This is a genomic window from Psychromonas sp. MME2 (genome assembly GCF_040566515.1).
GTDB lineage: Bacteria > Pseudomonadota > Gammaproteobacteria > Enterobacterales > Psychromonadaceae > Psychromonas.
The window spans coordinates 1-57,671 of the sequence record NZ_JBEWXI010000012.1 but is presented as its reverse complement, the minus strand read 5'-3'; the positions used below and the strand labels follow the sequence as shown (position 1 = coordinate 57,671).

General features: G+C 38.0%; 56 protein-coding genes and 1 pseudogene. 20 read left to right on the top strand and 37 right to left on the bottom strand.

The features are described 5' to 3' along the window. Positions 1-113: 113 nt before the first annotated feature. On the top strand, positions 114-332 hold the full coding sequence (infA, locus tag AB1A03_RS10515; RefSeq protein ID WP_354624617.1) for a translation initiation factor IF-1: 219 nt from the start codon (positions 114-116) through the stop codon (positions 330-332). Positions 333-523: 191 nt separating this feature from the next. Here infA and lpdA read toward each other — a convergent pair whose 3' ends face one another. From lpdA to bioH, 9 genes and pseudogenes are all read right to left on the bottom strand, one after another. After that, complete coding sequence (gene lpdA / locus AB1A03_RS10510; protein ID WP_354624616.1) at positions 524-1,951, bottom strand: dihydrolipoyl dehydrogenase; 1,428 nt, start codon at positions 1,949-1,951, stop codon at positions 524-526. Between the two features lie 103 nt (positions 1,952-2,054). Further along, the gene (aceF, locus tag AB1A03_RS10505; RefSeq protein WP_354624615.1) at positions 2,055-3,650 is read right to left on the bottom strand and encodes a dihydrolipoyllysine-residue acetyltransferase; all 1,596 of its coding nucleotides are present in this window, start codon (positions 3,648-3,650) and stop codon (positions 2,055-2,057) included. 34 nt (positions 3,651-3,684) lie between these two features. Next, positions 3,685-6,347: pseudogene (gene aceE / locus AB1A03_RS10500) on the bottom strand (pyruvate dehydrogenase (acetyl-transferring), homodimeric type). Between the two features lie 159 nt (positions 6,348-6,506). Then, complete coding sequence (pdhR, locus tag AB1A03_RS10495; RefSeq protein WP_354624614.1) at positions 6,507-7,256, bottom strand: pyruvate dehydrogenase complex transcriptional repressor PdhR; 750 nt, start codon at positions 7,254-7,256, stop codon at positions 6,507-6,509. Between the two features lie 276 nt (positions 7,257-7,532). Continuing rightward, entirely contained in the window at positions 7,533-8,075 is a 543-nt protein-coding gene (ampD, locus tag AB1A03_RS10490) for a 1,6-anhydro-N-acetylmuramyl-L-alanine amidase AmpD (RefSeq protein ID WP_354624613.1), read from the bottom strand. Between the two features lie 103 nt (positions 8,076-8,178). Beyond that, the gene (locus AB1A03_RS10485; protein ID WP_354624612.1) at positions 8,179-8,925 is read right to left on the bottom strand and encodes a MipA/OmpV family protein; all 747 of its coding nucleotides are present in this window, start codon (positions 8,923-8,925) and stop codon (positions 8,179-8,181) included. A 273-nt stretch (positions 8,926-9,198) separates the two neighbouring features. Beyond that, entirely contained in the window at positions 9,199-9,630 is a 432-nt protein-coding gene (locus tag AB1A03_RS10480; protein WP_354624611.1) for a hypothetical protein, read from the bottom strand. Positions 9,631-9,640: 10 nt separating this feature from the next. Then, on the bottom strand, positions 9,641-9,928 hold the full coding sequence (locus AB1A03_RS10475; RefSeq protein WP_354624610.1) for a flagellar basal body rod C-terminal domain-containing protein: 288 nt from the start codon (positions 9,926-9,928) through the stop codon (positions 9,641-9,643). 85 nt (positions 9,929-10,013) lie between these two features. Beyond that, positions 10,014-10,787 (bottom strand): pimeloyl-ACP methyl ester esterase BioH, encoded by a 774-nt coding sequence (bioH, locus tag AB1A03_RS10470; protein ID WP_354624609.1) that lies wholly within the window; start codon positions 10,785-10,787, stop codon positions 10,014-10,016. Between the two features lie 28 nt (positions 10,788-10,815). On the opposite strand from bioH, the gene AB1A03_RS10465 reads away from it, so the two are divergent. The 3 genes from AB1A03_RS10465 (at position 10,816) to nfuA (ending at position 12,256) form a co-directional block, all read left to right on the top strand. Continuing rightward, on the top strand, positions 10,816-11,202 hold the full coding sequence (locus AB1A03_RS10465; RefSeq protein ID WP_354624608.1) for a double zinc ribbon domain-containing protein: 387 nt from the start codon (positions 10,816-10,818) through the stop codon (positions 11,200-11,202). 19 nt (positions 11,203-11,221) lie between these two features. After that, complete coding sequence (locus AB1A03_RS10460; protein ID WP_354624607.1) at positions 11,222-11,557, top strand: ComF family protein; 336 nt, start codon at positions 11,222-11,224, stop codon at positions 11,555-11,557. A gap of 117 nt (positions 11,558-11,674) precedes the next feature. Next, complete coding sequence (nfuA, locus tag AB1A03_RS10455) at positions 11,675-12,256, top strand: Fe-S biogenesis protein NfuA (protein ID WP_354624606.1); 582 nt, start codon at positions 11,675-11,677, stop codon at positions 12,254-12,256. Between the two features lie 65 nt (positions 12,257-12,321). On the opposite strand, the gene AB1A03_RS10450 is transcribed toward nfuA, so the two are convergent. After that, positions 12,322-15,024 carry a family 14 glycosylhydrolase gene (locus tag AB1A03_RS10450; protein WP_354624605.1) on the bottom strand — a complete coding sequence of 901 codons (2,703 nt, stop codon included), beginning with the start codon at positions 15,022-15,024 and terminating at the stop codon, positions 12,322-12,324. Positions 15,025-15,578: 554 nt separating this feature from the next. Here AB1A03_RS10450 and AB1A03_RS10445 point away from each other — a divergent pair. Continuing rightward, the gene (locus tag AB1A03_RS10445; protein ID WP_354624604.1) at positions 15,579-17,306 is read left to right on the top strand and encodes a DEAD/DEAH box helicase; all 1,728 of its coding nucleotides are present in this window, start codon (positions 15,579-15,581) and stop codon (positions 17,304-17,306) included. Between the two features lie 55 nt (positions 17,307-17,361). Here the strand turns inward: AB1A03_RS10445 and glmU are convergent, their stop codons facing one another. Next, on the bottom strand, positions 17,362-18,723 hold the full coding sequence (gene glmU, locus AB1A03_RS10440) for a bifunctional UDP-N-acetylglucosamine diphosphorylase/glucosamine-1-phosphate N-acetyltransferase GlmU (protein ID WP_354624603.1): 1,362 nt from the start codon (positions 18,721-18,723) through the stop codon (positions 17,362-17,364). A gap of 177 nt (positions 18,724-18,900) precedes the next feature. Here glmU and nadE point away from each other — a divergent pair, with 177 nt between their 5' ends. Both nadE and asd read left to right on the top strand, forming a co-directional pair. Next, on the top strand, positions 18,901-19,731 hold the full coding sequence (gene nadE, locus AB1A03_RS10435) for an NAD(+) synthase (RefSeq protein ID WP_354624602.1): 831 nt from the start codon (positions 18,901-18,903) through the stop codon (positions 19,729-19,731). Between the two features lie 188 nt (positions 19,732-19,919). After that, positions 19,920-21,032: an aspartate-semialdehyde dehydrogenase gene (asd, locus tag AB1A03_RS10430; RefSeq protein WP_354624601.1), complete on the top strand. Its 1,113-nt coding sequence runs from the start codon at positions 19,920-19,922 to the stop codon at positions 21,030-21,032. Between the two features lie 136 nt (positions 21,033-21,168). Here asd and gpsA read toward each other — a convergent pair whose 3' ends face one another. From gpsA to AB1A03_RS10410, 4 genes are all read right to left on the bottom strand, one after another. Continuing rightward, a complete protein-coding gene (gene gpsA, locus AB1A03_RS10425; RefSeq protein WP_354624600.1) occupies positions 21,169-22,173 on the bottom strand; it encodes an NAD(P)H-dependent glycerol-3-phosphate dehydrogenase in 1,005 nt (334 codons plus the stop codon). A gap of 25 nt (positions 22,174-22,198) precedes the next feature. Further along, on the bottom strand, positions 22,199-22,681 hold the full coding sequence (secB, locus tag AB1A03_RS10420) for a protein-export chaperone SecB (RefSeq protein ID WP_354624599.1): 483 nt from the start codon (positions 22,679-22,681) through the stop codon (positions 22,199-22,201). A 100-nt stretch (positions 22,682-22,781) separates the two neighbouring features. After that, on the bottom strand, positions 22,782-23,036 hold the full coding sequence (grxC, locus tag AB1A03_RS10415; RefSeq protein ID WP_354624598.1) for a glutaredoxin 3: 255 nt from the start codon (positions 23,034-23,036) through the stop codon (positions 22,782-22,784). A gap of 63 nt (positions 23,037-23,099) precedes the next feature. After that, complete coding sequence (locus AB1A03_RS10410) at positions 23,100-23,468, bottom strand: rhodanese-like domain-containing protein (protein ID WP_354624597.1); 369 nt, start codon at positions 23,466-23,468, stop codon at positions 23,100-23,102. A 224-nt stretch (positions 23,469-23,692) separates the two neighbouring features. On the opposite strand from AB1A03_RS10410, the gene gpmM reads away from it, so the two are divergent. From gpmM to panM, 4 genes are all read left to right on the top strand, one after another. After that, on the top strand, positions 23,693-25,228 hold the full coding sequence (gene gpmM, locus AB1A03_RS10405) for a 2,3-bisphosphoglycerate-independent phosphoglycerate mutase (protein WP_354624596.1): 1,536 nt from the start codon (positions 23,693-23,695) through the stop codon (positions 25,226-25,228). A gap of 99 nt (positions 25,229-25,327) precedes the next feature. After that, complete coding sequence (locus AB1A03_RS10400; RefSeq protein ID WP_354624595.1) at positions 25,328-26,545, top strand: murein hydrolase activator EnvC family protein; 1,218 nt, start codon at positions 25,328-25,330, stop codon at positions 26,543-26,545. A 9-nt stretch (positions 26,546-26,554) separates the two neighbouring features. Continuing rightward, entirely contained in the window at positions 26,555-27,334 is a 780-nt protein-coding gene (locus AB1A03_RS10395) for a divergent polysaccharide deacetylase family protein (protein ID WP_354624594.1), read from the top strand. A gap of 35 nt (positions 27,335-27,369) precedes the next feature. Further along, positions 27,370-27,792: an aspartate 1-decarboxylase autocleavage activator PanM gene (gene panM / locus AB1A03_RS10390; protein ID WP_354624593.1), complete on the top strand. Its 423-nt coding sequence runs from the start codon at positions 27,370-27,372 to the stop codon at positions 27,790-27,792. A gap of 49 nt (positions 27,793-27,841) precedes the next feature. Here the strand turns inward: panM and AB1A03_RS10385 are convergent, their stop codons facing one another. Then, positions 27,842-28,447 (bottom strand): DUF4136 domain-containing protein, encoded by a 606-nt coding sequence (locus AB1A03_RS10385; RefSeq protein WP_354624592.1) that lies wholly within the window; start codon positions 28,445-28,447, stop codon positions 27,842-27,844. 181 nt (positions 28,448-28,628) lie between these two features. After that, positions 28,629-29,645, bottom strand: a complete 1,017-nt coding sequence (gene dusA, locus AB1A03_RS10380; protein ID WP_354624591.1) for a tRNA dihydrouridine(20/20a) synthase DusA — start codon at positions 29,643-29,645, stop codon at positions 28,629-28,631. A 101-nt stretch (positions 29,646-29,746) separates the two neighbouring features. Here dusA and AB1A03_RS10375 point away from each other — a divergent pair, with 101 nt between their 5' ends. Continuing rightward, the gene (locus tag AB1A03_RS10375) at positions 29,747-30,799 is read left to right on the top strand and encodes a tyrosine-type recombinase/integrase (RefSeq protein ID WP_354624590.1); all 1,053 of its coding nucleotides are present in this window, start codon (positions 29,747-29,749) and stop codon (positions 30,797-30,799) included. Between the two features lie 54 nt (positions 30,800-30,853). On the opposite strand, the gene AB1A03_RS10370 is transcribed toward AB1A03_RS10375, so the two are convergent. Then, positions 30,854-31,111, bottom strand: coding sequence for a pyocin activator PrtN family protein (locus AB1A03_RS10370; protein WP_354624589.1), 258 nt, complete (start codon positions 31,109-31,111; stop codon positions 30,854-30,856). Positions 31,112-31,228: 117 nt separating this feature from the next. On the opposite strand from AB1A03_RS10370, the gene AB1A03_RS10365 reads away from it, so the two are divergent. After that, positions 31,229-31,915, top strand: a complete 687-nt coding sequence (locus AB1A03_RS10365) for a helix-turn-helix domain-containing protein (RefSeq protein ID WP_354624588.1) — start codon at positions 31,229-31,231, stop codon at positions 31,913-31,915. A 153-nt stretch (positions 31,916-32,068) separates the two neighbouring features. Continuing rightward, on the top strand, positions 32,069-33,109 hold the full coding sequence (locus AB1A03_RS10360; RefSeq protein ID WP_354623493.1) for an IS481 family transposase: 1,041 nt from the start codon (positions 32,069-32,071) through the stop codon (positions 33,107-33,109). Positions 33,110-33,217: 108 nt separating this feature from the next. On the opposite strand, the gene AB1A03_RS10355 is transcribed toward AB1A03_RS10360, so the two are convergent. Further along, a complete protein-coding gene (locus AB1A03_RS10355) occupies positions 33,218-34,258 on the bottom strand; it encodes a coiled-coil domain-containing protein (protein ID WP_354624587.1) in 1,041 nt (346 codons plus the stop codon). A gap of 275 nt (positions 34,259-34,533) precedes the next feature. Then, positions 34,534-35,139, bottom strand: coding sequence for a hypothetical protein (locus AB1A03_RS10350; RefSeq protein WP_354624586.1), 606 nt, complete (start codon positions 35,137-35,139; stop codon positions 34,534-34,536). 245 nt (positions 35,140-35,384) lie between these two features. Here AB1A03_RS10350 and AB1A03_RS10345 point away from each other — a divergent pair, with 245 nt between their 5' ends. Next, positions 35,385-35,600: a helix-turn-helix domain-containing protein gene (locus AB1A03_RS10345; protein WP_354624585.1), complete on the top strand. Its 216-nt coding sequence runs from the start codon at positions 35,385-35,387 to the stop codon at positions 35,598-35,600. A gap of 149 nt (positions 35,601-35,749) precedes the next feature. Here AB1A03_RS10345 and AB1A03_RS10340 read toward each other — a convergent pair whose 3' ends face one another. From AB1A03_RS10340 to AB1A03_RS10270, 15 genes are all read right to left on the bottom strand, one after another. Then, positions 35,750-36,718 carry a hypothetical protein gene (locus AB1A03_RS10340; protein WP_354624584.1) on the bottom strand — a complete coding sequence of 323 codons (969 nt, stop codon included), beginning with the start codon at positions 36,716-36,718 and terminating at the stop codon, positions 35,750-35,752. Next, positions 36,705-37,667, bottom strand: a complete 963-nt coding sequence (locus AB1A03_RS10335; RefSeq protein WP_354624583.1) for an ORC-CDC6 family AAA ATPase — start codon at positions 37,665-37,667, stop codon at positions 36,705-36,707. The genes AB1A03_RS10340 and AB1A03_RS10335 overlap by 14 nt, the downstream gene beginning before the upstream one ends. Next, positions 37,630-38,502 (bottom strand): ORC-CDC6 family AAA ATPase, encoded by an 873-nt coding sequence (locus tag AB1A03_RS10330; protein WP_354624582.1) that lies wholly within the window; start codon positions 38,500-38,502, stop codon positions 37,630-37,632. The genes AB1A03_RS10335 and AB1A03_RS10330 overlap by 38 nt, the downstream gene beginning before the upstream one ends. Beyond that, positions 38,499-39,731, bottom strand: a complete 1,233-nt coding sequence (locus AB1A03_RS10325) for a metallophosphoesterase family protein (protein ID WP_354624581.1) — start codon at positions 39,729-39,731, stop codon at positions 38,499-38,501. Before AB1A03_RS10325 ends, AB1A03_RS10330 begins: the two co-directional genes overlap by 4 nt. A 1,054-nt stretch (positions 39,732-40,785) precedes the next feature. After that, a complete protein-coding gene (gene istB / locus AB1A03_RS10320) occupies positions 40,786-41,541 on the bottom strand; it encodes an IS21-like element helper ATPase IstB (protein WP_354625296.1) in 756 nt (251 codons plus the stop codon). Between the two features lie 14 nt (positions 41,542-41,555). Continuing rightward, positions 41,556-43,100 (bottom strand): IS21 family transposase, encoded by a 1,545-nt coding sequence (istA, locus tag AB1A03_RS10315; RefSeq protein ID WP_354624580.1) that lies wholly within the window; start codon positions 43,098-43,100, stop codon positions 41,556-41,558. A gap of 142 nt (positions 43,101-43,242) precedes the next feature. Continuing rightward, positions 43,243-43,389 carry a hypothetical protein gene (locus tag AB1A03_RS10310; protein ID WP_354624579.1) on the bottom strand — a complete coding sequence of 49 codons (147 nt, stop codon included), beginning with the start codon at positions 43,387-43,389 and terminating at the stop codon, positions 43,243-43,245. A 240-nt stretch (positions 43,390-43,629) separates the two neighbouring features. After that, complete coding sequence (locus AB1A03_RS10305) at positions 43,630-44,679, bottom strand: hypothetical protein (RefSeq protein WP_354624578.1); 1,050 nt, start codon at positions 44,677-44,679, stop codon at positions 43,630-43,632. Further along, positions 44,679-45,941, bottom strand: coding sequence for a hypothetical protein (locus tag AB1A03_RS10300; protein WP_354624577.1), 1,263 nt, complete (start codon positions 45,939-45,941; stop codon positions 44,679-44,681). The genes AB1A03_RS10305 and AB1A03_RS10300 overlap by 1 nt, the downstream gene beginning before the upstream one ends. Positions 45,942-46,185: 244 nt before the next feature. Beyond that, positions 46,186-46,497, bottom strand: coding sequence for a cupin domain-containing protein (locus AB1A03_RS10295; RefSeq protein WP_054456199.1), 312 nt, complete (start codon positions 46,495-46,497; stop codon positions 46,186-46,188). 278 nt (positions 46,498-46,775) lie between these two features. Continuing rightward, positions 46,776-47,270, bottom strand: coding sequence for a hypothetical protein (locus AB1A03_RS10290; RefSeq protein WP_354624576.1), 495 nt, complete (start codon positions 47,268-47,270; stop codon positions 46,776-46,778). A gap of 6 nt (positions 47,271-47,276) precedes the next feature. Continuing rightward, a complete protein-coding gene (locus AB1A03_RS10285) occupies positions 47,277-47,696 on the bottom strand; it encodes a hypothetical protein (RefSeq protein ID WP_354624575.1) in 420 nt (139 codons plus the stop codon). Between the two features lie 258 nt (positions 47,697-47,954). Then, positions 47,955-49,487, bottom strand: a complete 1,533-nt coding sequence (locus AB1A03_RS10280) for a transposase (protein WP_354624574.1) — start codon at positions 49,485-49,487, stop codon at positions 47,955-47,957. Between the two features lie 222 nt (positions 49,488-49,709). Beyond that, positions 49,710-49,841, bottom strand: coding sequence for a hypothetical protein (locus AB1A03_RS10275; RefSeq protein WP_354624573.1), 132 nt, complete (start codon positions 49,839-49,841; stop codon positions 49,710-49,712). Positions 49,842-49,923: 82 nt separating this feature from the next. Further along, positions 49,924-50,151 (bottom strand): hypothetical protein, encoded by a 228-nt coding sequence (locus AB1A03_RS10270; protein ID WP_354624572.1) that lies wholly within the window; start codon positions 50,149-50,151, stop codon positions 49,924-49,926. Positions 50,152-51,428: 1,277 nt separating this feature from the next. Here AB1A03_RS10270 and AB1A03_RS10265 point away from each other — a divergent pair. Together AB1A03_RS10265 and AB1A03_RS10260 are read left to right on the top strand one after the other, a co-directional pair. Next, positions 51,429-52,421, top strand: a complete 993-nt coding sequence (locus AB1A03_RS10265) for an integron integrase (protein WP_354624571.1) — start codon at positions 51,429-51,431, stop codon at positions 52,419-52,421. A gap of 466 nt (positions 52,422-52,887) precedes the next feature. Continuing rightward, complete coding sequence (locus tag AB1A03_RS10260; RefSeq protein ID WP_354624570.1) at positions 52,888-53,070, top strand: hypothetical protein; 183 nt, start codon at positions 52,888-52,890, stop codon at positions 53,068-53,070. Between the two features lie 225 nt (positions 53,071-53,295). Here the strand turns inward: AB1A03_RS10260 and AB1A03_RS10255 are convergent, their stop codons facing one another. Next, positions 53,296-53,859, bottom strand: coding sequence for a recombinase family protein (locus tag AB1A03_RS10255; RefSeq protein WP_354624569.1), 564 nt, complete (start codon positions 53,857-53,859; stop codon positions 53,296-53,298). Positions 53,860-55,127: 1,268 nt separating this feature from the next. Between AB1A03_RS10255 and AB1A03_RS10250 the strand changes: the two genes are divergently transcribed. From AB1A03_RS10250 to AB1A03_RS10240, 3 genes are read left to right on the top strand one after another with little or no spacing between them, the layout of a single operon-like run. Continuing rightward, entirely contained in the window at positions 55,128-55,691 is a 564-nt protein-coding gene (locus tag AB1A03_RS10250) for an AAA family ATPase (RefSeq protein ID WP_354624568.1), read from the top strand. Then, entirely contained in the window at positions 55,666-55,923 is a 258-nt protein-coding gene (locus tag AB1A03_RS10245) for a hypothetical protein (RefSeq protein WP_354624567.1), read from the top strand. The genes AB1A03_RS10250 and AB1A03_RS10245 overlap by 26 nt, the downstream gene beginning before the upstream one ends. Then, positions 55,845-57,284, top strand: coding sequence for an ATP-dependent nuclease (locus AB1A03_RS10240; RefSeq protein WP_354625295.1), 1,440 nt, complete (start codon positions 55,845-55,847; stop codon positions 57,282-57,284). The genes AB1A03_RS10245 and AB1A03_RS10240 overlap by 79 nt, the downstream gene beginning before the upstream one ends. A gap of 146 nt (positions 57,285-57,430) precedes the next feature. On the opposite strand, the gene AB1A03_RS10235 is transcribed toward AB1A03_RS10240, so the two are convergent. Further along, positions 57,431-57,574: an IS3 family transposase gene (locus AB1A03_RS10235; RefSeq protein WP_354625294.1), complete on the bottom strand. Its 144-nt coding sequence runs from the start codon at positions 57,572-57,574 to the stop codon at positions 57,431-57,433. Between the last annotated feature and the right edge of the window lie 97 nt (positions 57,575-57,671).

Genomic DNA, 57,671 nt, shown 5'->3' with positions numbered 1-57,671 from the left:
AATAATCAACAATCCTTTACCCAAATGGATAATTCTGGCATTATGCGCCGATTGAAATGATAAGCTTACTCCATATAGTTGAGTATATATAAAATACAAAGGATCCATCGCCAATGGCAAAAGAAGATAGTATTGAAATGCAAGGCACAATCTTAGATACGTTGCCTAACACAATGTTTCGCGTTGAATTAGAAAATGGCCACCTGGTCACTGCGCATATCTCAGGTAAAATGCGTAAAAACTACATCCGCATCCTTACTGGCGATAAAGTAACCGTGCAACTTACACCCTATGACCTATCAAAAGGCCGTATCGTATTCCGCGCGCGTTAATCGTTAAAGCCCCAGAATAAACCACACTTAGTACAATCACTGAGTAATATATGCCCATCAGTTAAAAGCCGACGGGCATTTTTTTATCTGAAGTCTATCCACTAAAGAAGCGTAATCCTCCAGATATAAAAAAACCGAGGTTCAATGAACATCGGTTTATAAAGTACAATGAGATTAATCAATAAGTTAAATTATTTGCGTTTTACCGCTTTTGCATTAGGTAAATCAGTAATAGAACCTTCATAAATCTCAGCGGCCAAACCAACAGACTCATGTAATGTTGGATGCGCATGAATCGTCAATGCGATATCTTCAGCATCACAGCCCATCTCAATCGCAAGACCAATTTCACCCAGTAATTCACCTGCATTGGTACCAACAACCGCACCACCGATAATACGATGTGTCTCTTTATCAAAGATAAGCTTAGTCATACCATCACTACAGTCTGAGGCAATTGCACGGCCAGAAGCTGCCCAAGGGAAAATAGATTTTTCGTAATTAATCCCCTGTTCTTTCGCCTCTTTTTCAGTCAAACCAACCCAAGCCATTTCAGGTTCAGTATAGGCGATAGATGGGATAGTTTTCGGATCGAAATAATGTTTCTTGCCAGCGATAACCTCGGCAGCCACATGACCTTCATGCACACCTTTATGTGCCAACATCGGTTGCCCGACAATATCACCGATTGCATGAATATGTGGAACATTGGTATGCATCTGCTTATCAACTTCAATAAAACCGCGTTCAGTGACTGCAATACCCGCTTTTTCAGCATCAATAGACAACCCATTTGGTACACGTCCAACAGCGACTAATACCGCATCATAGGGCTTAGCTTCAGCAGGTGCATTGTGCCCTTCAAAGGAGACATACAGAGCATCTTCTTTAGCATCGACGGCCGTCACTTTAGTTGACAACATAATATTGAATTTATTTTTCACTTTCTTAGTATATACCTGCACGATATCAATATCGGCAGCTGGTACTAATTGATCGGCAAACTCAACCACATCAACGCTAGAGCCGAGCGATTTATAAACAGTCCCCATCTCTAAGCCGATAATACCACCACCTAAAATAAGCAGGCGTTTAGGTACACAGCGTAGTTCAAGTGCATCGGTAGAGTCCCATACACGGTGGTCATCATGAGGAATAAAAGGCAATTTAACAGGACGAGAGCCCGCAGCGATAATCGCATTATCAAAATTTACAATGGTTGTTTCATCTTCACCTTGAACTTCAATCGTGTTGGCACCGGTAAATTTACCAAAACCATTAATCACGGTAACTTTACGCATTTTAGCCATGCCTTTTAGGCCGCCAGTGAGTTGCGAAACTACTTTTTCTTTCCAAATGCGAATTTTATCTACATCCGTTGATGGTTCACCAAATAAAACACCATGCGCAGATAGCGCCTTAGCTTCTTCAATTACCTTTGAAACATGTAGAAGTGCTTTTGATGGAATACATCCCACGTTTAAACAAACACCACCTAGGGTGCTATATTTTTCTATTAATACGGTTTCTAACCCTAAATCTGCTGCACGAAAGGCCGCTGAATATCCTGCAGGGCCGGAACCCAGTACCACAACTTGTGCTTTAATTTCTTTACTCATGTAAACCTCTATAAAAGTGTTCCATCAAAAACTAATTTGAGTCTATTTAAATGTTAATGAAAAGCAAAACAAAAGGTCGACAAATGCCGACCTGATAACATTATTATAAAATCAACGTACGTAGATCAGATAAGTAATTGTTGATGGCAGTGATAAAACGTGCACCATCAGCCCCGTCAATTACACGGTGATCATAGGAAAGAGCAAGTGGTACCATTAATCGCGGTGCAAACTCTTTACCATCCCACTGCGGTTTTATAGCCGACTTAGATACACCTAAAATAGCCACTTCAGGCGCATTAACGATAGGCGTAAATTGAGTGCCACCGATGCCGCCAAGACTAGAGATAGTCATGCTACCACCTTGCATATCTTTAGCGGTTAATTTACCCGCTCGTGCCTTTTTAGATATCTCCCCGATTTCACGGCAAAGGTCATAGATACCTTTGTTGATAACATCGCTAACAACAGGTACAACTAAGCCATTTGGTGTATCGACAGCAATACCGATATTAATATATTTCTTTAATATGACGCTTTCACCATCTGTCGATAATGACGCATTAAAGTTAGGGTATTGTTGTAATGCTTTGGCAACGGCTTTCATCATGAACACAAGCGGACTAATTTTAAAGCCTAGATCTTGTTTCGCCGCAATGGCATTTTGTTCCTGACGGAATGCTTCAAGCTCGGTAATATCAACCTCATCAAATTGGGTAACATGTGGAATGGTTACCCAGTTACGATGTAATGTTGGACCTGATATTTTTTGAATTCGCGAAAGAGGCTTAACTTCAATTTCACCAAATCGAGCATAATCAACCTCAGCATACGGCAATACTTGTAAACCACCAGCACCACCGCCTGATTTAGCTAACAGTAACTGTGCTTTAACATAGGTTTGTACATCTTCTTTCGTTGTACGCCCTTTTGGACCTGTTGCAGGAATAACTGCAAGATCTAAGTTAAATTCACGTGCAATACGACGCACTGAAGGAGACGCCTTAATTGAGCCTGCAATGGTAACCTGTGATGGTGACAATTGAACGGCAGGTGTAGCAGCAGATTGAGGGGCATCGGCAACAGGCGAGCTTACCGCTTTTGGGGTTTCTACGGCAGCAGTTGTTACTGGTGCAGCAACACCTTCAACTTCCACAAGTAAAATTAATGTCCCCTCAGAGACTTTATCGCCCACGGCAATTTTAATCTCTTTAACGACACCAGCAAAGGGAGCGGGTACATCCATTGATGCTTTATCACCTTCAACGGACAATATATCTTGATCCACCTCAATGGTATCACCAACCGCCACTAAAACCGCCGTTACATCAACCTCATCGCCACCAATATCTGGCAAGCAAAGTTCCTTAACTTGCGTTGCCGCCGGAGCAACATTAGCTGCGGCAGGAGCAACGGGAGCCGTTTCAGCTGGTGTTGTAGCAACTTCCGCAGAGCCTGAGCCTGCCACTTCAAGCACCAATACAACCTGACCTTCAGAAACACTATCACCAACACTCATTTTTATTTCAACAACTTTACCTGCAAATGCTGCAGGCACATCCATTGATGCTTTATCACCTTCAAGAGAAATCACATCTTGATCTTCTGCGACCATATCACCAACAGAGACTAAAATAGCCGTAACATCAGCAGCATCAGCACCAATATCAGGTAGTAAAAATTCTTTTAATTCAGACATAATAATTTTCCTAATCAATAACAGCGAATTATATTTACGCAAATAATGGGTTGATTTTGTTTGTATCAATAGCAAATTTGGCAATAGCTTCAGTCACGACAGATGCCTCAATATCACCACGTTTTGCAAGCTCAGAAAGCGCTGCAACAACGACATAACTCGCATTAACTTCAAAGTGACGACGTAAATTTTCACGACTATCACTACGCCCATAACCATCGGTACCCAACACCTTGTATGTATTAGATGGAATGAAAGCACGCACTTGCTCTGCATAATTTTTCATATAATCTGTGGCTGCGATTGTTGGCTCGTCACCTAATACTTGCGTGATATAAGCTTGTTTTGCAGGCGCTTCAGGGTTAAGCATGTTGTCACGCTCAATCGCTTGACCTTCACGCGTTAACTCATTAAATGAGGTAACGGAGAAGATATCAGAAGCAACGTTATACTCTTCACTGAGGATCTGTGCTGCTTTACGCACTTCATTCATGATAGTTCCCGAGCTCAATAACTGCACTTTATTTGCACCTTGATGGGACTCAAGTTTATAGATACCTTTGCGAATACCTTCTTCTGCACCTTCTGGCATCGCAGGCATTGCATAGTTTTCATTCATTACTGTTAAGTAATAGAAAACATTTTCCTGCTTCTCGCCATACATACGTTCAATACCATCTTGAACGATAACCGCTAACTCGTAAGCAAAAGTTGGATCATAGGAGATACAGTTAGGGATAGTATTCGCTTGAATGTGGCTATGACCATCTTCATGCTGTAAACCTTCACCATTTAACGTCGTACGACCAGCCGTCGCACCTAACAAGAAGCCACGAGCTTGTTGGTCACCTGCCATCCAAGCCATATCACCAATACGTTGAAAGCCAAACATTGAGTAGTAGATATAAAATGGAATCATTGGTAGATCATTAGTGCTGTAGGACGTTGCAGCGGCTACCCAAGATGACATGGAACCGAGCTCATTAATCCCCTCTTGCAATACTTGACCTGATGTTGCTTCTTTATAGTAGGAAACGACACTGCGATCCTCTGGGATATATTCTTGACCATGTGGGTTGTAGATACCCACTTGACGGAATAGCCCTTCCATACCAAAGGTACGCGCTTCATCGGCAATGATGGGGACTATATTTTTACCAATACCTTTATCTTTTAACAAAATATTTAATATACGAACATAAGCCATCGTCGTTGATATTTCACGCTTTTGCTCCTGTAGAAGCGGTGCGAACTCGTCTAAAGAAGGAACCGCTAATTGACCAGAAAACTTAGGTGAACGTTTCGGGGTATAGCCTAATAACGCTTCACGCTTTGCATGCAAATAATTATATTCAGCCGATCCCTCTTGTAATGTTAAATATGGTAAGGTTGCGGCTTTCTCATCACTTAATAGATCCTGTAGGCCTAAACGATCACGTAAACTTTGGATGTGTGATTCATTCATTTTTTTCACGCCATGGGCAATATTTTTGCCTTCCGCCGCAGCGCCCATACCATAACCTTTCACGGTCTTAGCTAAGATAACCGTAGGTTTACCCATGGTATCCTGTGCATTTTTAAATGCAGCATACAGTTTAGATGAGTCATGACCACCACGTTTTAAAGCAAAAATCTCTTCATCTGTCCATGTTGCCACTAATGATGCTGTTTCTGGGTATTTACCAAAGAAGTGCTCACGTACGTATGCGCCATCTTTTGATTTAAAGTTTTGGTAGTCACCGTCAACGGTCTCTTCCATTAATTGTAGTAAACGGCCCGATGAGTCCTGTGCGATTAAAGAATCCCAGTTACTCCCCCAGATAACCTTCACCACGTTCCAACCAGCACCATTAAACAGACCTTCAAGCTCTTGAATAATACTACCGTTACCCATAACAGGGCCATCTAGACGCTGCAAATTACAGTTAACTAAGAAGCATAAGTTATCTAGTTTTTCACGCGCAGCAAATGATAATGAACCACGCGACTCTGGCTCATCCATCTCTCCATCACCTAGGAAAGCATAGACACGTTGCTGAGTGGTATTCTTTAAACCACGACCATTAAGATATTTTAAGAAACGCGCTTGATAAATAGCAGAAATAGGGCCTAGTCCCATTGATACCGTTGGAACTGCCAAAATTCAGGTAACAGCTTCGGATGAGGGTATGAAGGCAGTCCTTTTCCATCAACTTCTTGACGGAAATGATCCAGTTGTTCAGCCGTTAAACGACCTTCAAGGAAAGCACGAGAATAGATACCTGGAGAGATATGGCCTTGATAATAAACTAAATCACCGCCATCGGCCTCATTAGGGGCACGGAAAAAGTGGTTAAAACAAACCTCATAAAATGCAGCCGCAGACTGGTAAGAAGCCATGTGCCCACCTAAATCCAGATCTTTTTTTGATGCGCGCATAACAATCATTATCGCATTCCAGCGAATCACGGAACGAATACGGCGCTCTAACTCTAAATCTCCAGGATAAATAGGCTGGTCAGCAGGTGCAATCGTATTAAGGTAATTTGTATTAATATCACTTGGTAATTTAACACCGTCTTTACGAGCCTGCTCTATTAATTTTTTAACGATGAACTGAGCACGCTCAGTGCCTTCATCTTCAAGAATTGTAGCTAGGGCATCAAGCCATTCCGAAGTTTCTTGCGCATCAATATCTCTATTTAAGATGTCAGTCATGACACTTTCCTTCTCTATCACTAAATAATCTTAGCCATGAGCTAAGTGCTTAATAACTATTTAGATTAACCATTACCTGTTGAATAACACGTTTTGGAAATGCCACTAAGGCAATAAGCAATCTAAATAGTTACCTAATTTTTGCTATTTTTTAAAAAGTTAAAAACGCCCTAATTCGCGTTTAAATAAACTTTCTTCACGTAACATAACAAGACGTGTTTCTTCAATATAGGCTAAATGCTGTGCAGATGCTTTCTGCGCATTCGCAGGCTGCTTAGAGAGAATTGCATCTAATAATTCTTGACGATGTTGATCAATCTTTTTAGCGACTTCAGGGTAGCGATAAAGTGTTTTCACATTATCGGCTATATTTTTTTCAAGTAAGGATTTAATACCTCGTGCAAGGTGTATAAATACCACATTATGAGAAGCCTCAATAACAGCAAGATAAAACAGTGCGACACTTTCAATCTCTAAATCTAAATCTCTCTTTTTCTTGGCATGATTAATGGCCGAGAAACTTTCTTTAATACGAATAAAATCATCTGCATTACCACGCAATGCCGCATAATATGCAGAAAACCCTTCTAATGCATGACGAAATTCAAGAAGATCATATTGTGACTCAGGGTGCGTATTAAACAATTCAAATAATGAATCCGTTAACTGATCACGCAACTCTTCTTTTACAAAAGTACCACCACCTTGGCGTCGACTTAATAATCCCTTTGATTCTAGACGTTGGATAGCTTCACGCAATGAGGGGCGAGAAACATCAAATTGCTTCGCTAGTTCACGCTCTGGCAATAATTTTTCGCCTAATTCTAAAGAACCATCGAGTATCATCGTTTCGATACGTTTTTCGATTACATCCGCTAATTTAGGCTGTTTAATTTTTGCGTAAACCATAGCACCCTTAGAATACAAAAACTCAATTCATGAAAATGGTATTACCATTTAACTTTGCTGTGTAAATTAACAATTAATTCACAACACGTCCAGCATTTATTGATTCAAATCAATAAATATCAAGCTTAACGTGGATTAATGATACATTGCTGTAATTTGTATGATGAATGCAACCATAATCAAAGTGCTGCAATAGTACAGAAATAACGTACTGATATGCGATTAGGTGTGACTTTTTGATACAATATATCAGTGCTTGATAGAGGGTGAACTCTGTCATTCGAATAAGCTAAAATAATGCTGCCAATTAAAATAAGGCCCTGGGTCTGTTTTCCGGCCAGGGGCAATATCACTGTGGCCAGTAATACGCTCTTTAGTAATATGGGGATAAACCTGCTGAATTGCTTGAGTAAGCTTAGCTAAAGAGTGATATTGCTTCTCGGTATAGGTCGAATCATCTGTTCCTTCTAACTCAATACCAATTGAATAATCGTTACATGCAGGCATACCTTCGAAGCTTGAAATTCCGGCATGCCAAGCTCTGCCATTAAAGGGGACATATTGCTGTACAGCACCATCGCGGCGAATAACACAGTGCGCAGAAACCTCAACACCTAATAAATCAGTAAAACTTGGGTCGCTAGAACAATCTAGGCAACCAGTAAAAAGCGCTTCAATGGCACCACCTGTGTAACATCCCTTCGGTAAACTGATGCAATGGATCACCAATAAACTAATCTCTACACCGCTAGGACGCTCATTATAAAAAGGGCTTTCAATTTGCTTCGCAAGTGAATAGTAACCATGAACATCAATCAAAATGCAAACTCCCTAAATAAAATGCGTATTTGTATCCATAAAAAAACGGGTCAAAATAGACCCGTTTTCAATTAGTATTACACTTTTAATTTAAGTGAAAATACTAGAATTTATAAGCTGCGCCTATAATAGCAACAGTCTCTTTATCATCGCTTAATAAAGGGCTGTCTTTAATATCGCTATCTAATTTGGTGTAATTAACACCTGCATATAATTTCCAATGATCCGCGATTAAATAAGAGCTCATCACGCCAACTTCAATATTCGTTGCACTGCCCGTATCATATGAATTGATTCCTGTTTTTTGAGCATCTTTATTACTAATGCCATAGTAATAGTTAGCATAATCAGAATCCATAAACTTCACTTTAACACTTGGCACAACCGCAAATTTTTGATTAATAACCCATGGGTAAGCATAGCCTAACGTTCCGCCTTTACCGCCATATGTATCATTCACATCAGTATAAATCGATGCACTGATAACACCCCAAGTTGCTTTATGACGGTAACTAACACCGATGTTGATCGCGCGATCTTTATTTTCAAAACCTTTAAAGCTGTCGTTATTATTATCGCTACGTTGCCACTCTTCTTGGCCCATACTGATAAACGTGCCAATACGGTTAGTGCCGTCATCGTAAGGTTTAAAACCAAACTCACCAGCTTGCGCATAAAACCATTCATAATCAAAACTGATTAGCGGCATAACTTGAGCATTGTCATCATAATTGCGGTATGCCGTATTTTTAAACGCTGCACCTGCACCAATCTCCAAATTAGATTCCGCTTGAGCAACCATTGGCAATGATGCAACTAGTGCTGCAATCACAGTATATTTCATTTTCATATTTTATCCTTATTATTCAGAGTCAGATAGAATCACATAGAGCAAACATCTACACAGTATAGTCTAGCCTATTTTTTATATAATAAGTAAAGATAAAATTCAGATAAAGAAAAAAATCGTTGCATAAACAGTTTATTATGGTCGCGGATAGCTTTTTTTCATCAAGATAAAAGTGAATCCCCCCCGTAGGGCAAGGAAAAAATCACATTTCGGTACACTTGTTCTTGCTGACTTTGCATCTTGAAGTCTCATAGTTATATATTGCAAGTTGTACTAGACGAGGTCATCTACCACGGGTTCAGGTAACGGGTTAACAGCACAACGGTAACGCGCTTGAATAACCGAAATAACGGCAGTGAAATCTTTTATTTCATATGCACTTACATCACCTTTTTCAGATTGACATAACACCCCTTTACGCGCAAAGAAAAGTGCTCGCTTATGCTGTAGAGAGGTATTTTGTTGTGATGATTCCTGTTGCGAAGAGTGTTGGGTATTTTGATTTTTTTGATCTTGAAAGAGTGTACGTGATTGAGTTGAAAACTGGTTGTTACGCTCCTGCTCATCACGCATTTTTTGATAAGCACTGGTCACTTCCGTTTTAGGAATAATCGGCCTAGTTAAATTTTCACGTTGTAAGCTTTCCGTTGCTGGGTGAAATGATATCGTCGCGGCTTGAGGCAGTTGCGCATTGATATTAGCCATTTACGTAACCTTAAACACTCGTATTAATTAAGGTGCCCATAACCTCATCGGCACTACTAATGACTTTTGCCGATGCTTTGGCCTGATACTCAGCCACTTTCAAGTTCACTAACTCTGTCGTCAAAGATATGGGTGCTCGCTCAGCAGGTGAAGAATTAATCTCCGTAGCCTGCTGATTTTCATTGACACTATTTCCTGCAGCGCCCGCTTGGGCAATTCGAGAACTTGCGTTGCTCAACTTAGCAGAAGCATCTTGAAAGCCAGTTAGACCTGAATTATAAGCAGAGCGAACATCCATAAAACACCATCATATTGTTTAAAAGAGAAAGAACTAATACAAAGTATGGCACCATATTAACACAAATACAGATATTGATTAATATTTAATCACTTAAAAATGCAATTATACTCTCTGAAAATTTTTCATCCTCACTAACAAATGGAGCATGAGCTGAATTTTCAAATACTTGCTGAACTGAATTAGGTAATAATTGATGGATATTGAGATGCGCTGACTGCGGCAATAAACTATCAAATTGGCCAAAAATGGATAAACAAGGTATTTTAATTTGACTAAATTGCACTCGTAAATCAGTTTCTTCGAGTAATACCAACCCTGCAGATAGCGCGTTTTCATCACTCTGCCAATTATCTATTAATAGTTTTTTCAAAAAAAGCGTATCTTGACGTGCTGTTGCACAGCCCATCGCTTGAATGGCAATAAAACGGGACAACGTTTTACTGCTGTTTTTTTGCAAACTAGATTGAAAACTTTCAAAAACACCCCTATCCACACCAGACCAATTTGCATCTTCAACAAACTTCGGCGAACTGCAAACTTGAATTATTTTTTTTACTCTCTGAGGATGAGCATAACTTGCATAGGTGGCTATTAAGCCGCCAAGTGACCACCCACACCAATTCGCTCTCTCTGGCACATGTAACAAAATACGTTCAACAATCGCAGTTAAGCTATATTTTTCCATACACTGGCTTTGCCCAAAACCGGGTAAATCGATTAGGTGCAGTCGAAAATGACGACTTAATGTCGCGATGACAGGCTCCCAAACAAGAGAATTTACCCCCCAACCATGCAATAGGACTAAATCATCTCCCTCACCGACAACACGACAATAAACAGTTTGTTCTATACTCACACAGCCCCCTTATTAAGGTGATAAAAAAGTGTTGAATTCAATTTATACGCAATTAAAACATAAATTATTACATTTACTTGAGCAGTTTATTCCTGCGCAATGTTTAATTTGTCAATTAGCAAGTGACAACAAACTTATTTGCAAGGATTGCAAGAGTTCACTATTGCAGCAACGAACCTGTTGCCAACACTGTGGGTTAAGCTTACCGGTATCCCCAGCATTTCTGCGGCGATTGTATCCAACAACAGCACTATTTTACCAAATTACACGCACTAGCAAGCTATACAACGCCCTATTCATCTCTCATAAAAGAGCTGAAATATGGCAAGAAATTAATCATTGCAGAGGCGTTAGGAGAGCTGTTAAGTTTATCTATCCTAGAAAACCTCAATGCACAACAGATAAAAAGCATTGAATACTTGATAGCAGTCCCATTGCACCATAAAAAATTGCGACAACGTGGATTTAACCAAGCGGCTTTAATTGCAGAAGCGGTTGCTAAGCAGCTATCTATTCCCGTCCTTAAAGATGCCATACAACGTCATAAAGAAACGCTTCCACAGGAAAACCTTTCCATTAACAAACGAAAAAAAAATTTACATGGCGCATTTCACATCCATGATAATGTTCATTTGCAAAATAAACATATCGCCATTATTGATGATGTTGTCACAACAGGCGCAACTATTAATAGTCTTTGTCAATCTTTGCTAAAAGCAGGCGTTGCTTCGATTACGGTATTTTGCATCAGCCGTACAGATACCGCTTAGATACCCCGGCGTTACGCAAAAAATGACTATAAATAATAATTTCACTCTTTTCTTTGATTCTTGATATTGAACACAGTTATAATGTCCGAGTAAATCACTCAAGGTTAAGGTTGAATAATGATTGAAATCACCCCAGTTGCACAGGCGCACTTTAAAAAATTACTTGAACAACAAAAAGAAGGCACAAATATACGCATTTTTGTTATCAACCCTGGTACCCCAAAAGCTGAATGTGGTGTTTCTTACTGCCCACCAGAAGCAGTGGAAGGAAGCGATACACGCTTAAACTTCGCAGACTTTGATGCATTAGTCGATGATGTAAGCTTACCTTTTTTAGAAGAAGCTTTTATCGATCTTGTTGAAGAGGAGGCAGGTACACAACTAACATTAAAAGCACCGAATGCCAAAATGCGTCGTGTTAAAGATGATGCACCACTGTTAGATCGTGTCGAATATGTCATTCAAGTGCAAATAAATCCACAGCTATCAAGTCACGGTGGATTTATTAAACTAATTGAAATAACAGAAGATAAGGTCGCTATCATTGAGTTTGGAGGCGGTTGTAACGGTTGCTCCCAAGTGGATTTAACACTCAAAGAAGGCATCGAAAAAGAGTTACTAGAAGAGTTTTCTGGTGAGCTTCATGCTGTACGAGATATCACTGAGCACCAGCAAGGTGATCACTCTTTTTATAAATAACGCAATCTCACCCTTACTTAAAGTAAAAAGAGAGGATGGCGATGCCATCCTCTCTTTTATCTATTTCAAATAGAACGATTCACTAACGATTTAAGTTCAGCTAAAGGTAACTTACTGTCATCAAAGAAATTCTGCATACGCAATAAAGTAATACCACCATAACCTGGCGTGCGAGTTAACGCTCTTTCCATCTGTTGCCAGCCTTGCTTACCATACAACTCACCAGCTAAGGCATTTTCTCCCATCAATTCAACGCCAACTTCATAGGCTGCATCAGCCATCCAGTTAACGAGATCTTCGGCTCGAGAGTAACCTTCGTGATCCTTATTAACCATTTCTAAACAAGTGAAGTGAACCACGACCCGAGACAAATGTTGCGCTGGTATAATCCCCTTAAGTAGCTGTACATATTCCCCAGAATTTAACTTGCTTAAATTAGGATGAACACGAATCAAGCCAGCTGATATTTCCGCGGCACGTGGCATTTTAGGATCACTAATTTCCCAGTGAATACCGGGGATTTTTATCCCGATTGGGGCATTAATATAATCACTATCAGAAAACAACATAAGAACACCTTCAAGTACATCTCGTCCATGTTGTACTAATCGATCGTTATACCACGTTAATAACTCTCTCCCCCATGCACTATAGATGTATTTCTTATGTTCAAATAAACTATCGGCGCTAGGCATACTGATTTCATCAAAATCATTAAATTGCGTGCCAAAGGTTGCATTAAATGCCCCTATTGAATGGTATTTCTTGCGTAAATAGAGATTCCAATCTCTCTGAGCAAGTGGGCTGTAACACTGCAGTGTACCGCGATTAGGGTAATCGCCCCAATCGTGCGCGTTATAGCTTGGATAGCGTAATTCTCCTGCTGGTCCCATACTAATATTTATCTCATCAATTAAATGAACTTTAGTACGAAAGTGGTCACGAAACGCTTTAACAAATGCTAAATAATAGGGTAACACATAGGGATCAGCCCAGAGAGAAACATACTCCATTGATGCATCACCTGTTTCACTCACATATTGCAAGTCCCGAACAGATTCAATCTCTTGATGCTGCTCTAATAATTTCCCCCAAAGCCATAAAGGAATGGTTTGATTGAAATCATCATTGACGTTTCCTCCTGCTTGATGGAAAGAGAGAATCGGCACCCAGTGCATATTATTTGCTTCTAACACCTCAACAAGGCGATCGTAATAACTCCAGTCAAAACAACCGGGGTGTCGTCCTTCTATTAATCCCCACCATAAATCAGTCGAGACCGCATCGACCCCGGCATCTCTAAGCACTCGTAATTGCTGTTCAAAAAGCAACCAATTCTCTTCATCTAATAGTTGCTTCTGGTTAGCCACCTTGAGGTGTAGTGGCGCCATGACACGAAACGATTTACGCGCGACACCTTGATACTGACCTTGACCATATTTTAACTTACCAATTTGAGACAATCGAGCATAACCAATCCCGGCATCATTACTAAGCATACCTAAGTCACGTAAGCTCCACCCACAGAAAGTTTTCTCTTGCATGACACTTTCTAATAATTTGTCCCATTCGCTGTGCTGTTGCAATTTAACCTGTTCACTATTCTCAATAAGTAATTTAACATTCAAATCTTGAGCAACCGATAGCAATGACTGATAATTTTTTTGCTCTGACTCCTTTATTCCAGAGACAAACAGACGCACACGGGATTTCCAAGCACCATCAAGTAAACGCGAAAAACTTTGTTGCCAATTATTTTTCTGCATAACGTGGTTAGCATTAAGCTCTGAGGACAATCCAGATACAACCTCAGCGAGATCGGGGCTATTTTTAAGATCGGGCAAATTAAGAGCCAGTCTTAGTCCCAATGTAGTCGATTGCCACTTCTGACTAAATACGCCATCGGCTAAAGCGAGCAAACGTTGCCCATGGTCCATAAGAGATTGATGATACCAGCGAGTGAAATAGATAAATGCAGGATTATTAGGCGTTTCGCTATGCGCTAGTTGTTGCAAATAATTTAACTGTAAATCAAAAAAATCATCACGCATTAACTGCTCATAAAAAGAGGTATCTTGCAGTAACTTATCAGTAGAGGCTTGCTCTGAAATAAAGGTCTTAAAGTCTAATTTCGCTTTTCGACTAAAACAGGGTAACTGCAAAAAATCAGGCCCTTCGCTGTGCAACCCGAGAAAAGGATAACGCAGCTCTCCTTCAGGTCCTGCACCTAAATTGACATGGGGAATATGATCCGCCAAATCAGAAAAGTTTTTTTCAAAGCCAGCAAGTAGCTGTTCAAAATAAGGAAGAAACATTTCATCTTGCCACAGGGAAATAGCAGCAAAACTATCTTGTCCATAACTATCTATATACTTAATACTTTGCGCATCATCACCGGCTAATTTGCCACCTAAAGTGCCCCATAACCAATCGGGTAATAAATTTAACTGACTATTATCTTTTAAACCTGTCGCTGCAGAGTGAAATTCAGGGATCACTTTCAAACCATGATCTATGCAAGTATTGAAAACCTCTCGATAACTCGCCCAACTACTCTTTAAATCGGCACAGTTAGGGCCATAGGGTTCAATAACACGCCAGCTAATAGGTACGATAACCGCATCAATTCCGAGAGATTTAGCTAAGGCTAACTGTTTTAAAAAAGCACTGTGCCAAGGATTATTATCTTTACTTAGCACGCCTAAACGACGAGTAAAATTGGTTGGCATGTGTATCCAAACTTGCAATACTGTCTGCTTGTTGACCACTGTGGCATTCCTTCTATTTAACGATAAAGTGTATTGACTACCCTATAGCTACCTTAATGCGAGTTACTCTTTTAGTCTCCCTCCCACACCCTACGCCCCCGACAACGGAAAAACAACACCTAAAAATCAACAACTTGAAAAACAAGTCATAGAGAATCAAGCGAAACAACGTAAATCGATGAAAAAACTCAGCCCCCAAAAAAATACATTACTAGGCTAAATAACAATGACTCTAACAACCCACAATAGCAGGGCATTGACAAGTGTTTTCTAAAATAAACCAAGTAAAAAAGCTATTTTTTTATTATTATGAGTAGTAGGTCAAATAACACGGGTGTTTTGTAAGCAAATAAAGTAGTATATGCCACCCTCGTAAAAGGCTTTCCTTTCAACGATGCAAAATTTTCAGATTTACCTACTTACGCGGTTAATAACGCGAGAATTAATAGATGATTTCAACTAATGAAATGATTGATGTGACGTAGGTATAGGCTGAATTTAGTATATTTATCCACGAGATAAATATGGATTTAAACTGAACTCATGAGGCCACTATGTCAGAGTCAACAAACACAGAACAAAAAGAACTATCAATTACCTTTAAAGATTTAAAGCTACCAGAAGCATTGATTAATATTGTTACTGAATTAGGCTATGAAACACCTTCACCTATTCAAGCACAATGTATTCCACACCTTTTAAAAGGTGAAGACGTATTAGGCCTTGCGCAAACAGGTACCGGTAAAACGGCCGCATTTGCACTCCCTTTATTAGCGAATATAGATGTCAGTGCAAATTACCCTCAAGTATTAGTACTTGCACCTACACGAGAACTTGCAATCCAAGTATCAGAAGCATTTCAAACTTATGCTCGTCATTTACGCGGTTTTCATGTTATGCCTATTTATGGTGGTCAAAGTTACAACATTCAATTTAATCAATTAAAACGTGGTCCTCAGGTTGTTGTTGGTACACCCGGTCGTATCATGGATCACCTTAAACGCAAAACCTTAGATCTCTCTAAATTAACCACACTAGTGCTTGATGAAGCGGATGAAATGTTACGTATGGGCTTCATTGATGATGTCGAAACCATTATGAAAGAGATGCCTGAAAAACGTCAAACGGCACTTTTCTCAGCAACTATGCCCGACCAAATCAAACGTATTACTAAACGTTACATGAACAGCCCAACTGAAGTTAAGATTCAAGCAAAAACATCAACCGTTGAAAACATCGAACAAAAATGTTGGATTGTACGCGGCGTGAACAAACTAGATGCATTAACACGTATGTTGGAAACGGAAGATTTTGATGGTGTTATCATCTTCGCCCGTACCAAAACAGCAACAGTTGAATTAGCTGAACGTTTAGAAGCGCGCGGTTACCGCAGTGCAGCACTAAACGGCGACATGAACCAACAAGTACGAGAACGCACTATTGCTCGTTTAAAATCTGGCAGTTTAGATATACTTGTTGCTACAGATGTAGCTGCTCGAGGCCTTGATGTTGAACGTTTAAGCCTTGTTGTAAACTATGACATTCCAACGGATACTGAGTCTTATGTTCACCGTATCGGTCGTACAGGCCGTGCTGGACGTAAAGGTAAAGCGATACTATTTGCAGCACCTCGTGAACGTCGACTATTACAAGCAATTGAACGTGCTACTCGTCAAAAAATCACCATCATGGATTTACCAACACATGATGAAGTGACAAAAACGCGTATTGCCAACTTTGAAGCACAAGTTGCAGCAGTCTGTGAAAGCGAAGACCTCTCTTTCTACCGTACATTATTCGAGCAAATCGAAAATAACAGTGAGCTCGAAGAGTTAGATTTAGTTGCAGCCCTGCTTTATCTCGCACAAAAAGACAAACCACTTCAACCTGTTGAAGAAAAATTTGTAGAGCCTCGTCCTGACCATAATGACCGAGCACCTCGAGGTCATCGTGAACGCTCTGAGCGCCCAGGTCGTGACCGTGGCCCTAGAGGCCGCGATAGAAATGAAAGTGGCGATACGCCGCGTGGTCGAGGTCGTCCAACGGATGTTGAATTAGAGACTTACCGTATTGATGTTGGTCGTAGTCATGGCGTGCAAGTTAAAAATATTGTTGGTGCAATCGCTAATGAAGCCGATATTAATAGCCGTTTCATTGGTGATATTAAATTAAATAATGATTATTCAACGATTGAATTGCCGAAAGGAATGCCTAACGCAACCTTAAAGCATCTTGAAAATGTTTTTGTTTGCAAACGTCAATTAAAAATTAGAAAAGAATAAGTTAATTCATAACTTTTAATATTAAGGGTGCATTGAGCACCCTTTTTTATTGCTATTATTTTAATTTTACCGGACGCTGCCAACCACTGATATTTCTCTGTCTACCACGAGAAACTGCGAGCGCATCATCGGGAACATCATTAACAATGGTTGAACCAGCGGCTGTTGTAGCGCCATTACCAACAGTCACAGGCGCGATTAATTGGCAATCAGAACCAATAAACACATCATCGCCAATATGGGTGTGGAATTTATTTGCACCATCATAGTTACAAGTAATAGTGCCAGCCCCCACATTCACTCTTTCACCTAAGGTACTATCACCAATATAACTTAAGTGGCCACATTTAGTGCCATTACCGAGTGTCGATTTTTTTACCTCCACAAAGTTACCAATATGCACCTCTTTTTTAATAACGCTATCAGGGCGAATACGGGCAAAGGGACCAATAGTTGCAGATTCACCAACGTGGCTAGATTCAATGATGGAATTAGCATCAATCACGGCATTATCTTCAATGACAGCATCAATTAAGATACAGTTCGCACCAATCACCACGCCATTACCGAGTGTCACTTTGCCTTTTATAATCACATTGATATCAATTTCAACATCTTGGCCACAGGTTAACTCACCACGTAAATCAAAACGGTTTGGATCACGTAACATCACGCCGGATAATAATAGTTCATTGGCTTTTTGACGCTGATAAGCACGTTCGAGATTCGCTAACTGTAGACGGGTATTAACCCCTTCAACTTCAACGGCATTATCAGGATGCACCGCACAGATACTGCGCCCTTCACGGTGGGCCATGGCAATAATATCAGTAATATAATATTCACCAGCGGCATTATCGTTACTTAGTGCAGGTAGCCAACGGCCTAAATCACGGGCGTTAGCAACTAAAATCCCCGTATTGACCTCATTGATATTACGTTGTTCTATCGTTGCATCTTTTTGCTCAACAATACCGACAACCGCACCATTTACTCGTTCTATACGACCATATCCAGTAGGATCATCTAATTCAACCGTTAACAAACCAATACCATTCTCAGGTTGTGCGGCAATTAAACGTTGTAATGTCTGTGTTGATAGTAAAGGTACATCGCCATAAACCATCAATATCTTTTCATCATCTCTAAAGTGCGGTTGTGCAATCTGCATGGCGTGACCGGTACCTAGTTGCTCACTCTGTTTTATCCAATTTAATCGAGTATCGAGTATCGTCGCTTGCATCTGCTCACCACCATGACCATAAATGAGGTGAACATTGTCCGCACCGACTCCTTTAACGGTATCAATAACGTGTTGCACCATGGCCTTATCAGCTATTTTATGAAGAACTTTTGGAAGAGCAGAACACATACGTGTTCCTTTACCTGCGGCAAGAATGACAACACTTAAAGACATAATTTCGACCTTATAAATAAAATGATGAAAAGGATATTTTAACGGAGTTTATCAGCAAACAACACGTTGTTTTTATAAACATAACTAAACTAATTAATTTATTCTCTATTTTCACTATAAAAAATGTATTTCTTTTTGCATAATAATTAACTACAAATCCCCATACAGGCTATTTCAATGAAAAAAATAATATTAGAAGAGATGCGTGTACTAGCTAGCATCGATGTTGAAGAAGAGATCAACCGACGTATTGACTTTATAAAAAATAAACTCAAAGAGAGCTTTTGTAAAAGTTTAGTTTTAGGCATTAGCGGTGGCGTTGATTCAAGCACCGCCGGGCGTTTATGCCAACTAGCCGTTGACCAGCTTAATATCGAAGAAGCAACAACAGCGTATCAATTTATTGCCGTTCGTCTTCCCTATTCTGTACAACAGGATGAAGATGAAGCACAACTCGCCGTGCAATTTATCCACCCTTCAAAATGTGTTACGGTCAATATACAAACCGGTGTGGATGGCATCCATACAAGTACCACCAGCGCATTACAAAACAGCGGGATCCAATTACCTGAAAGTAATAAACTTGATTTTGTTAAAGGTAATGTCAAAGCACGCATGCGTATGATTAGCCAATATGAAATTGCAGGTTTAACTAATGGTTTAGTGGTTGGCACCGACCATAGTGCTGAAAATATTACCGGTTTTTATACCAAGCATGGTGATGGTGCCTGTGACTTAGCCCCTTTATTTGGTCTCAATAAACGTCAAGTGCGGGCTCTTGCTAAACATCTTGGAGCCCCTGCAGTGTTAGTGGAAAAGGCACCAACGGCAGATTTAGAAGAACAGCAGCCACAACTGCAAGACGAAATTGCCTTAGGCATGACTTACAATCAAATTGATGATTTTCTTGAAGGCAAGCAGGTTGCACCGGAAGTAGAAGAAAAATTAATCGCCATTTACCTACGCACTCAACACAAACGCATCCCGACTCCGACTATTTACGATTAACCACTAATCCTAGCTAAATATTGTGAAAAATAGGCTTATTTACATAATAAACCTATTTTTTTACATATTTATTCATCTAGATCAGTCAAAAAACTAGCCATAACAAAGCTGATAATGATAAATTTGCTATTCGGTTATAGATTAACCGAATACTCATTGTGATTTTTAAATTTAAGGAATGTTGACTCATGAAAAAAGTTGGTTTAGTTGGTTGGCGCGGTATGGTTGGCTCTGTACTTATGCAAAGAATGCGTGATGAAAATGATTTTGCAACCATTGAACCTACGTTTTTTACCACCTCACAAGTCGGTTTAGCGGCCCCAGAAATTGGCAAAGCCACAGAAACGTTAAAAGATGCTTTCGCAATCGATGAACTTGCAAAAATGGATGTTATCCTAACCTGTCAAGGTGGCGATTACACCAATGAAGTATACGCAAAACTACGCGCAACTGGCTGGAATGGCTACTGGATTGACGCAGCATCATCCCTGCGCATGAAAGATGACAGCATTATCGTATTAGATCCAGTCAATAAAGACGTCATTCAAAAAGGGCTAGCAAGTGGTGTTAAAACTTATGTTGGTGGTAATTGCACCGTTTCCCTAATGCTATTAGCACTGGGCGGCTTATTCGAAGCCGATTTAATTGAATGGGTTTCACCACAAACCTATCAAGCGGCTTCTGGTGCGGGTGCGCGTAATATGCGTGAGCTGATTAGCCAAATGGGCGCTATCGAAGGTGCAGTCGCTGACAAACTAGCAGATCCAGCTTCTGCCATTTTAGAGATAGACCAACAAGTTGCTGAATTTATTCGTAGTGATGCATTACCTACGGCATGTTTCGGTGCACCTTTAGCGGGTAGTTTGATCCCATGGATTGATGTGCCAATGCCTTCAGGACAGAGCAAGGAAGAGTGGAAAGCACAGGTTGAAGCAAACAAAATTCTTGGCAGCAGCGATAAACAGATTCCCGTTGACGGATTATGCGTACGCATTGGTGCAATGCGCTGTCATAGCCAAGCAATCACAATTAAACTGAAAAAAGATATTTCAGTAGCTGAAATTGAATCAATTTTAGCCTCCCATAATGAGTGGGTTAAAGTGATTCCAAATGAGCGTGAAATAACGGTTAAAGAATTATCTCCTGCAAAAGTGACGGGTACACTAAGTATTCCTGTAGGACGCATTCGCAAACTTAGCATGGGTCCTGAATATATCAGCGCATTCACCGTTGGTGATCAGCTATTATGGGGAGCGGCAGAGCCTCTTCGCCGTATGCTAAATATTTTACAAGAGTCTTAATGAACGCAGTGCAATAGCCATCAATGTCAATTGGATAAAAACGAGATACCTGTATCTCGTTTCATCAACTGAAGGTAATCTTGCAGGCAAATAAAGAGTGGATAGATTAGCATTAAACAGGTTAATTATATTGCGACTATTCGCCTTTTTTACTACGAGATAATAACGCCATGGCAGCTTCTTTTACCGCTTTACCTTGGTAAAGCACATAATAAATTTGCTCACAAATTGGCATTTCAATACCAACACGTTTCGCTAAATTAAATACTTCTTCGGTATTTCGATAACCTTCAACGACTTGACCAATCTCAATTTGCGCTTGATCAATCCCTTTCCCTTGCCCTAAAGCGAGTCCAAAACGACGATTACGCGATTGATTATCTGTGCAGGTTAGCACTAAATCGCCCAACCCAGCCATTCCCATGAAGGATGACTCTTTCGCTCCAAGTGCCGCACCTAGACGAGTTAATTCAACCAACCCGCGCGTGATCAGTGCTGTACGTGCGTTAGCACCAAAACCCAAGCCATCAGCCAGCCCAGCACCTATCGCAATAACGTTTTTCACCGCACCACCTAATTGTACGGCTGTAAAATCATCGGAGAGATAGGTTCGAAAGTTACTCTTGTTATGAAATAAATCAGCAATATCTTGTGTGAACTGCGGTTCGCTTCCCGCTACAGCAACGGCTGTTGGTAATCCCTTCGCCACCTCCATAGCAAAGGTTGGCCCAGAAATAACCGCCAAAGGATAATTTTTTCCGAGAATATCAACGGCAACCTCTTGCAATAGCCGTCCGGTTTCCGCTTCTAACCCTTTAGTTGCCCATGCGATGCGATGATCGGCACGTAAAAATGGCTTTAACTGCTTTAGCACCAGCGCAAAAACATGACTGGGTACAACCAACAAAATATTACGCGTTGAAGCCAAGCAAGTCGCTAAATCGACTTCAGGTTTAAGTAATTCAGGAAAAGCAATATCAGGTAAAAATTCTTTATTTTCACGATCCCGTTGCAAACGTTCAATATGGTCTGCTTCATGCCCCCAAATTAATACGGAGTGCCCATTTCGTGCCAAGGATACAGCAAGGGCAGAACCGTAAGATCCTGCCCCTAAGACTGTAATGGCTGCTTTATCTGCCATTTAAATACCTACTTAATTGTATAGACTAAGAGTCTAATTGTACCGCTTCAGCTTCTTTTTGCGCTTCAGCTTGCTTACTTGCAATCGCTTGCTGGAAAAGTGCATCAAAGTTAACTGGCGCTAAGTTTAACTGCGGGAAAGTACCACGAGATACTAAGTTAGAGACAGCTTCACGCGCATATGGGAATAGAATATTTGGACAGAAAGCATTTAAACAATGTGCTAACTGCATTCCTTCTAAAGCACCAACAGAGAAAATACCTGCTTGTTGAACTTCACACAAAAATGCAACGTCTTCACCGACTTTAGCCGTTGTCGTTAATATTAAAACAACTTCATAGACATTTTCTTCTAATTTTATCGCTTTTGTATCAATATCCATTGAAACTTCTGGCGCCCACTCTTTTTTGAAAACCAGTGGAGAATTTGGACATTCAAAAGAGATATCTTTTACATATACACGTTGGATGTTAAATTCGATCTGTTGTGGAGCTTGTTGTTCTGACATTCTGTTCCCTTATTTTAAGTTATGTAATATTTTATCTGCTAACTGCTTCCATTGTTTAAAGAAGTATCATTAAACAACAAAATATAGCCATCTTATTTTGTTATGATTTTTGCAGTAACTCATCAAGCTTACCACTACGTTCTAATGCATATAATTCATCACAACCACCCGTTGACTGACCATTAATCAACAACTGCGGCACGGTTCGACCACCCGTTAATGCAACCATCTTCGCACGCGCATCAGATTCAGATACATTAATCTCAGTGTACTCAATTTGCTTATCATCCAATAACTTTTTAGCTTTGATACAATAAGGACACCAAGCGGTTGTATAAATAATTACCGTTGCCATATTTATCTCTTCGTTGTCGTTGGTAAATTAGCAGCAGCCCAGCCACTCATACCGGTTGTCAAATTATATACCTGCGTAAAACCCTTTTGCCAATTTATTAGCGGCACTACTTGAACGCGCACCACTTTCACAGACTAATATAATGGGGGTCTCTTTCTTATTTTCAATCTCTGTGAAATTTCCTTGCTCAATTTGTGACAGAGTTATATTTTTTGCATCGACAATATGCCCTTTTTTATACTCATCGACTGCACGAACATCAACAACAATGGCATCTTGTTTATTTATGAGCAAAATAGCATCCTGTGACGATAACGGCTTAAACCCAGATATCTTAGCTTTTACAACACTATGTACCAACATGCCAGCAATCACAATCCAGGTAATTGATAGCATCGGATTATTAGAAAGAAACTGTATAAATTCTTGCATAATTTTTATTCATCTCTGTAGGGTAAAGGAAAATTTTGTACTGAGTATACCTTGTGATACAGATAATAAAAGACAAACACTTTTATCACCCCTTATAAAACAGCGAAATTGACTGTTTTTTATACTCAATTCAGCTATCCATGGGCTTTTTCAGTGACAATACCGATGAATGTTGTAAAATCAGCTCATCAATTTATATTAACTTAATAACCATAGAGGTTCCTATGACTACTGCTAAAAAACCACTCGTACTATTGATTCTTGATGGGTGGGGTTACCGCGATCCACTGACAGCGGACAATGCTGTTGCAAATGCAAATACACCCGTATTAGATAAACTATGTCAAGATTATGCAAATGCGCATATTTCAGCATCGGGTATGGACGTAGGCTTACCAACGGGGCAAATGGGTAACTCAGAAGTTGGCCATACCAATATCGGGGCAGGACGTACGGTTTACCAAAATTTAACTAAAGTAACTAAATCTATTTTAGATGGTGACTTTTTTGAAAATCCAGTATTTGTAGAAGCCGTTGATAAAGCGGTAGCAGCTGGCAAAGCTGTACATATTATGGGTCTTGCTTCTCCTGGTGGTGTTCACAGCCATGACGACCATATTGAAGCGGCCATTGAATTAGCAGCACGACGTGGTGCTAAAGAAATTCTTGTACACGCCTTTTTAGATGGCCGTGATACGCCACCAAGAAGCGCGGAACATACATTAGCAAGATTTGAAGCTAAATATGCTAAATTAGGAGCGGGTCGCACTGCAACCTTAGTTGGTCGTTACTTTGCAATGGACAGAGACAATCGTTGGGAGCGCGTTACTGAAGCCTACGATTTATTAACACAAGCAAAAGCACAATATAGCGCTAACACAGCTATTGAAGGTTTAGAAGCGGCCTATGGTCGTGATGAAAATGACGAATTTGTGAAAGCAACCGTGATTGGGGAAAAAGCACCGATCCAAGATGGTGATGCAGTACTATTTTTAAATTTCCGTGCCGATCGTGCTCGTGAATTGACTTATGCCTTCACTGCGAAAGAGTTCACAGGCTTTACCCGTGAAGTAACGCCAAACATCAATTTTGTTACATTAACTGAATTTGCAGCAGATATTACAGCACCCGCTGCATACCCAAGTGAAGATCTAGTGAATACACTCGGTGAATGGTTATCTAAACATGACAAAACGCAACTACGTATTTCTGAAACAGAAAAATATGCACACGTCACTTTCTTCTTTAACGGTGGTGTTGAAGATGAATTTGTAGGCGAAGATCGTACGCTAATAAAATCACCAGCAGTTGCCACTTATGATTTACAACCAGAAATGAGCTCAGCAGAACTTACAGAAAAATTAGTTGCAGCAATTAAGAGTGAAAAATATGATGTGATTATCTGTAACTATCCAAATGGTGATATGGTTGGACACACGGGCGTTTATGAAGCAGCAGTTAAAGCTTGTGAAGCAGTTGATAGCTGCATTGGTCAAGTTGTTGATGCATTAAAAGAAGTCGGTGGTGAATGTCTAATCACTGCTGACCATGGTAATGCAGAAGAGATGGTTGATCCAATCACAGGACAACCACATACAGCTCATACTAACTTGCCAGTTCCTTTCATCTACGTGGGTCGCGATGCAGAAATCAACAGTAAAGATGGACGCTTGTGTGATATTGCACCAACAATGTTACAATTAATGAACATTGATATCCCTGCTGAAATGACAGGTACCCCTCTTATTACATTAAAATAAGATTCAACACTCAGTATTTAGTTATTTTACTCAACATATACCAATAAAATGGGTAAAATTTCTAAATACTATTATTCTCTTCAAAAGTGTAGGAAATTGATGAAAAGCATGGATGTTTGCAAAAAAATAGACATTAAGACACTGATAATAAATATATTTTTATTGCTATCTCTTTTTACCCTTCCATTACAGAATAGCCTTGCTGCTAACGATCTTTCAACACTGCAAAAGCAGATCAAAAAGAGTAAATTAAGTACAGCAGAGCAAACTAAAAAAAGACTAGAGCTAGAAGAACTTGTTGCACAGTCTGAACAAGAAACGGCTATCGCCACCCTACAAGCCGAGCAAACTAACGAAGCATTACTCGCGGAAGGCAAGCGTTTAAAAGAGCTCAAAGTACAGACTGAACAACTACAAAAAGATACAATACAACAGCAAAAGTTACTGCAACAGCAATTGATCAGTGCCTACATGGCAGGACAAAATGACTTAATAAAACTGTTACTTAACCAAGATGACTTAAGTAAAATAATTCGTGCGAAAAGCTATTATTTTTACTTAAGTAAAGCACGTTCAGATAGCTTAGAGACATTGCAAACTACATTGCAGCAACTCGATAGTAATAAAACAGAACAAGCAGCATCATTAGCCGCACTGGAAAAAATGCATGCACAACAAAAAGCAACGCAAGAAAAATTGCTCAGTCAACGTCAGCAACGCGAAACAGCACTGCAAGAACTCAAACAGGATCTCAATTATCAAGAAGCGATTCTTGCGCAATTGACGGATACAGAACAGTCACTCAAAACAAGATTAAAAAAAGAGAGTGAAGCCCGTCAAGAGAAAGAGTTAGCAGCCGCAAAGACACGTGCTCAACAAAATGTAACAGTAAAAAATGAAGAGCAAAGTCATTCCAGCATTACCCAACAAGAGGGCAAATTAAATTGGCCAATTAAAGGGAAAGTCCTCTCTAGCTTTGGTAGTCAGCGTAGTAGCCAAGTAAAATGGAAAGGCATTTCCATCGCCGCTAATGAAGGTGAAAAAGTAAGAGCAGTGGCAACTGGACGAGTTCTCTTTGCAGGTTATTTTAAAGGTTATGGCATGGTAATCGCTCTCGATCATGGAGATAATTACATTACCCTATATGGTTACAACCAAACATTATTACAAAGAACAGGCGATGTAGTTTTTGAAGGAGATGCAATTGCATTGGCTGGACACAGTGGGGGCCAAGATAAAAATAGCCTCTATTTTGAAATTAGTCATAAAGGAAAAGCGCAAGATCCAATGCAATGGCTTAAAAAAGCCAATTGGTAAGCAGATAAAGTGCGTCTCATAGGCATCTTTGTCTGCCTTATCTATCTTGTGCAAAGTGAAGTATCCTTTGCACAAGATAAGCATCAATTAACCATTATTATCGATGACCTAGGTAATAATAAAAATGACCTTCAAGTACTCACATTACCTATTGAAGTTTCATTTTCAATCCTTCCATATACCACATACGCCCAACAAATTGCCCGACGGGGGCAGCAACAAGGACGTACTATTCTCGCTCATATTCCAATGCAGGCCAGAAAAGACAATCATAAATTGGGTAAAGGCGCATTAATGAATGACATGTCCGAATCTGACTTTAAAAACCAGCTGAAGCGATCTCTAGATTACTTACCTGAAGCGCAAGGTATTAATAATCACATGGGCAGCAGATTAACAGAGCTTAAACGGCCAATGATCTGGACGATGGAAGTGCTGCAATCACGTGCACTGTTTTTTTTAGATAGTCGCACGAGCGTCAATACCATTGCGCAACAGACAGCTGAAACCTTCGCAGTCCCAGCGCTAAGACGCCACGTATTTTTAGATAACATTAAAACAGAACAAGCCATGGAAGAACAATTCCAACGTGCGCTTAACCTTAGTAAACAAACAATCAACGTCATCATCATTGCCCACCCCTATCCTGAAACACTCAGCTTCCTAAACAAAAAATTATTACAAAATAAAGAGACTAATTTTACGCTTGTTGCAATTAATCAGTTAATTCCTGAAACACAAGGTTTAGCACTTTTACAAAAACAACAACAATTTGCTACAATTAACTAGTTTATATCTATCAACTCTCAAAAAAGAAGCTCATCATGCGTTTATCTGTCTTTTCTCCACAAATAACAGATCAATTAATTATTGATTTAAAAAAGATTTACCAGCACTACCTTTTGCCAGAACAACTAACAAGCGAATCACTACAAGCATGGCTTAATGATAGCAATAACAAAATATTTGTAGCTATGTTTAATGAGCGTCACCTCGCTGCATTGCAAGTGGTCATCAAAGAAAAGCAAGCACAAATGAGTTTATTAACCGTGCGAGATATAACACGTCGTCGTGGAATCGCGAGTAATTTAATAAAGGAAGTTGAAAAACAGCTTTGCAGCGAAGGTGTTACCAACCTAGAGATGGATTTATCTGTGATTAAAAAGGATGAAAAAGCAGGTTTAGTGGACTTTATGCAAGCTTGTGATTATAAAATCACTGATAATAAATGTGTAAAAAATTTATAAGGTCAATAGGAAGTGCGTACCGCTAAGTACGCACTTTTATAGGGAAGAGCTACTGACCCGCCTTAGGAAAACCATCCATCATTATACTTAATACCGCTTGCATACGGTTTGTTTGTGGATCTTTTCTATCGCTATCCATATCGACAAAGCCCTGCATCGCCGAACGCCAGTATACAGGCGTTAAATTCGGGCCTAGAACAGCCAGTAAAAAAGTTCCTTTTTCATAACGATGATCTTTAAGATCACTATCGTTAAGCCCTGGAGACAAACCAAACTGTTGAATGATACGGTTATCCCCTGCATCCTGCTCAAGCGCAAATAAAAAGCCAATCACCACATCTGCTCGCGACGCGTCTGGTTCATATCGATAGCCTTTAGTGCCTAAATAACGAATTATTTCAGCACGAATATGATCTTTCACATCGGCGGCATTACTATCATTAATAGCAGATAAAACTCGGTTATACTCTTCATTCCAAGTGAACGTAGTAAAAGCAGGCAATACATCTGCAGGACGCCCACTACTGACAACGGTCATTCTCTGTGATTTTTCTTTTTCAACAAGCGCGTCACTCGCCCCATCTGGTGAAGTTGAACAGGCCGATAACAGAAACAGAGAACTTAACAGGCAAACAGTAAACTTAATTTTATTCATAACTTCCCCTCTATGATCATAACAATTTCATTAACTTAGATGGCCTATTGAAGCCCCTATTTAATAGATAAAATCGCCATAACAAACACAGTAACGATTTGTTTTAATTAAATTAATCAACAAAATCAGCATACATTGTTAACAAATTTCAATCAACAGCAAATGATTAAATTTAGAATTACTATTGGGCAATAAACGAAGCCGCTTTTTGCATCACCTCGATACCGGCACCTTGCACATGTCCATTCTCACTTAAATGACGACGCCATGCCCTAGCCCCTGCAACACCTTGAAATAACCCTAACATATGGCGAGCAATATGATTGAGGTTAGCCCCATTACTGAGTTGTTGCTCAATATAGGGATACATCTTTTCTAGTACTTCAAAGCGTGTTAACACTTTTTCCTGTGAAGCGAATAAACGTTGATCAACGGTACTTAATAGATAGGGATTAGCATACACTTCTCGCCCTAACATCACACCATCTAAATACTTAAGATGCGTTTCACATTCATCGAGTGTTTTAATACCACCATTAATCGCAATCGTTAATTCAGGAAAATCCTTTTTAAGTTGATAAACACGCTCATAATCGAGCGGTGGAACATCACGATTTTGCTTTGGGCTTAATCCACTTAACCAAGCTTTACGCGCATGTACAATGAAGGTGTCACAGCCCTTTTCCTGTACTTTAGCAATAAAGTCACATAAAAATTGATAGCTGTCTAGCTCATCAATACCAATACGTGTTTTAACCGACACAGGTAAGCCCGTTGCTTCTTTCATCGCATTAACCGCATCACCAACCAAATCTGGTTCAGCCATTAAACAGGCACCAAAACGACCGTTTTGCACACGATCCGATGGACAACCTACATTTAAATTAATTTCATCATAACCCTGTTCTTTACCCGCCAACGCAGCTTGCGCCAAATCAACAGAAGCAGAGCCACCTAACTGTAAACAGACGGGATGCTCACTATCACCTTTCTGTAAGTAATTCCCCTTGCCGTACAAAATAGCCCCCGTGGTAACCATTTCAGTATAAAGCAAAGTATTTTTACTTAATACTCGATGGAAATGACGACAATGTCTATCAGTCCAATCAAGCATCGGTGCGATAGAGAAGCGATTAGAGGGGAAAACACCTGCCAGAGCTGATATATCATGATGTTTTGGTGCATTATTAAGTTGCATGTTCTATACTCATTTTGGTACGTTTTGGCGTATTTTTCACCTAACGGTGTCCCACAAGTGTCTCTACATTTATCAAGGAGACACCAGAAAAGGAGTTTGATATGGCTACAATACAAAAGCGCACAGGTAAATCTGGTAACGTGACATATCAGGCAAAAATAAGACGAAAATTAAAAGGGAAGATTATACACCAAGAGAGCAAAACATTTAATAAAAAGAAAAATGCTGAACTGTGGATCCGTAACAGAGAAGCAGCGTTAGATAATCCGAATGAACTCGATAGAATTAAGCACATTGGAATTACGGTTGGGCAAGTTTTAAAAGTATATCAAGAAGAATTCGACACAATTAAGCAAGCGGGAAGAAGTAAAAACTCAGAATTAAAACGTCTCCAAAATACTAACATTTCCGAATTAGACGCAATACAGCTAACCAGCGCAGATATTATTACACATTTAATGAATCGATTAGAAATTGATAGAGTAAAACCTCAAACTGCAAATAATGACGCGGTTTACTTGAGAGTTGCTTTTAAGTCCGTAAAAGCAAAGAAAAATTGGCCTTTAGCGATTGAGGCCATTGAGAATGCAATCATAATTGCAAAAAATGAAAAATTAATAGCACGTTCAGACACTAGAGAGAGGCGACCCACATCAAATGAACTTGTTAAATTAGATAACTATTTCAAAATTAAAGATCTTAATTCCAGTATTCCGATGCGTGAGATTATGTGGTTTGCCATACACTCTTCAAGAAGACAGGAAGAAATAACACGCATAGAATGGAATGATAATGATGATCAGGCACAAACAGGTTTAGTAAGAGATCTTAAGCACCCTCGTACAAAACGGGGAAATCATAAACGTTTCAAATATACCAATGCAGCATGGGAAGTGATGCAACAACAAGATAAAAAAAATAAATTTATTTTCCCTTTCAACCCTGCAACGATAAGTTCAAAATTCACAGATGCCTGTAAAATACTTGAAATAAGTGATTTACACTTCCACGATTTAAGGCATGAAGCAACAAGTAGATGCTTTGAAGCAGGTCACTCAATACAAGAGGTTCAGTTAATTACTCTACATGACTCATGGGTAGTACTGAAACGATACACACATCTCAGACCTGAAGAAATAACAGCGAAGTTATGAATAAGCCGAGACACTTACCATCACATTCAGTGTCTCGAGTTTTACTTATATTTATTAATAATTAACTGCAATAAACTCACTTTCAGCTTCAGCTCGCATTTTATCTAGATGTTGCGCTAAATCAGAAATATTCACCAGCATTGGTGATTTTTGACTTTTTGCACCGCGGAAAATGGGGAGCGGTAACTGGTGATTTCTAGCTCGTCTTTGGGCTTGAGCTTCGTTTAGTCCAAAGTATTTTTCACACACCGATGCTAGAGGTACAGTGCCAGTGCCAAACTCAGCCATTAATGCAAAATAAGTACTATTCATATTATTATCCTTAGCCTCTTCTTTGTAGGCTATATTAATTACTCTTAATGTTAATATCTAACATCACAAAGCAAAAATCATTACAGACAAAACATAACTTTCTAGCGAAAATAAAATATGACTGAAATACAAAATCAAGGTAGACCAAAATTATCCAATACTCAGAGGATCCAAGCTCAGCTTTGGTACTGCGAGTTATCACATTTAGCCAAAGCAAAAAACACAAATGACTTAGCAAAAAAAATTGAGTTGGGAAGACCTGACGCGCTTTATAAAGCTAAAAATGGCAAAGGTGCTCCGGATGAAACGACACAAAAGTTAGTCGCGCTTAAATTCCCACAACTGATAGATTATTATAATTGTGGACCCTTCAATATGATTCGTATTATGAATCAGGGAAGGCTAAAAGATGCCTGTAAATTAATTCAAGACCAACTAATAAAGTTACTTTTAGCACAAGACATCTATATTACAGAAACCCCCTTCGTGCACGATGCAGGTCCTCTATATACCTGGTTAACTGATTTGGGCTTGAACCTATATCAAAGAAAAGAAGCTTATGGTTTAAATAACGATATTATTCCGTTAGTTTTTGCGATCTCTTATTGTGAATACAAACTATTAGATTCTAAAAAATCTTTGAGTTCATTAATACATACTTTTCTTGATCATTTTGAAAGTAAATTTAACATTAATCCAAACTTGTGGAAGTCAGATATTAATATCATCGAAGTCCTAAAATATGCAGAGACATACAATATGTGGAATGATCTAATTGTGAAGACTAAGACTATTGACGGCTAACTAAAAACTGTCGCGGGGCTCCATAAGACTTTAGCCATGTGCACCTAACTTGTATTAGTTCAGACTAGATTGACATTTCGACTTGAAAAGTTGAGTTACCCGTTTTGATAAAGGTGTCGAATCTTTATTTCAAAACAACAAAAGGTAACTCTCATGTTTCATACTAACAATCCAATCATTAAACACAAAGCAGGTTTACTTAATTTAGCAGAAGAATTAGGCAACGTATCTAGAGCTTGTAAAGTCATGGGTGTATCACGAGATACATTTTATCGTTATCAAGAGCTTGTGGAGGAAGGTGGTGTTGATGCTCTGATCAACAAAACCAGACGAGCACCCAATCTTAAAAATCGTGTTGATGAAGCAACAGAACAAGCTGTTATTAAGTATGCCATTGAACAACCAGCTCACGGCCAACACCGTACAAGCAATGAATTACGCAAACAAGGTGTATTTGTATCCGGTAGTGGTGTTCGCTCTATTTGGTTGCGGAATAACCTTGAAAATTTCAAAAAACGCTTAAAAGCACTTGAAGAAAAAGTCGCTAACGACGGCATTATTCTAACGGAAGCACAGGTCGCAGCACTAGAAAAGAAAAAGCATGATGATGAGGCGTGTGGTGAGATAGAAACGGTACATCCAGGTTATTTAGGCTCTCAAGACACCTTTTATGTCGGCAATATGAAAGGTGTTGGTCGTATTTATCAGCAGACTTTTGTTGATACCTATAGCAAAGTAGCCTTCGCCAAGCTCTATACCACCAAAACCCCAATTACAGCTGCCGATATACTTAACGACAAAGTATTACCGTATTTTGAGCAGTATGAGCTTCCTATGCTACGGATTTTAACTGACAGAGGTACTGAATACTGTGGAAGAGTTGAGCAGCATGATTATCAGCTCTATCTTGCTATTAACGATATCGATCATACTAAAACGAAAGCGATGTCTCCGCAGACTAATGGTATCTGTGAGCGCTTCCATAAGACGATATTGAACGAGTTTTATCAAATTACTTTTAGGAAAAAACTGTATAGCAGTTTGGAGGAGCTGCAAAAAGATCTAGACGAATGGATCAATTACTATAACAATGAACGTACCCATCAAGGTAAAATGTGTTGTGGACGAACACCACTTGAAACATTAATTGATGGTAAATCGATTTGGGCAGAAAAGAATTTAGCTCAAATCTAAACTAACAGTCACCATTACAAAATGGGTAACTGTCAGATTAAGTCTGAGCTACTACACCTAACTTGAGGCAGCAGTTGGTTCTATTCAAATGTGGCAAAATAATAGATGTCATATTTTCTTTGCTTGTTCGGTTTTTATATTATTTTCTAATACATTGATCTGCACTTTTGCTTGCTCCACTTCCACTGCATGCTTTGCTATCAGTTGTTCAAGTTGTTTATGTAACATAGCTTCACTATCCTTTAATGCAGTTATCTGTTCTTTAGCACTAACCGTCTCTGCATGCGATTTAGCAGCGCCTAACAATGCACTATTCGCAATTTCTGTTTGTGATTTCACTTCTTGTTTAGCATCTACTTTAGCCTTTATTGCATCTGTTAACTGTGTTGTTAATTTAGCAATATTAGCAGTATTAGAAGTATGCAGTGCAGTTGCATCTTCTATTTTTTTAGAATGCTCAGCATTAATTTTATGAGCCGTTAGCAGTTGTTTATCAACCTCTTCAGACCGTGTTTTTTGCACTAAAAACTCTTGCTCTGCATGTGTGTATTGTTCTGTTTTTATTTCTAGTTTTTCCAACAAATCCATTTTAACTGTTTGAGTATCTTCATATGATTTTTTCAAACTGTTTAATTCGATTTTCAGATCTGAATTTTCTTTAATTAATGTTGTAATTTTTTCATTTAATTGATCTGTTTCAGTCATTCTCTCATCTTTCAATTGTTCGATCTCATCATATGCGGCAGCAAGATCTATTTCCGATTTTTCAACATCTTCAGCAGCTAAAACTTCTGCTGATTTAGCTTTATCAATTGCAGCGCTTAAACGATTTTCAACTGTGTTATGCGCAATATCATTGCAATGCATAACCACACTTTTTAAAGCCGTCATAGCCTCATTTAATGACTGTTCCACTTCTTTGGGAAGGTCCCTAACCTCAACTACTTCAGTTACTTCTGTAGTAGTTGAGGTTGCTGTTATTGTTCCTGCTTCTAGCAATTTATTGTAATGCCGCATAATAACTTCGGGACGCCCCGTACCGATTATTTTTCGTAATGCAGTCCCAGTGATTTTATTTGCTGATGACTTGTTCAGTTCATTTGCTGCTTTGATAATGTCGTTTGAAGTAAATGTTATTGGTCTAGCCATATTTTTATCTCTTTTAATTTAAACTTCATAATTTTTGAAGCTTATGAACCACCTTTCTTATTTACTGCATGCAAATTTGGAAACAAACAAACAAACAAACAAACAAACAAAAGTAACTTTGGATATATCAAAGCAATATTTATATTGCTTTTTTTAGGTGATATTGATTGGTCTTGTTATTAATATCTAACATAACAAATCAGAAATCATTACTGATAAAACATAACTTTCTAGCGAAAACCATAACTGTCGCGGGGCTCCACCAATAATCGATGCTAAATTTGCAACGAAGCTAATTTTTCATTTATTAATATTTTTACTGGTAAATATTTAGATGAGTTAGCAATTAATTCATTTTTTATCAATAAGCTTAATAAACATCGAACCAAAAACTTGTCTCTAACAATTTGAGAGCAAGGGCTACTTTGATATTTTGAAAACACTTTTTGCCCTGCAACTATTAGAGGTGGGTACAGGTTCTTTATTTTTTCAGCATTCTCTTCAATTATATTTCTTGGGTGTAATTCCTCATGAAAAATAACTTCAAGCACACTCGCCCGTAGCTCATTATCATTCACCTTGGTAATCAAACTAATTAAGATGACGAGGTAACCCACTAAGTTAAGCTCTATTGACTGCAACCATGATAGTAATTTTATTTTATCTACATTAGTTGCGATTAAATGCACTTCTGTTATTAGCACTTTATGATCAAGCACTTCATAATCAATCAGGCCTAAACAAGGCGTATCACACTTAAAATGAATTTTATCTGTCACAATGGCTTTGAATGATTCATTGCCATTTTCTAGTAAATAACATTCTTGTGGGCCTTCTTGAAATGGTGAGATTACAAACGGCGTAAATTGTTCATTCAGCATGATAAATATCCTCTATTCGCATAGTAATTAGATGATCGGTTATGACAGTTCAGAAATCCTTCTGGCAGCATATTTAATATATGACGCTAGCACTTTGTAGTTCGATAGATATGTGCCACAATAAACCACAGGTATTTTAGATTTAAATATGAAACTTTATACCCACAGAAGGTACCATAGTTCAATTTATATTCACGTCAAGTACAAAATACCCATTGCAGGTACTAAGTACACACGGGAGAAACATGATCAGATGTAACTTATCGATGATTCTGGGTGAAAAACGCATAAAAGTTGCTGAATTAGCAAGAGAAATAGATGTTAATAAGAACACAATTCACAGACTTTATAATGAAACAGCAACTAGAATTGACATTGAAGTAATAGATAAAATTTGTATTCACTTAGGTATAAGTGTTGGTGAATTATTTGAGTCAATTAAGGATGTTATGACAGAGTGATGTTTGCCACCAATTTGTACCTTAATTGGTCGAAAACAGATACGAGAAATAGCTAGAGTATGAATTGAGGTAGTTGCTCCTTGGCAGTGAGTAATAAAAATTTCATAGGTCAATATAGCGTTATTGACCTAGCGTTATAAGATTTTTAATTACATAGGAGGAATTTTTAGCGTCGTTACTTTAGTGGACACAACTTCACCACTAGCAACGATACTAAAGATTTTACTTCTTTTATATTCGGAATAAATACAGCTAACATTTTTATAATAAAGGCCGACTATAATCGATGCTAATATATGAGGTTTAGGGCCAAACGGAATAATGGATATGTTATATTCATCTCTTAATGGGGAAACTATCTGGCAGAGATTTTCAAAAGTAAAAGAAACACTTGATATAGGCAGTTTTATCAACCTGTTATCATCTTTTATCTGGTGTTCAATGAACTGCTTATTAATACTAAGTGCTATTTCATCATAATTGGGCTTAGCTCCTGGAGAGGCAATAACTCCGTAGCTAATATCAGGCTCTAATAAGTTGTAAAAGCTTTGTGGGCCGACTCTATCGAATCCCAACATAAATATTGCAGCCTTCTTCTTTTTAGTTATCGAAGTACCCTCGCATCCAGGTATTACCCTTAGTTCACCTAATTCAAAATCTAAATATTCATGATCTTCCGGGTATATTGCACTTGAGTATGAAAGGTATAACTCCGACTCTATTTCAGAAAACCTTAAAAAATAATTTAATATGGCAGAATACCAATTACGAGACATTGATGTGTAATCGATTAATATTTTCGGTTTCACACCTATATGGACACATTTTTTTGTGAAATCGACTAAATATTTATATAGCTTTTCTGTCTCTGAGTGCTCCTGCTCAATATATGCAGCATTAGGCCATTCTGAATTGTAAAACTTAGATGATATTGCTCTATTTTTACAACCTTGATTCTCTTGATATGACAAAATGATACTAGTATTGATATTAGCTTTATTGAGAATACTGGGCAGGTGGGTGCATCTAAGTTCGTAACCGATAGAAAAAATAGCTAAATCGTAAATAGTTGAACCAATATCATTTCTGGATATATCTTCTAATTTAATTTCCATCATCAAAAAAGTCCATTTGTTTAGCACCAATTTTTTCTTGGTATTTTTTGTAATCTGGATTATTCAGTATTGTTGTTAACGAGATTGAATTCCCAGTACGAGGTAGGAGGTAAAAGTGAGGTGATAGACAGTTTGCTATATCAAACTCCCCTTCTTTAGATGGAAATAAAATCTGTACATTTTGACTCTTCTTAATTTTGGGATAAAGGAGCCCTAAGTCGACAGCTGTTTTTATATTTTCCCATATGCTATTTTCAATGTGCTCATTAATTTTAAAAGAACGATGAATGTCAGAACCTATTTTATCATTCATCATTTTGTCCCGAAGGTAATTCCCAATTTTTGTTAATGTATCAAAAGCATCTTTTCCTTTTGTCTCGAATTTAATGACTTCTAGTTCAGAGAATGAAAAGCTCATCAATTTCCTACTTTGAGACTTGGGACTAATTGTTAGTTTACTATTTTCATTAAGTTTCATATCAGAAAGAAGGTGATTAAATATCCTGAACAATCTACGAGGATTGCCATCTGAACAACGGGCTATTAGTGATGCCCCTGAATATAAAGTCGGAGATTTGTTTCCAGCTATTTTACCCCACTCTTCTTTGAGCAATAAGGCACCTCTTAGTTTTCTTGCAATCGAGTCGTTGAATTGAGTTTTATCATCTAAATTGTACAATTTATTAGCACGACTAACCGTGCTTTCGGAGCAGTGTTTAGTTATTAACCGAAGTAATTCAATATCATCTATTATTTCAGACATTGGCTCAAGTAAAGGAGATTTACCAACAACATTTTCAAAACTGAAATTTCCTGGCACATCAAAAGTAGCAAGTCTGTTGTTGAATAATTTCTCAGCAAAGAGTTTTATTTTTTTGTCGGCGCTTCGAGTATCTTGGTTAGAAGTCCCAAGCTTATCTATATAAACATATGACAGAATCATGTCCAACATTGATATTAGCTTCAACATTAGTGTCTAGCGTATGATGCCTGTAAGGCATTGTGGTAATTTTAAATGTCAAATCTGAAGCTGAACGCATATGTGTATTCAATATTTGATGGTGTTCTTTTTTTAAGAACTCTGCTTCATCGATACATATTACCCATGGGTTATCATTTGGCAAATCGAAGTACTTAGAAGAAGCTTTTGCAACAATAGAAAATGGTCTAAACAAAGATGCATGAAAGGCCAATCCAATATTTTGTTCCGCATCAGACAAGTCCAATCCCATACTACTTTTATTAAATGAAATATTTTTTAAATACTCAATATTTTCTAATTCATTTTTGATATCAATAAAACTATTTTTCTCATCTCCATTGAGCCAAAAACGTGATATTTCTTTAGATATCCATCTCTCCGTTCTTAACTTTTCAATCTCATCTGGAATATAAGAAAATATACAACTTTTTAATGTATCTAGTAGGTATGCACATGTTGCTAAATTTAGACTCCACATAAAATATGTACAATTTTTATCTTCAAAATTGTTTAGAGTGCTTACCCACTCTACTTTTAGAGGAACATATGTTGCTATGAAACTCTTTTTTGCAACCAATTCTAGAGCTTTCGAGTGCAACTCGCCTAACTTACTCAGATTTGAGTGTGACAGCATTTTTATCAGTGCAGTTTTACCCGAGCCTCTTGACCCAAAGACCATCTGGTTTTTTTGTATTAATAGGCTATCAAAAGAATCCGTCCATATAAACTCATTAACTAACTGTTCGGAGTTCAAGTACCTTGCATTTGAGCTATCAAATACGCTGTTAAAATCAATTTCGCTCATTGTGCATCCTTAGACCACAAAATAAATTCGTTGTTGTCAGCCTGTTGAATCTCAAACTGTAGTTCTATGGCTAATTTTTGAAGTACATGCATTACCGACTTACCTGGGCAGTATTTTATATCAGGAAAAGCATCAACGATGCACTGGGAGCGAGCAAAATCTTTACTTTCAAATAAGTTAGATATTATCTCCGATAGTTTATTTTTTAATGAAGCAGGAAATAACATGGTTCCAAAGTTTTCTCTGTGCGAAATGCCATCTCGGTCTGATTTGGATTTACCCCAATTATTTGCAGTAAAGTAAGACCAAGAAGAAACCTGTCCTCGGGGGATTTTAGCTTCACTACAAAAATTTTCGATTTCTATGATATGAAAACAGTTTGGTACACCGTTGTGGTGTTCACTTAACATCGCGCTAAAACTTCCAGCACATAAAATATTAACAGGATTGCTCATGTCGTTACTTTGGATTTTAAAGTTTGGAACATGTTTATGCCCGTGCACAATAAAATCAAAATCATTAGAATTAGAAAATGAAATAAAGTCTTCAGAATTTTTCATCATACTTAGATCACTTTCTTTGAAAGTTCTATCGCTATAATTAATGGGGTGGTGATGGGTCAGGAGTATTTTTACTTTCTGTGTGCCTTGTTGAACCATTATATCTAATTTTTTTTGAACTTCTTCAAAAGTACTAAGGCGGACTTCCCCATGATGGATCTCATTATCACAACTGTCATAGGCAGAGGAATTAATGCCAACTACAATAACGAATTCATCTTCCCAAATAGACGCATAAGGATCTTTATAGTAATTCGGATAGCAACTATTATCTAAAAGTCCGGAAAAAAAAGAATTGGATTGTAAGTTTACGTATTTTTTGACCCGAGCCAACCCCTCTGGTTCTTTGTTCGCTAATGAAGTCTCTTCTGCTTTCCAGTTAGCATCATGATTACCTGGTACAAAAAATATTTTCTTATGGCTAATGTTAAGTATATTTGCAATTTCCTGAATTCTCTTTGCTGCAACTTCAAACTCTTCATATTCAGCATAGTTACTAATATCGCCTGCAATAATTAAGTAATCAGCAGTAATGCCTTCCTTATCTACTACTTTTTGAAATTCACTAATGAAGTTATCAACATTGGTTTTATCTGCCCCCTGAGTTCTAAAATCATTAGAACGAGCATATGGCCCAATATGTAAATCACTAATTACAAAAATTTTCATTAAGTGTTATTTCTCGTTATTTATAAAATTGATTCTTTCAATACTAAGGATATTGATGCTAAATGAATCATTACAATTTATCATGTCACAAATAAATCAAACTGTTACATTGATTATAATGCTCTTCGTTGTGCATGCGCAATAATAACATTATCGAGCTGTGCCCCTGATGACCAGAGACGAACCTATTGAATAATATTACTACCAGTTTACATGCTAAAATTTAATATCACTCACTAAAAAATCACCTATACATTCAAATTAAAAAACAACTTTCGACAATATTTATATGATCTACCCAATATATTTTAATATCGTCTGACAGATTACCTAAGATAGTTTTTTATTCACTAACCTCAATACCAACTAAATGACTGATTTCGACCTTAAACTATCTTTAGGGCACCTCTCCTAGCCAATACATCTGTAGTTAATAAAATAAATTAGATTGGATTGGATTGGATCATAAGGATGATTCAATAATAGTGAATTGCTTCATTTTTTAGTTTACGAACATCATAATAAAAATCTTAAATAATTCTAAACCTTAATTTTAAGTTACCGGTAGATATTAACTTAGTTGAAGAGTATGAATAAAGTGAAATAAATATTTACATATATTGCTATCAACGAAAAGCAGATCTAAATTAATTTTTTGAAATTTGCTCAACTCTCGCAGGGCTCGGTTGAAAACCATAACCAGATTTAGATCTCTTCAATATTTAGCTATTTAATGTGAATATTTAGAGTTAATTATAAATAGATTCACTCTCTGTTAGAGTAGAAATTAAATTATCTTCTATATTAAATAACTGCAAAGATGTCAATATAAAGCACTGTTATAAAAGAAAAATTTAAAAATAAAATAAATTTAAATTAGGAGTATTGGCTAGAAATATGTTATAACTATTATAACTATTATAACTATTATATAACTAATATAAGGTATGAAAGTCGCTGAATGTGTTTTTCAATGCGTATTCCGGCGAAGGTGAACACTGATTCTGGTTCAACGTGAACACCTGAACTTTCAATGTATTGCCCGTTCTCTTTTTTACCCTAAGTGTTCACCATGGGTCAAGCTGTTTAGTTTTTTTCGCATTGATTCTCCTTTGAGTTTTAATCGATGTGAGTTGTGCATTACGCGATCTAAAATAGCGTCTGCAAGCGTATTATCCCCAATCATTTCATACCACTGTTCAGTCGGTAACTGGCTGATAATGATCGTTGATGAAGTACCGTGCCGGTCATCCATTATCTCCATAAGATCATTGCGTTGCGCTGTTTTCAATGGCTCTAATCCCCAGTCGTCTAATATCAGCAGATCCGTTTGAGCTAAGTTTTTTAATACCTTTCTGTAAGTGCCGTCTGCTTTTGATTGAGTTAACTCCAGCATCAGCCGTGATATACGATAATAGCGAGCGCTGAAGCCGTTCATACAAGCTGAATGCCCTAAAGCACAGGCGATGTATGTTTTACCGCTACCGCACGGCCCAGTGAGAAGTAAGTTTTGTGCTTTCCTTAGCCAGTCACACTGCGTTAACGCAGCCATCTGAGACGGCTGAATTCCTCGTGGGTGTTGGTAGTCAATATCTCGTATATTGGCTGCGAGTTTGAGCTTGGCAGTACGCAGCAGACGCTGCTGTTTTCGGTTGTCCCGCTCTAACTTTTCGCTTTCAACCAATAGGTGAATGCGTTCGTTGAATGAGAGTCCTTCATAGGTGCCGGGCTGTTCCGATTGGATTTGTAGCGCTGTTGCCATACCGCTAAGTTTCAGTTGGCGAAGCTGTGATAAAGTCTGGTCGATCATCATTATTATCCTTATTAATGAAAGCTTTGGGGCCCGCGAACATTTTCATGATCTTGAGGTAAAGTGATGGCTTTAGCCGTCTCCTCCCGGGGTAATTTGTCCTGATTACTTAGCAGAATGGCTTTGATGTTTTTAAGCTTTACGAGGGCTTTCTGGTTCGCGATTGCACAGGCATTATTCAGGCGTTCTGCCGGATAGGAGCGTGTTAAATTAAGCAGCCCCAAGCACACGCGGTATGCCTGCTCCGGATGCTCTTTGTGCTCTAGCTGATCTGATACCCAGCGCAGCACCTCCGGCCCTATATCCTTTGCCCAGTTTTTTAGGCGTCCAGGGCTCCACTGTTGGTGCTTGGCATGCCTTTCTGGCATGTGCCCTGGCTCGGTTGTTGTGCCGGGATGGTGCTTCCTGACATGGCTGGCGAGCAGGTGTGTTTTAAAATAAATCTGTACCAGCTTATCGCCGACATGCAGTTCGACTTTTTCACCGACTAGGTGGTGCGGCACTGAGTACAGGTGCTGATCGTACTGGATATGATAATCGATATTAACTTTGGCCGATTTAATATCGACATATTGATATGGATGAACCGGTAGTGCTTTAAGTAATGGCCTGTCCAATTGCTCAAACCATTGCAACCGATTTCCCGGCAGTTGTTTAAACGGCTTTAAATTGACCTCGGTTAATAATGAGGCAATACAGCGATTAAGCTCTGCTAACGAGAAGAAGATCTGGTGGCGTAATCGAGCCAAAATCCAGCGCTCAATGATCTGTACACCTACCTCTGCTTTGGATTTATCTTTGGGTTTGTAGGGCCTAGCGGGCATGACCGCGACGCTATAATGGGCTGCCAACTGCTGATAACTTGGATTTAACTCGGGTTCATAGCGACACGCTTTACTTACCCCGCTACGCAGATTATCCGGTACAACCATCACTGGGGTGCCGCCAATGAACTCGAAGGTACGCACATGACTGGCAAGCCAGTCCGGTAGGCTTTGACTCCATGTGGCTTCTGCATAGGTGTAGTTTGATGCGCCAAGAACAGCAACGAAGATCTGAGCAGCTCTGACTTCTCCTGTTGTCGGTGAAATGACAGACATGGTTTGTCCGGCGTAATCAACAAATAATTTGTCACCCGCCTTGTGGGTCTGGCGCATGGAGCGTTTCTGCTTTTTAGCCCAATTTAAATAGCGATCGCAGAATTGCGAATAACTCAAACAACGATTTGGGTACTGCTGACAATACTCCTCCCATAACAGCAGCTTAGTCATTCCTTTTGCTTTGAGTTCTTTATGTATTTCGGGCCAGTCAGGTATTTGGAACCGACGAGCGGTCTGGGTATCGGCTTTGGGATAAAACAGCCTAGCCAGTTCTGTATCATCCAGCTCATTAGATAATGGCCAGGAAAGGGTTAACTCGTTGGCTTTTGTTAGTAATTTTTGAATAGCACCAACACTTATTTTGGTACTGGCATTGATCTGACGAACGCTGAGATTTGCCTCGAAACGCAGTCTTAAAACTTCTCTGATTTTACGCATTGTGAGCCTATTTGCAGCCATGACGGTTCCTTAATGGAAAAAGAACCAATATGGCAGTTAAAGGTTTTAATAATCAATACGTTGAAACAATTCTGGTTGATGATGAACACCGATTCCGGAAATTAAGGTAAAAGTGTTCACCTTAAAACCAGAATAAAGCTGTTCACGTTAATCCAGAATTGGTGTTCACGTTACGCCGGAATGGCTGTTCACGATAGGCCGGAATATGCAGTTGGGCATACCACTTCATAAAGTCTTTTCTTTCCTTTGGTGCGACCGTGGGATCAAAGACCATTAAGTCATAACTCATGCTTCACTCCTCTAGCACATAACGAGGCTGTAGAATTTCTCTTTTTCAAGAAAAAACAGCCATTTTAAAAATTTAATTACCAATTAAAACAATAACTTAAAAATCTTCAATTATTAAAGTTTTATAAAAAGCGAGTTATTCTACAGCCTCAACGCCGCACTAAGCGGACAAAAACAGTGGGTTATAATGTGTAGCGAAGCGAAACATAACCCACTGTTTTTGTTCCGTTTAAGTGCCTTGTTATGAGGTGCTTACTACAATGCTAAATTCTTTCCGGTTAATTTCCCAACAATCTAATAAGCAACCGAGCATTCCACGTAACTCAAGCGATGACTCTAAATGATTTCTAAATTGACGATTCATAGCTAAGCCTTCTAGTTCTTTAGCAACAGGGAAAAGAATTTTTCCCACATCACTTTTGGCAAAATATTCCCCAATAATTCCTGTTGGCAATGATTCAAAATCAGCCATGATTTTGGACCGCACCTGAGAAGAAATAGCTTTACCTTCAGCAGCAAACTGCTCTACAAGAGAAAGAGAAAGTGACAACATCTTAGTAACACCATTCAGCCCCTTTGCACCATATGTAAACCCTTCAATTAGTTTACTTATTCTCTCGTCATAATCTAAAAAAGACAACTCCTTCAGAATGAAATCAACACCAATCGAAAATAGTGACAAAGAATAATAAAAACATCTCAATGCCACATCCACTTGACTAGGTTTTGTTAAAATTTGTTCTGCGAAGTACCTAGACACTTCCAGCCATTGATTGCATGAATCAAAGCTAATACCTTTGGTTAATAAGCTTTTACATTTCACCATTTGCCCTTTCCAATCGCCATCTAATTTACTCAGGCTGTATTTTTCGATAGAATCAAAGAATTCTTCATCCGAAAATCTATTTTTTAGAAAACCTTCGGATTTTGACAGCTTCGATAGAAAAACCCCATCCAACACTAATACATCTAAATCTTGTCCGAATTCTTTAACTTCTTTTCTTCTTTCGGTCGTTGCCACGATAACGTTCTGTGCATTAACGGCCTGAGCTAAACCTTTTGCCCAAAAAATTCTTTCTATTGCTTGAGGTGTTTTTTTATTTTTGACATCAACAATAGTTATATTTCTTGTAAGAGAAGATTCACGACTATAAAGCCACAAATCTATATCAGTGACATCAAATCCTTTATATGCAAAAGGTACGCCTCTAACAACAAAATAACCAGATTGCATAAAGTAATTTCTAAGTTGCTCTTCCATTTCAAAGCCTTTGGATAATATTTTTCCCATTAGAAGCCCCCTCCTGTTCTTAATGCACTAATCATATCATTGGTTTCAAATGGGCTTCTTTGTATTTGTTCCCGTCTGATTATTTCCCTATTTGCTTCAGGACCTCTAAATTTGGTAATGGCTGCACCAGGTAGTGAGAGTATAGATTGTTCACTTACATCGCCCATTCTAATCGCTTGTAAAGCTAATTCACCGACTTCTCTTTTCAAAAGTCTCATAAGTGGCCCGCTACGCCCGCCTTTAGTGCCGTGCCTTATTGCAACAACACCCTTTAATTCTAAGATTTTATAGTCTTGGCCGATAGCACTTACTGGGCCTACTTCTCGACCATCAATGAGAGCTCCTAGCAACTTGTCAATCATGCTAATCTGGCCTCGGGCATGACCACTTTTTGTCATACCGTAAGTCAAAGATGCTACGAATGCTTTCGCCAAATCAAATGCATCATCTACCATGGAGTTACTGTATTTTGAAAAGGCCGAAGGTAACGTAAGATAACCAACTTCTTCTTGGCTATTACTTACAACATTAATATCAAAAAAACCAATAGCATTGATTTTTTTAAATAATTTTTCACCAAGAATTCGCTGTGCATCAGATATTGCAACACAAGCCATGAGCCTTAATCTCTGCGTCAATTCAGTCAAGGATGTCTGCTCCGTAACGGTCAAAGAGTCTAATACTGCTTTTGTTTTTGCAGCAGAATCTCTTCTAAATAAATTTCCATTAAAAAGTAATTTTTCATTTTTACTAATATGTTCAACATCTACAAAACCTATTTTCTCTGAGTCATGAAAAAGCTGATTTACTTCGTTATTAGTTAATTTATACTCATCCGATAATCGTTGGGAAAGTTCTGAACTATTAACAGGTCTTATTGAAGCTGCTTCAGCAAGCTCAATGGATGAAATTTCTATATCTTTAGGGTTGAGTGATTCGAAAATATTAGAGGTATGCTGTAAAGCAGATGATGTTGTCACACCTAGAACCCCAATACCGCTAGCTGAAACATCAACTAGATCCTGTTCTTTTAATACTTCAATAAGCTTGGGAAGTTCAAAAACGATATTGATATTTGAAGCGTTTGCCAATACTTCTAACTTCTCATTTGATAATACACTTTCATTTGTCTCTGAAATTGCTGATAACAAAATCCCTGCTTTACCTGCTACAAAGGTATTTTGATACTTTCCTTGATTAGTTACATTTTGTAACTTATTGGTATGATGAATTAACCACGACCCTTGTATTTTTTTATCCATGCGTATACCTATTAACTTTGATTGTGATTCATAACGAGGCTGTAGAATTTCTCTTTTTCAAGAAAAAACAGCCATTTTAAAAATTTAATTACCAATTAAAACAATAACTTAAAAATCTTCAATTATTAAAGTTTTATAAAAAGCGAGTTATTCTACAGCCTCAACGCCTCATTAAGTGGAAATTAATGGTTGGCTATAATCGCGAAGCGATGGCCAACTGTTAATTTTCCATTTAAATGACTTGTTATACGCTTCCTTCCGATTCTACGACTAATATTCGAGCTTCACCACGCGGATGCGCAACATGCTCAGTTCCAATAGACGCATAAAATATATCACCTGTTCTTAAAACCGATGATTGCTCAATTCCATTTTCTTTAAACAACATTTCAACAACGCCATCTAAAACAACAAACACTTCTTCGCCGTCATTTACATGCCACTTATAAGGCTGATCAGTCCAATGCAAGCGCGTCGTAATACCGTTCATATTTGCGATGTCTTTTGCACCCCAAGCGCGTTCAGATTTGAATTCTTTACTTCTAATTATTTCCACGATACTTCCAAATTATGAATAGCGTATAACGAGGCTGTAGAATTTCTCTTTTTTAAGAAAAAACAGCCATTTTTAAAATTTAATTACCAATTAAAACAATAAGTTAAAAATCTTCAATTATTAAAGTTTTATAAAAAGCGAGTTATTCTACAGCCTCAACGCCTCACTAAGAGGCAAATAACAGTTGGTTAAAATAAGCGACGAAGGAGCAAGAACCAACTGTTATTTGTCCTTTTGAGTGACTTGTTATGTGACGCTGACTGATATTATTCAGGTTTTTACTCATCATCAATATCATTTATCTCAGAGAAAGGGATCGCTGGGTATTGAGACTGAATTTTTGTAAACCCTTCATTAGAATAGTATCTAATAGGAGCTTTATTTTTGCTCTTATCCAACGCTTCCTTTGCACCTTTGGTTAATCGAGTACCACCAATTAGCCAGTGTTCATCAAAATTCGAATTTTTTTCAATGTCTTCCACAAATCCTTCGGCAACAGCTTTAGTAATTGGTTTTGAATAATTTTTGACTTGTGCTCTTACGCCAATCTGAGTACTAGATAAAGCAATATCAGAACTACCTTGCTCGACAATTTCATCGAATTTTTCTGCGGTGTTATGTGGGCATTTAACTATAATATCCACACCATCGTCAGCTACTGTAGTTTCACTTGTACGAAGCACCTCAAATTTTTTCTCACGAACACCAATATTAGAAAAAATTCCAGTTGCAGCTAGTTCGCCCCTTCTGCCTTTCTCACTATTTTTAGACATAAATGACTACCCCAGCATCAACTTAATATATGGAGAGTCAGCAAACTTATCCCTTTTTCTTCTTATAATACTTCTGACATTCAATAGGACTTGAATATTTGTCAGATCGTTATCAACTTCATTGGCGACAATAACGCCATCCCTATTTTTAGAAGCCGTATCTTCTATCATTTTTAAAACAAGGTTTTCCAAATGACTGAAGATATCATCAAGACCCTTGCCTTTTTCATCATTTATAAAGATGACTTCAATATCAGGATTGTTTCCTTTACTTTCCTTGATTTTTTCTTCGACTAAGAATTCATTATCTTGTAGCCAAGCAATTAAATCATCTGAAATGTAAGTAGAGTCCAGTGTTTCAGAGGTTTCATCAATAGGGATATCATCCTCAATTTCATATTTCACAAGATAAATTTTTTTGGACATAAGTTTAATAACCTAACGTATTGTAAAAATGATAAAAGTATAAATAGCAATGCTACTTTGCACAAAGCCACATAACGAGGCTGTAGAATTTCTCATTTTCAGCCTGATTATTTAAAATAAAACCACATTAATTCATATTTAGTTTAGATTCCAATAGATTATTCTCTTTTCAATAAATGATTGATTAATTTGAGCTGTGAAGGTATTTATGAGGTTATTTAGGCTGGATTATTGCAGTTTAAGGGCTTAGCCCTTGTGTTAATGTAAACTATTCCTTAACTTCTCTATATTATGCACTAAACAATACATCTGCCATTGCGCATTGACTTTCTCTTGCCCGCGCAGCGTGAATTTATTCATCCCTTTATTGACGGTGATGTTACCAAACACGGGTTCAATCGCTCCTAGTCGCTTGCTGTATTGTCGTCGCCCTGCGCTAGAGTCTATCTTCACACGCATCTTATCGGTATAGGAGATGGGTTTAGTACTTTTATTAATCTCAAACTGTACTTGTCGACCTTGTTTTGTAGGCGATTTGCGCATACATTGTTGCTGAAGTGGGCAGACTCGGCAATCTTTTAAATACCCTGAAAAACGCACATATTGCCTACCCGCTGTTTCAACTTGCTTCACACTCAACCACATCTCTTTGCCCGCTGGACAGCGACAGGTTAATGCTGCCTCATCAAAGTAAAAATCATTGCTATTAAACAATCTCGCCCGACCTTTACTGCGTTTCAATCGTCGTTTTTCCTGCTCTGTATGATACGTTTCACTCTCTTTAAATAATGGATTACGACTCCTAAACGCAGTGTCTGCGATGTAAGCATCGAATCCCGTTGTAGCGATAAATTCAAGGTTCACTTCACTGTGGAAACCACTGTCTGCGGTAAACTTTGCTTCGCTGAAAGTATCGGGCGTACCGAGTTCTGCCAGTTGTTTTTGCAGAGCTTCGATGGCAGGTTGTAAGGTTTGTTGTTCTCCAACGCTTCCCCAAACTTGTGCTTGCATGATCACTTGATGCTTATCATCATTAATGGCAATCCCGTTATACCCCTGAATCGTGCCTTTACTGGTCGTCATCTTAGCGCTGTCTGGGTCGGTGATATTACTTTTAACGGGTGTGTTTCTACTGCCTAATTTCTCTGTATTTGTCGCAAGGAATGCGCTAATTTTATCAGCGCTTTTATCGAGTTTCGCTTTCTGTTTTAAGTCATGTGACAAGTCATCTTCGTTTGAATTATCTTGTGCTTGATGACGTGCTAATATGCGTTGACTTGCTCGACGTAACTTAGCTTGTTTGCGTTCAAGTTCATCAAATGTGCCACTCCACTCTTTACTGGCATTCGAACTAATTTTACATCCGTCAATCGCAAACATGTTACGACCTATCAAACCTTCACGGTCACATATCATTAAAACCTGTGTAAAAAGCGGTTCAATTTGGTCTTTCATTTTAGCAACAAAGCTGGCAATGGAGGTGTAATGAGGTTGTACATCACCCGATAAGCTCATAAAGGTAATGTTCGTTTCACAAGCATTAGCAATTCGACGACTACTAACCAATCCGCGAGAATAGCCAAACAAGATTATTTTAAGCATCACTGAAGGTGGGTAAGCTGCGGCACCATTTTTGTCGTTGTTATACCATTTATCAAAGGTACTTAAATCAAGGTGTTTGTCGACGATATGGGAAAGTGCGTATTCAAACGTTCCGGGAATAATTTGCTGTGCAAAATCAATCGGAATGAATTTACTTTGGCAGGATAAGTCAGGTTTATAGTTGGCCATTACATTTAACTCTGAGCGAATAATAACTATTAGATCACAGTCGATCAGCGCATTCAAGTACATTTTTTATACAATCAACACAAAAAGAGAAAGAATGTAAAAATGTTCTTTTTGGAGAAATTCTACAGCCTCAACGCCGCAATAAGCGGACTAAAGCAGTGGGTTAAAATGTGTAGCGAAGCGAAACGTAACCCACTGTTTTAGTTCCGATTAATTGCCTTGTTATGTATTTAACCGACTGAATTCGCCTTTCATTTTTAGCTTGGCAAACTCATCAGTAAGTAATTTTAAACATTCCATAAGCTCATCTTCTAAATAGAAAAAATCTTCTGCTTTTTTATGTAATGTATCCATATTGGGGTTATTACCAATAGTGACAATTAAAGCTTCGTGGGCGATGTAATTACGCTCATTTCTAAGCTTATTGAGTCTCTTTTTAAAGATCAGTATTGTCGTTCATTTTACCAAACACATTGAGCAATCTTTCTAATGGATAGCTTTCAACATCTTTGATAGAAAAATCAAAGTGAATATGGTCTGCAACAAGCATTTGTATGTAGTCATATGAAGTGCCGATGTACATTTTCAAAGTTAACTCTAGTAACTGGTAATTAGTTAACAATGCGACTGTACGTTGCCGATAATGTTCCTGTTGCTGGTTCATAGTTACCCTAAATACATAACGCCCATATTAACGGGCTAAAAATTGTGGGCTAAAATGGAGCGAAGCGAAATAGCCCGCTGTTTTTAGTCCTGTTAAATTGCTTGTTAAATGGCAACTTAGCTTAGGTCTCGCCCAAACATTCGAGCAAAGTACCCAACAATAGTTCTTTCTGAATGCCCTGCGCGATTACCAAAAAGGGAATTTCTAATGCAAAAGAACAAACCTATTAACCCACAGGCAATACCAACCCATTCAAACCAATGAATTCTGCGACCAAAAATAGCTTCTAGCAAAGGATAAAACATGTTCTGAGACTCTGATGCTAATTTTGCTTCAAGCCAACTTGGAATTATAAAATAGAAAAGAACAAACGATATACAGCCAAATATTAGTGCACCCCACCAAGGTAAACGTGAACCTATGGAAACGGAATCTGAAACTATTGAACTACGTTTTCTATATCGACGTCCCATGCGTATCCTTGTGCCATTTAACGCCTCACTAAGAGGCAAATAATGGTTGGCTAAAATAGTGAGCGAAGCGAACAAAAGCCAACTGTTATTTGTCCTGCTTGAGTGACTTGTTATGCGATTGATAAATGACCACAAAACACCCAACGTTTATTAGGCTTTAATTTATAACAGAACGATTAACAAATACAAGCATCGCGACCCGGCAATAATTTAATTTTGAGCCACTTAATAAAACTGAATTTAGTTTACAAACTACACTGGCGAAAAACTGGTGGCAACGCGCTAAAAAAATAAATTTAATCGGCCTACTTCCAACAAAGGCAAAGAAACACGCGCAGCACTTTTAGTAACGTACAAATGCTTAAAACACCTAAAATCAGAATCGCGATGCCGCATAACAGCTTATTATGTAGACATATCAGTAATAACGCCTACTCAAAAGCTATAAAGTTACCAGATAAACCATTTAAATCAATTTTTTATCTAAATTAACACGGGGTTAATTATCATTCCCTTGATTATTACAGAGAAGTCTCAGTAATAATCTCTCCACAAAATACCTAAACACATTAAAAACAATGTAGTTACCTTGATAATTGAACACAGTCATGTGTGTTACTAAGAATTCTCAGTAACATCCAATTTAAAAAAGTTGATATTATTAATGGTTCAAAAGATTGTCACCTACTTACCGACCAAATACCTATTCTGGTCTAATTGAAATGGAACATAATTTATTGTTTTTTGCTTTTTTATAAAATACAAACTAAAACTGTATATAAAAACAGTAAAAATAGGATCGAAATGATGTCAAAATCTCCCTTTCTAGAACACATTAGGCAGGTGTTAAGAACGAAGCATTACAGTATTCAAACTGAAAAATCTTATCTAGCTTGGATAAAGCGATTCATTATTTTTCATCACAAACGGCATCCTCAAGATATGGCAGAGCAAGAAGTCAGTCAATTTTTGACTTATCTGGCTGTTCAAAGAGGTGTTACCGCATCCACTCAAAACCTTGCTTTGTGTGCAATTGTGTTTATGTACAAACATATATTTTCCCGAGAACTCACTTTACTTGATGATACCGTCAGAGCAAAAGCCCCGAAACGTGTACCGGTTGTTTTATCAAATAATGAAGCAATGACTATTATTAACTTACTGAAAGAACCATATAGACTGATGTTTTTAATTTTATATGGCAGTGGCCTAAGAAAATCTGAGTTGCTCAGGTTAAGGGTAAAAGATATTGATTTTGAATCTAATTCAATTTTTATATTTCGTGGGAAAGGTGGTAAGGATAGAGTAGCTCTACTCCCACAAACAATAATACCGTTGATCAGAGCACAAATAAGTAAAGTGGAAGACCTACACCAACAAGATATATTAGAAGGAGAAGGAAGAACCAGTTTACCAACCGGACTTGCAAGAAAGTACCCCTATGCAATCACCGATATTAAATGGCAATATATATTTCCCTCTAGAAATCGTTGTCAGCATCCTGTTGATGGTTACTTTTGCCGACATCACTTACATTGGACTTCGCTTACAAAAGAGTTAAGAAAAGCAGTGATAAAAAGTGGTATTAGAAAGCATGTCACTGCACATACCTTCCGCCATAGTTTTGCTACTCAATTACTGTTAAATGGGACAGACATCAGAACCGTTCAGGAGTTATTAGGGCATAACGACTTAAAAACAACCCAGATATATACGCATGTTATTGGTCAGCATTCATCCTGCACGACAAGCCCTATTGATAGAAATGCATCGCTAATGAATAAAAAACTACAGTAATAGAGTGGAATAATTTACATCCCCTAAGTCGTTTTTTGCGCCATAGAAAGCAACATATTCAATGTCCGCTCTAGGCTCTGAGGAGCCGTAACTAATTCAATTTGTTACGTCAGGAAATCCGACATAGCAGGCATTAAAGTGGTCTGAGTTTTTTAAAAACGACCACTTCTTAAAACAATGATTTATAAAGTCGCGATTTCCAATTATTCTATAAAAGAGAGTTATTCCGCGGCTCAACTTCCGTATAAATGGAATGGATAGATTATTAGCAATGCAGTTCAAAATTTATCGCAAGTGTAAAAATGATGAGGATAGAACGCACATTCTCATCAAAAACACGGCATTTTTGATGAGAATGTGCGAATAATTAGAATAATCACTTCATTCCAATCAAAAACAAAGCTATTTAGCCACAACAGTCAGTTTGATATACTCTACATAATGCAACGGTTTTTAGGGGACTTTGATGAAAGTTAAAATTAAAAAGCTTGAGAGGGGAGAGCATTACTTTAACCTTCCCAAGAAGCTTCAAAAAGAGCTAGGGTGGGAAGAAGGAGATACCATTGAGTGGATAAACAACCTGGATGGTTCTTTTTCATTATTGAAGATCAGTGAATTTGAAGCTATCAAAAGCAAGATTCAACTGTGAGCTAAGCAGACTATTTATTAACATAAATTTTCTTCTCAAATATAATTCATGGGTGTGGCATAGCTAAATGTAATTAGGTAGCACTGCTGCTTGAGAGATTCAAAAAAACGACTTGAAATGTCTATTAAAAGAACACTTATTTATAGAGCATCTGTGCCATAGGGGCCCCACCAGCTAAAAAATTCCACCCAACAGCTTTCTATATTTTCATTCAGTTACTGCGGGTCATAAATCATATGAAGCTTTATTTTTATGAGCTTTAATAACACGTTGAACATTAGACAGCGAGGTCTCAAGGTCTCTAGCAATATTACGCTGTGAAGTACCACTCTTATAAGACTCGATAATTGAAGACTTTAATCGCATTGATGTATTTCTTCCAACATATACACCTTTCTTTTTAGCAATAGCAATACCTTCTGCCTGACGTTGCTTCATAATATCACGCTCGAATTGGTAAACAGCACCTAACAGGTTCAGCATTAGTTCATTCATCGGATTGCTCTTGTCACTGCTAAAGGTCATTGCTTCTTTTATAAATTGAACAGATACACCTTTACCAGTGAAAAATGTGATTAGCTCTTTCAAGTCTAAGAGGTTACGAGCTAATCGGCTTATATCGTGACATATGACAATATCACCTAAATAAACATGATCTTTTAATTGTTTTAGAGCTGGTCGGTTTGTATTTGCACCTGATACTTTATCAGTGAAAGTTTTATCCGCTTCAATTACTTGACAATCTGTATTTTGCTCTACTGTCGATACTCTTATATAAGCTAGTCGCATTTGTTATTCCTTTAATGAATGTATTCATATATCTAAACCCTAGAAGTATAGTCTAAATTCATTAGAAGCAGTAACTCTTAATCCCCACAAAATGGTTTGCGATGTATTCAAACCAAACCTATATTCACAAGTATACTTATTAATACACCTTGTACTTCTCATTTAGATCAATAGAGTAATTTACTACGCAGGCAGAATTCTTTTTATACTAATGTCGCTGAGCTCCATTAAAAACGCCAGTTGGTAGCTAAGTTGAAATGCTAACAAGACTAAAACAGCTCTTTAATCCCTTCTCAATAAAACAATCAATTTAAAATTTATCTTAATTCCAACCAAATTTCACCCTTAAAGTTTCTCTCTAGGGGAGTGCGAAGTAAAAATAAAAAAGCAAAATTTTTAGATGAAAAATCACAGAACATTATACAAATAAAAATATAAACACTTGATTAATAAAACCTTTCCTTATTAAGTCATTATTTTAATCATTGAAAAAAAGCTTGAAAAGTGTTATAACTATTATAACGATTATAAGTATTATAATCATTATATAACTAATATAAGGATTAGAAGGTTTTCACGACGATTTTCTGGAATGATTGGTAAAAACATCGATAACTTTTCTACCATTAGAGGTACTTTCACTACCATTAGAGGTACTTTCACTACCATTAGCTCGCACTCACCTATTGCGACGTTGACTTTTTACTGTATACAATGTTTGCAGAATTTATTTTTTCACAATACATAGCTGCTATAGATTCCGCACCAACTGGCCGTCTATTCCGGTTGATTGGCCAGGCAAAGCCAATTTAGCTGGCCACACACAAACGGTCATTTGGCCGATTAAATACAAAACTTAATTTTCAACTCACAAGATCATTTTATAGGTAAGAATGTCTAACAATAGACATGTTTTTGGGGGGTAAATTTCCTGAAATATTTTCACATAAACTGAAAATTAGCATCAAAAATCTACTTTCAGGTGCTCAAATGTCTAGTAATAGACTTGTTTTCGATATGAAAATTATCGTTATTTATTTTAAAAATTCTTTAAATATAATCAATTTAAGGGGGTTTTTAGCCAACGCATTGTTGCTACGAAAATAAATAGCAAGTCTAAGTCCTCCTAAGTGTCTCTTGTCTTACACACCGCATTAAGTTTTTACAATCACATTTTCTAAAGAGAAAGTAACATTACTTATTAAATGGGTATAGTGTGGTTTTCTTTTATTACTTGTGTAACTAATTATTACTGAAGGGAATTGCAATTGAAAATTAAATTTGTAGGTGTTCAAAATTTCAGAAAACTAAAGCAATGTAGGATTCCATTTGGTGATAAAGAAACCTTATTTGTCGGTGCAAACAATAGTGGGAAAACGTCTGCTATTGATGCTCTAATCAACTTTTTAGACACAGAAAAACAAAAACGTTTTTCTGTGACAGATTTTACCCTAAGTAATTGGTCTAATTTAAATGAATATGCTGAAACATGGGGGAATAATACTCCTGAGGATGTTAAAGGCACTGAGTTACATGAGTGGCAGCGATTATGCCCGTCAATTGATGTCTGGCTAGATGCGGGAGTTAGTGAGGTACAGAAAGTAGCTCATTTGATCCCTACATTAAAATGGAATGGTGAGCCATTGGGGGTACGTTTGTCGTATCAACCTAAAGATATAGATAAATTAAGAGAAAGTTATTTACAGGAACATGAAGCTGCAAAACTACTAACTGCACAAGATGAAAAATTATCTTTATGGCCACGGGATCTTAAAGACTATCTTGATAAAGAGCTTAAAACTCATTTTGAAATTAAGAGCATTTTTACTTGATCCAAGCCAAATAAACTATTTTCAGGTGCTAGATGATAAATCATTACCACTAGAGGCTTACCCTTTTAATGGCATATTTAATGTCGATACTATTGAAGCCCAGCGAGGGTTTACAGACCCAAATGGTGAAAATGGAAAAGCAGGAGGGAGTTTATCGACTCAATTGAGCGAGTATTATGCTCGTCACCTAACCCTACCGATTTACCTGATGAAGATGATATTAAGGCATTAAGTGCAATACATGAAGCACAAAGCTTATTTGATGATCGTCTTGAGAGCTCTTTTAAAAGTGCGCTTGGTGAAATAAAAACATTAGGTTATCCAGGGTTTAGCGACCCCGATATAAAATTATCTAGCAAGGTTAATCCTATTGAGAGTTTAAATCATGATGCAGCCGTTATTTTTGATGTGCAAAAGCAAAGCTTTGGTAACTCAGTGTTTTCTCTACCTGAGAAATATAATGGACTAGGCTATAAAAACCTTATTCATATCGTATTTAAGTTGATTACCTATAGGGATAAATGGCAACGAATAGGTAAAGCTCAGCGACGTAGAACAGAAGCTGATATAGCAATTGAACCCATTCACTTGGTCTTAATAGAAGAGCCAGAGGCTCATCTTCATGCTCAAGTTCAGCAAGTTTTTATTCGTAAAGCCTATGATGTATTAAGAAAAGGTGTTGGTGATAATTTTACAACTCAAATGATAGTTAGCAGTCATTCTAGCTATATTGCTCACGAAGCTGGTTTTGATAAGCTTTGTTATTTTAAACGAAAACCTGCAACTAATACGGCAGAAGTCTCCTGTGCGGAGGTAGTTGATCTATCGATGGTTTTCGGTGTATCCACGAAAAAATCACCTGTAGATAAAGTTGAAAACACGAAGAAATTTGTGTCGCGTTACTTGAAAACAACTCACTGCAATCTATTTTTTGCTAACGGTATTATTTTGGTGGAAGGTGCTGCTGAGCGAATGCTAATCCCTCATTTTATTAGCAATAAATATTCAGAATCTTTAAACCAAAGTTATATCTCCATTTTAGAAGTTGGTGGAGCCCATGCACAAAGACTAAAACCTTTAATTATGGCGCTCGGGCTACCAACATTGGTTGTGACGGATACAGATGCTACTTTTAATGAAAACAAGATACGGCCACAACGTGGTAAAGGTTATAGTTTTGGTAGCGACACCTTGAAGGATTGGTTTGATTTAAAGGGGAAAAAATTAGATGACGTTTTAGATTTATCTGAGGATAAAAAAATAATAGGCAATGTTAGGGCCGCTTACCAATGTGGAATTGAGGTTGACTATAACAATGATGGCAAGACCAAAGAGGCAATACCATATACGTTTGAAGATGCGATTGCCTTAACAAATTTGGATGTTTTTAAAAAGTTAACCTCTTCAACTGGGATGGTTAAAAAGATGTATAAAGCCACTCTTGAAGATGATTTAGATAAATGCTCTGAAAAATTATATGAGGCATTAGATGGAACCAAAGCTAAGATGGCTCTTGACCTTCTTTATGATGTAGACCCAGAAAATTTAAAAATCCCTGAGTACGTCAAGCAAGGCTTAGATTGGTTGAAATAATGAACTTGAGTTATCTAATCTCGATATTTTAGCCCTTCCAAAAGAAAAGGAGGAAGGGAATCAGTGACGATAACAAGTTAGATGATGTAGATAATGCTATTTATCAGTACCTTGACCTTAACTCCCCTAAAAGCTTTCTGTAATGGTCAATAAAAACCGGACACTTTCTTAGCGACTTTATTTTCATATTGAATCGGTGATAAATACCCATTAACCGAGTGTGGGCGTTTACCGTTGTAATAAGCAAGATAATCTAAAATGCTTAGCTCTGCTGCTTCTTTGTTTTGAATGTTTCATAGTTTAATTGCTCATGCTTTAAACTGCGGAAAAATCGCTCTGTAGGGGCATTGTCCCAGCATTCCCCTTTACCGCTCATGCTCACATCCA

Excerpts from the sequence above, each read along its gene's own strand:
- infA (WP_354624617.1), top strand. The coding sequence starts at position 114 with ATGGCAAAAGAAGATAGTATTGAAATGCAAGGCACAATCTTAGATACG.
- lpdA (WP_354624616.1), bottom strand. The coding sequence starts at position 1,951 with ATGAGTAAAGAAATTAAAGCACAAGTTGTGGTACTGGGTTCCGGCCCT.
- aceF (WP_354624615.1), bottom strand. The coding sequence starts at position 3,650 with ATGTCTGAATTAAAAGAATTTTTACTACCTGATATTGGTGCTGATGCT.
- pdhR (WP_354624614.1), bottom strand. The coding sequence starts at position 7,256 with ATGGTTTACGCAAAAATTAAACAGCCTAAATTAGCGGATGTAATCGAA.
- AB1A03_RS10485 (WP_354624612.1), bottom strand. The coding sequence starts at position 8,925 with ATGAAAATGAAATATACTGTGATTGCAGCACTAGTTGCATCATTGCCA.
- AB1A03_RS10480 (WP_354624611.1), bottom strand. The coding sequence starts at position 9,630 with ATGGCTAATATCAATGCGCAACTGCCTCAAGCCGCGACGATATCATTT.
- AB1A03_RS10475 (WP_354624610.1), bottom strand. The coding sequence starts at position 9,928 with ATGGATGTTCGCTCTGCTTATAATTCAGGTCTAACTGGCTTTCAAGAT.
- nfuA (WP_354624606.1), top strand. The coding sequence starts at position 11,675 with ATGATTGAAATCACCCCAGTTGCACAGGCGCACTTTAAAAAATTACTT.
- AB1A03_RS10445 (WP_354624604.1), top strand. The coding sequence starts at position 15,579 with ATGTCAGAGTCAACAAACACAGAACAAAAAGAACTATCAATTACCTTT.
- glmU (WP_354624603.1), bottom strand. The coding sequence starts at position 18,723 with ATGTCTTTAAGTGTTGTCATTCTTGCCGCAGGTAAAGGAACACGTATG.
- nadE (WP_354624602.1), top strand. The coding sequence starts at position 18,901 with ATGAAAAAAATAATATTAGAAGAGATGCGTGTACTAGCTAGCATCGAT.
- asd (WP_354624601.1), top strand. The coding sequence starts at position 19,920 with ATGAAAAAAGTTGGTTTAGTTGGTTGGCGCGGTATGGTTGGCTCTGTA.
- gpsA (WP_354624600.1), bottom strand. The coding sequence starts at position 22,173 with ATGGCAGATAAAGCAGCCATTACAGTCTTAGGGGCAGGATCTTACGGT.
- secB (WP_354624599.1), bottom strand. The coding sequence starts at position 22,681 with ATGTCAGAACAACAAGCTCCACAACAGATCGAATTTAACATCCAACGT.
- grxC (WP_354624598.1), bottom strand. The coding sequence starts at position 23,036 with ATGGCAACGGTAATTATTTATACAACCGCTTGGTGTCCTTATTGTATC.
- AB1A03_RS10410 (WP_354624597.1), bottom strand. The coding sequence starts at position 23,468 with ATGCAAGAATTTATACAGTTTCTTTCTAATAATCCGATGCTATCAATT.
- gpmM (WP_354624596.1), top strand. The coding sequence starts at position 23,693 with ATGACTACTGCTAAAAAACCACTCGTACTATTGATTCTTGATGGGTGG.
- AB1A03_RS10400 (WP_354624595.1), top strand. The coding sequence starts at position 25,328 with ATGAAAAGCATGGATGTTTGCAAAAAAATAGACATTAAGACACTGATA.
- panM (WP_354624593.1), top strand. The coding sequence starts at position 27,370 with ATGCGTTTATCTGTCTTTTCTCCACAAATAACAGATCAATTAATTATT.
- AB1A03_RS10385 (WP_354624592.1), bottom strand. The coding sequence starts at position 28,447 with ATGAATAAAATTAAGTTTACTGTTTGCCTGTTAAGTTCTCTGTTTCTG.
- dusA (WP_354624591.1), bottom strand. The coding sequence starts at position 29,645 with ATGCAACTTAATAATGCACCAAAACATCATGATATATCAGCTCTGGCA.
- AB1A03_RS10375 (WP_354624590.1), top strand. The coding sequence starts at position 29,747 with ATGGCTACAATACAAAAGCGCACAGGTAAATCTGGTAACGTGACATAT.
- AB1A03_RS10370 (WP_354624589.1), bottom strand. The coding sequence starts at position 31,111 with ATGAATAGTACTTATTTTGCATTAATGGCTGAGTTTGGCACTGGCACT.
- AB1A03_RS10365 (WP_354624588.1), top strand. The coding sequence starts at position 31,229 with ATGACTGAAATACAAAATCAAGGTAGACCAAAATTATCCAATACTCAG.
- AB1A03_RS10360 (WP_354623493.1), top strand. The coding sequence starts at position 32,069 with ATGTTTCATACTAACAATCCAATCATTAAACACAAAGCAGGTTTACTT.
- AB1A03_RS10355 (WP_354624587.1), bottom strand. The coding sequence starts at position 34,258 with ATGGCTAGACCAATAACATTTACTTCAAACGACATTATCAAAGCAGCA.
- AB1A03_RS10350 (WP_354624586.1), bottom strand. The coding sequence starts at position 35,139 with ATGCTGAATGAACAATTTACGCCGTTTGTAATCTCACCATTTCAAGAA.
- AB1A03_RS10345 (WP_354624585.1), top strand. The coding sequence starts at position 35,385 with ATGATCAGATGTAACTTATCGATGATTCTGGGTGAAAAACGCATAAAA.
- AB1A03_RS10340 (WP_354624584.1), bottom strand. The coding sequence starts at position 36,718 with ATGATGGAAATTAAATTAGAAGATATATCCAGAAATGATATTGGTTCA.
- AB1A03_RS10335 (WP_354624583.1), bottom strand. The coding sequence starts at position 37,667 with ATGTTGGACATGATTCTGTCATATGTTTATATAGATAAGCTTGGGACT.
- AB1A03_RS10330 (WP_354624582.1), bottom strand. The coding sequence starts at position 38,502 with ATGAGCGAAATTGATTTTAACAGCGTATTTGATAGCTCAAATGCAAGG.
- AB1A03_RS10325 (WP_354624581.1), bottom strand. The coding sequence starts at position 39,731 with ATGAAAATTTTTGTAATTAGTGATTTACATATTGGGCCATATGCTCGT.
- istB (WP_354625296.1), bottom strand. The coding sequence starts at position 41,541 with ATGATCGACCAGACTTTATCACAGCTTCGCCAACTGAAACTTAGCGGT.
- istA (WP_354624580.1), bottom strand. The coding sequence starts at position 43,100 with ATGGCTGCAAATAGGCTCACAATGCGTAAAATCAGAGAAGTTTTAAGA.
- AB1A03_RS10310 (WP_354624579.1), bottom strand. The coding sequence starts at position 43,389 with ATGAGTTATGACTTAATGGTCTTTGATCCCACGGTCGCACCAAAGGAA.
- AB1A03_RS10305 (WP_354624578.1), bottom strand. The coding sequence starts at position 44,679 with ATGGGAAAAATATTATCCAAAGGCTTTGAAATGGAAGAGCAACTTAGA.
- AB1A03_RS10300 (WP_354624577.1), bottom strand. The coding sequence starts at position 45,941 with ATGGATAAAAAAATACAAGGGTCGTGGTTAATTCATCATACCAATAAG.
- AB1A03_RS10290 (WP_354624576.1), bottom strand. The coding sequence starts at position 47,270 with ATGTCTAAAAATAGTGAGAAAGGCAGAAGGGGCGAACTAGCTGCAACT.
- AB1A03_RS10285 (WP_354624575.1), bottom strand. The coding sequence starts at position 47,696 with ATGTCCAAAAAAATTTATCTTGTGAAATATGAAATTGAGGATGATATC.
- AB1A03_RS10280 (WP_354624574.1), bottom strand. The coding sequence starts at position 49,487 with ATGGCCAACTATAAACCTGACTTATCCTGCCAAAGTAAATTCATTCCG.
- AB1A03_RS10275 (WP_354624573.1), bottom strand. The coding sequence starts at position 49,841 with ATGGATACATTACATAAAAAAGCAGAAGATTTTTTCTATTTAGAAGAT.
- AB1A03_RS10270 (WP_354624572.1), bottom strand. The coding sequence starts at position 50,151 with ATGAACCAGCAACAGGAACATTATCGGCAACGTACAGTCGCATTGTTA.
- AB1A03_RS10265 (WP_354624571.1), top strand. The coding sequence starts at position 51,429 with ATGATGTCAAAATCTCCCTTTCTAGAACACATTAGGCAGGTGTTAAGA.
- AB1A03_RS10260 (WP_354624570.1), top strand. The coding sequence starts at position 52,888 with ATGAAAGTTAAAATTAAAAAGCTTGAGAGGGGAGAGCATTACTTTAAC.
- AB1A03_RS10255 (WP_354624569.1), bottom strand. The coding sequence starts at position 53,859 with ATGCGACTAGCTTATATAAGAGTATCGACAGTAGAGCAAAATACAGAT.